Source organism: Sutcliffiella rhizosphaerae (genome assembly GCF_917563925.1).
Taxonomy (GTDB): Bacteria; Bacillota; Bacilli; order Bacillales; family Bacillaceae_I; genus Sutcliffiella_A; species Sutcliffiella_A rhizosphaerae.
This window is the reverse complement of sequence record NZ_CAKJTJ010000018.1, coordinates 1-55505: the sequence shown is the minus strand read 5'-3', so window position 1 is coordinate 55505 and position 55505 is coordinate 1. Positions and strand designations below refer to the sequence as shown.

75 protein-coding genes and 2 other annotated features are annotated in these 55505 nt (G+C 40.4%); of the genes, 69 read left to right on the top strand and 6 right to left on the bottom strand.

From position 1 onward, the window contains the following. The first annotated feature begins 76 nt into the window (after positions 1-76). The 61 genes from gltX to rpsI all read left to right on the top strand — a co-directional run bounded on the left by gltX (position 77) and on the right by rpsI (position 44158). Entirely contained in the window at positions 77-1528 is a 1452-nt protein-coding gene (gene gltX / locus LRP81_RS15115; RefSeq protein WP_230502525.1) for a glutamate--tRNA ligase, read from the top strand. Between the two features lie 60 nt (positions 1529-1588). Continuing rightward, positions 1589-1817 (top strand) — a binding site (T-box leader). 110 nt (positions 1818-1927) lie between these two features. Next, positions 1928-2635, top strand: coding sequence for a serine O-acetyltransferase (cysE, locus tag LRP81_RS15110; protein WP_230502554.1), 708 nt, complete (start codon positions 1928-1930; stop codon positions 2633-2635). Continuing rightward, complete coding sequence (cysS, locus tag LRP81_RS15105; RefSeq protein WP_230502523.1) at positions 2616-4016, top strand: cysteine--tRNA ligase; 1401 nt, start codon at positions 2616-2618, stop codon at positions 4014-4016. Before cysE ends, cysS begins: the two co-directional genes overlap by 20 nt. 8 nt (positions 4017-4024) lie before the next feature. Next, complete coding sequence (locus LRP81_RS15100; protein ID WP_230502521.1) at positions 4025-4435, top strand: Mini-ribonuclease 3; 411 nt, start codon at positions 4025-4027, stop codon at positions 4433-4435. Next, positions 4432-5175 (top strand): 23S rRNA (guanosine(2251)-2'-O)-methyltransferase RlmB, encoded by a 744-nt coding sequence (gene rlmB / locus LRP81_RS15095; protein WP_230502519.1) that lies wholly within the window; start codon positions 4432-4434, stop codon positions 5173-5175. Before LRP81_RS15100 ends, rlmB begins: the two co-directional genes overlap by 4 nt. A gap of 6 nt (positions 5176-5181) precedes the next feature. Next, the gene (locus LRP81_RS15090; protein ID WP_230502518.1) at positions 5182-5691 is read left to right on the top strand and encodes an NYN domain-containing protein; all 510 of its coding nucleotides are present in this window, start codon (positions 5182-5184) and stop codon (positions 5689-5691) included. Positions 5692-5753: 62 nt separating this feature from the next. Then, on the top strand, positions 5754-6410 hold the full coding sequence (gene sigH, locus LRP81_RS15085; RefSeq protein WP_399207825.1) for an RNA polymerase sporulation sigma factor SigH: 657 nt from the start codon (positions 5754-5756) through the stop codon (positions 6408-6410). Positions 6411-6513: 103 nt separating this feature from the next. Continuing rightward, the gene (gene rpmG, locus LRP81_RS15080; RefSeq protein ID WP_230502516.1) at positions 6514-6663 is read left to right on the top strand and encodes a 50S ribosomal protein L33; all 150 of its coding nucleotides are present in this window, start codon (positions 6514-6516) and stop codon (positions 6661-6663) included. 31 nt (positions 6664-6694) lie between these two features. Continuing rightward, on the top strand, positions 6695-6877 hold the full coding sequence (gene secE, locus LRP81_RS15075; protein ID WP_230502514.1) for a preprotein translocase subunit SecE: 183 nt from the start codon (positions 6695-6697) through the stop codon (positions 6875-6877). A 102-nt stretch (positions 6878-6979) separates the two neighbouring features. Continuing rightward, a complete protein-coding gene (locus LRP81_RS23240) occupies positions 6980-7108 on the top strand; it encodes a hypothetical protein (RefSeq protein ID WP_263458255.1) in 129 nt (42 codons plus the stop codon). A 61-nt stretch (positions 7109-7169) separates the two neighbouring features. After that, entirely contained in the window at positions 7170-7703 is a 534-nt protein-coding gene (gene nusG / locus LRP81_RS15070; protein ID WP_230502512.1) for a transcription termination/antitermination protein NusG, read from the top strand. 172 nt (positions 7704-7875) lie between these two features. Next, positions 7876-8301: a 50S ribosomal protein L11 gene (rplK, locus tag LRP81_RS15065; RefSeq protein ID WP_047972333.1), complete on the top strand. Its 426-nt coding sequence runs from the start codon at positions 7876-7878 to the stop codon at positions 8299-8301. A 116-nt stretch (positions 8302-8417) separates the two neighbouring features. Continuing rightward, positions 8418-9107: a 50S ribosomal protein L1 gene (gene rplA / locus LRP81_RS15060; RefSeq protein ID WP_230502509.1), complete on the top strand. Its 690-nt coding sequence runs from the start codon at positions 8418-8420 to the stop codon at positions 9105-9107. A 63-nt stretch (positions 9108-9170) separates the two neighbouring features. Then, positions 9171-9320 (top strand) — a sequence feature (ribosomal protein L10 leader region). A gap of 40 nt (positions 9321-9360) precedes the next feature. Beyond that, positions 9361-9861, top strand: a complete 501-nt coding sequence (rplJ, locus tag LRP81_RS15055) for a 50S ribosomal protein L10 (RefSeq protein ID WP_230502507.1) — start codon at positions 9361-9363, stop codon at positions 9859-9861. A gap of 64 nt (positions 9862-9925) precedes the next feature. After that, positions 9926-10288, top strand: coding sequence for a 50S ribosomal protein L7/L12 (rplL, locus tag LRP81_RS15050; RefSeq protein ID WP_230502505.1), 363 nt, complete (start codon positions 9926-9928; stop codon positions 10286-10288). Positions 10289-10526: 238 nt separating this feature from the next. Beyond that, the gene (locus tag LRP81_RS15045; RefSeq protein WP_230502503.1) at positions 10527-11129 is read left to right on the top strand and encodes a class I SAM-dependent methyltransferase; all 603 of its coding nucleotides are present in this window, start codon (positions 10527-10529) and stop codon (positions 11127-11129) included. 412 nt (positions 11130-11541) lie between these two features. Continuing rightward, positions 11542-15099 (top strand): DNA-directed RNA polymerase subunit beta, encoded by a 3558-nt coding sequence (gene rpoB, locus LRP81_RS15040; protein WP_230502501.1) that lies wholly within the window; start codon positions 11542-11544, stop codon positions 15097-15099. A 63-nt stretch (positions 15100-15162) separates the two neighbouring features. After that, positions 15163-18759 carry a DNA-directed RNA polymerase subunit beta' gene (rpoC, locus tag LRP81_RS15035; protein WP_230502499.1) on the top strand — a complete coding sequence of 1199 codons (3597 nt, stop codon included), beginning with the start codon at positions 15163-15165 and terminating at the stop codon, positions 18757-18759. A gap of 127 nt (positions 18760-18886) precedes the next feature. Further along, positions 18887-19135: a 50S ribosomal protein L7ae-like protein gene (locus LRP81_RS15030; protein WP_230502496.1), complete on the top strand. Its 249-nt coding sequence runs from the start codon at positions 18887-18889 to the stop codon at positions 19133-19135. Positions 19136-19237: 102 nt separating this feature from the next. Beyond that, positions 19238-19660 carry a 30S ribosomal protein S12 gene (gene rpsL, locus LRP81_RS15025; protein WP_152442834.1) on the top strand — a complete coding sequence of 141 codons (423 nt, stop codon included), beginning with the start codon at positions 19238-19240 and terminating at the stop codon, positions 19658-19660. A 48-nt stretch (positions 19661-19708) separates the two neighbouring features. After that, entirely contained in the window at positions 19709-20179 is a 471-nt protein-coding gene (gene rpsG, locus LRP81_RS15020) for a 30S ribosomal protein S7 (RefSeq protein WP_010191480.1), read from the top strand. A gap of 89 nt (positions 20180-20268) precedes the next feature. Continuing rightward, positions 20269-22347 carry an elongation factor G gene (fusA, locus tag LRP81_RS15015; RefSeq protein WP_230502494.1) on the top strand — a complete coding sequence of 693 codons (2079 nt, stop codon included), beginning with the start codon at positions 20269-20271 and terminating at the stop codon, positions 22345-22347. Positions 22348-22457: 110 nt separating this feature from the next. Next, the gene (gene tuf, locus LRP81_RS15010) at positions 22458-23648 is read left to right on the top strand and encodes an elongation factor Tu (protein ID WP_230502492.1); all 1191 of its coding nucleotides are present in this window, start codon (positions 22458-22460) and stop codon (positions 23646-23648) included. A gap of 318 nt (positions 23649-23966) precedes the next feature. After that, on the top strand, positions 23967-24221 hold the full coding sequence (locus tag LRP81_RS15005) for a hypothetical protein (RefSeq protein ID WP_230502490.1): 255 nt from the start codon (positions 23967-23969) through the stop codon (positions 24219-24221). A 380-nt stretch (positions 24222-24601) separates the two neighbouring features. Beyond that, positions 24602-24910 carry a 30S ribosomal protein S10 gene (gene rpsJ, locus LRP81_RS15000; RefSeq protein WP_010191483.1) on the top strand — a complete coding sequence of 103 codons (309 nt, stop codon included), beginning with the start codon at positions 24602-24604 and terminating at the stop codon, positions 24908-24910. Positions 24911-24945: 35 nt separating this feature from the next. Beyond that, the gene (gene rplC / locus LRP81_RS14995; protein ID WP_230502488.1) at positions 24946-25566 is read left to right on the top strand and encodes a 50S ribosomal protein L3; all 621 of its coding nucleotides are present in this window, start codon (positions 24946-24948) and stop codon (positions 25564-25566) included. A gap of 26 nt (positions 25567-25592) precedes the next feature. Beyond that, complete coding sequence (gene rplD, locus LRP81_RS14990; protein ID WP_230502486.1) at positions 25593-26216, top strand: 50S ribosomal protein L4; 624 nt, start codon at positions 25593-25595, stop codon at positions 26214-26216. Next, on the top strand, positions 26216-26503 hold the full coding sequence (gene rplW / locus LRP81_RS14985; protein WP_230502485.1) for a 50S ribosomal protein L23: 288 nt from the start codon (positions 26216-26218) through the stop codon (positions 26501-26503). The genes rplD and rplW overlap by 1 nt, the downstream gene beginning before the upstream one ends. Before the next feature lie 39 nt (positions 26504-26542). Then, positions 26543-27373, top strand: a complete 831-nt coding sequence (gene rplB / locus LRP81_RS14980; protein WP_230502482.1) for a 50S ribosomal protein L2 — start codon at positions 26543-26545, stop codon at positions 27371-27373. A 57-nt stretch (positions 27374-27430) separates the two neighbouring features. Beyond that, positions 27431-27709, top strand: a complete 279-nt coding sequence (rpsS, locus tag LRP81_RS14975; RefSeq protein ID WP_230502480.1) for a 30S ribosomal protein S19 — start codon at positions 27431-27433, stop codon at positions 27707-27709. Between the two features lie 19 nt (positions 27710-27728). Beyond that, positions 27729-28070, top strand: a complete 342-nt coding sequence (gene rplV / locus LRP81_RS14970; protein WP_230502478.1) for a 50S ribosomal protein L22 — start codon at positions 27729-27731, stop codon at positions 28068-28070. 3 nt (positions 28071-28073) lie between these two features. After that, positions 28074-28730 (top strand): 30S ribosomal protein S3, encoded by a 657-nt coding sequence (gene rpsC / locus LRP81_RS14965; protein ID WP_230502476.1) that lies wholly within the window; start codon positions 28074-28076, stop codon positions 28728-28730. A 2-nt stretch (positions 28731-28732) separates the two neighbouring features. Continuing rightward, the gene (rplP, locus tag LRP81_RS14960) at positions 28733-29167 is read left to right on the top strand and encodes a 50S ribosomal protein L16 (RefSeq protein ID WP_230502474.1); all 435 of its coding nucleotides are present in this window, start codon (positions 28733-28735) and stop codon (positions 29165-29167) included. Continuing rightward, the gene (gene rpmC / locus LRP81_RS14955) at positions 29157-29357 is read left to right on the top strand and encodes a 50S ribosomal protein L29 (protein WP_010191499.1); all 201 of its coding nucleotides are present in this window, start codon (positions 29157-29159) and stop codon (positions 29355-29357) included. The genes rplP and rpmC overlap by 11 nt, the downstream gene beginning before the upstream one ends. Positions 29358-29376: 19 nt before the next feature. Beyond that, positions 29377-29640, top strand: coding sequence for a 30S ribosomal protein S17 (rpsQ, locus tag LRP81_RS14950; protein ID WP_230502472.1), 264 nt, complete (start codon positions 29377-29379; stop codon positions 29638-29640). A gap of 42 nt (positions 29641-29682) precedes the next feature. Further along, a complete protein-coding gene (rplN, locus tag LRP81_RS14945; protein WP_230502470.1) occupies positions 29683-30051 on the top strand; it encodes a 50S ribosomal protein L14 in 369 nt (122 codons plus the stop codon). Between the two features lie 37 nt (positions 30052-30088). Beyond that, a complete protein-coding gene (gene rplX / locus LRP81_RS14940; protein ID WP_230502468.1) occupies positions 30089-30400 on the top strand; it encodes a 50S ribosomal protein L24 in 312 nt (103 codons plus the stop codon). 27 nt (positions 30401-30427) lie between these two features. Next, positions 30428-30967, top strand: coding sequence for a 50S ribosomal protein L5 (rplE, locus tag LRP81_RS14935; RefSeq protein WP_230502466.1), 540 nt, complete (start codon positions 30428-30430; stop codon positions 30965-30967). Positions 30968-30997: 30 nt separating this feature from the next. Then, complete coding sequence (locus tag LRP81_RS14930; RefSeq protein ID WP_060666600.1) at positions 30998-31183, top strand: type Z 30S ribosomal protein S14; 186 nt, start codon at positions 30998-31000, stop codon at positions 31181-31183. 30 nt (positions 31184-31213) lie between these two features. Continuing rightward, positions 31214-31612 carry a 30S ribosomal protein S8 gene (gene rpsH / locus LRP81_RS14925; protein WP_230502464.1) on the top strand — a complete coding sequence of 133 codons (399 nt, stop codon included), beginning with the start codon at positions 31214-31216 and terminating at the stop codon, positions 31610-31612. A 31-nt stretch (positions 31613-31643) separates the two neighbouring features. Beyond that, positions 31644-32180 (top strand): 50S ribosomal protein L6, encoded by a 537-nt coding sequence (rplF, locus tag LRP81_RS14920; RefSeq protein ID WP_230502462.1) that lies wholly within the window; start codon positions 31644-31646, stop codon positions 32178-32180. Positions 32181-32215: 35 nt separating this feature from the next. Continuing rightward, on the top strand, positions 32216-32575 hold the full coding sequence (gene rplR / locus LRP81_RS14915; protein ID WP_230502460.1) for a 50S ribosomal protein L18: 360 nt from the start codon (positions 32216-32218) through the stop codon (positions 32573-32575). A gap of 20 nt (positions 32576-32595) precedes the next feature. Further along, positions 32596-33096, top strand: a complete 501-nt coding sequence (gene rpsE / locus LRP81_RS14910) for a 30S ribosomal protein S5 (protein WP_060666597.1) — start codon at positions 32596-32598, stop codon at positions 33094-33096. A gap of 13 nt (positions 33097-33109) precedes the next feature. Next, positions 33110-33292: a 50S ribosomal protein L30 gene (gene rpmD, locus LRP81_RS14905; protein ID WP_047972360.1), complete on the top strand. Its 183-nt coding sequence runs from the start codon at positions 33110-33112 to the stop codon at positions 33290-33292. Positions 33293-33326: 34 nt separating this feature from the next. Continuing rightward, positions 33327-33767: a 50S ribosomal protein L15 gene (gene rplO / locus LRP81_RS14900; RefSeq protein ID WP_230502458.1), complete on the top strand. Its 441-nt coding sequence runs from the start codon at positions 33327-33329 to the stop codon at positions 33765-33767. Next, a complete protein-coding gene (gene secY, locus LRP81_RS14895) occupies positions 33767-35062 on the top strand; it encodes a preprotein translocase subunit SecY (RefSeq protein ID WP_230502456.1) in 1296 nt (431 codons plus the stop codon). Before rplO ends, secY begins: the two co-directional genes overlap by 1 nt. A 60-nt stretch (positions 35063-35122) precedes the next feature. Further along, positions 35123-35773: an adenylate kinase gene (locus tag LRP81_RS14890; protein WP_230502454.1), complete on the top strand. Its 651-nt coding sequence runs from the start codon at positions 35123-35125 to the stop codon at positions 35771-35773. Then, entirely contained in the window at positions 35773-36519 is a 747-nt protein-coding gene (map, locus tag LRP81_RS14885) for a type I methionyl aminopeptidase (protein WP_230502452.1), read from the top strand. The genes LRP81_RS14890 and map overlap by 1 nt, the downstream gene beginning before the upstream one ends. 12 nt (positions 36520-36531) lie before the next feature. After that, complete coding sequence (locus LRP81_RS14880) at positions 36532-36846, top strand: KOW domain-containing RNA-binding protein (protein ID WP_317987084.1); 315 nt, start codon at positions 36532-36534, stop codon at positions 36844-36846. Beyond that, complete coding sequence (gene infA, locus LRP81_RS14875) at positions 36846-37064, top strand: translation initiation factor IF-1 (RefSeq protein ID WP_003348578.1); 219 nt, start codon at positions 36846-36848, stop codon at positions 37062-37064. Before LRP81_RS14880 ends, infA begins: the two co-directional genes overlap by 1 nt. A gap of 42 nt (positions 37065-37106) precedes the next feature. Next, positions 37107-37220 (top strand): 50S ribosomal protein L36, encoded by a 114-nt coding sequence (gene rpmJ / locus LRP81_RS14870; RefSeq protein WP_003156543.1) that lies wholly within the window; start codon positions 37107-37109, stop codon positions 37218-37220. A gap of 20 nt (positions 37221-37240) precedes the next feature. After that, on the top strand, positions 37241-37606 hold the full coding sequence (gene rpsM, locus LRP81_RS14865) for a 30S ribosomal protein S13 (RefSeq protein ID WP_230502451.1): 366 nt from the start codon (positions 37241-37243) through the stop codon (positions 37604-37606). Between the two features lie 27 nt (positions 37607-37633). Next, positions 37634-38023, top strand: a complete 390-nt coding sequence (rpsK, locus tag LRP81_RS14860) for a 30S ribosomal protein S11 (protein ID WP_230502449.1) — start codon at positions 37634-37636, stop codon at positions 38021-38023. Positions 38024-38189: 166 nt separating this feature from the next. Continuing rightward, positions 38190-39134 (top strand): DNA-directed RNA polymerase subunit alpha, encoded by a 945-nt coding sequence (locus LRP81_RS14855; protein ID WP_230502447.1) that lies wholly within the window; start codon positions 38190-38192, stop codon positions 39132-39134. Positions 39135-39209: 75 nt separating this feature from the next. Continuing rightward, on the top strand, positions 39210-39572 hold the full coding sequence (rplQ, locus tag LRP81_RS14850) for a 50S ribosomal protein L17 (RefSeq protein ID WP_064097824.1): 363 nt from the start codon (positions 39210-39212) through the stop codon (positions 39570-39572). A gap of 339 nt (positions 39573-39911) precedes the next feature. Next, the gene (locus LRP81_RS14845) at positions 39912-40745 is read left to right on the top strand and encodes an energy-coupling factor ABC transporter ATP-binding protein (RefSeq protein ID WP_230502444.1); all 834 of its coding nucleotides are present in this window, start codon (positions 39912-39914) and stop codon (positions 40743-40745) included. Then, entirely contained in the window at positions 40721-41593 is an 873-nt protein-coding gene (locus tag LRP81_RS14840; RefSeq protein ID WP_230502442.1) for an energy-coupling factor ABC transporter ATP-binding protein, read from the top strand. Before LRP81_RS14845 ends, LRP81_RS14840 begins: the two co-directional genes overlap by 25 nt. Beyond that, entirely contained in the window at positions 41590-42384 is a 795-nt protein-coding gene (locus tag LRP81_RS14835; protein WP_230502441.1) for an energy-coupling factor transporter transmembrane component T family protein, read from the top strand. The genes LRP81_RS14840 and LRP81_RS14835 overlap by 4 nt, the downstream gene beginning before the upstream one ends. Positions 42385-42398: 14 nt before the next feature. Further along, complete coding sequence (gene truA, locus LRP81_RS14830; protein ID WP_317987083.1) at positions 42399-43145, top strand: tRNA pseudouridine(38-40) synthase TruA; 747 nt, start codon at positions 42399-42401, stop codon at positions 43143-43145. A 162-nt stretch (positions 43146-43307) separates the two neighbouring features. Further along, entirely contained in the window at positions 43308-43745 is a 438-nt protein-coding gene (rplM, locus tag LRP81_RS14825; protein ID WP_230502439.1) for a 50S ribosomal protein L13, read from the top strand. Positions 43746-43765: 20 nt separating this feature from the next. Next, positions 43766-44158, top strand: a complete 393-nt coding sequence (gene rpsI, locus LRP81_RS14820) for a 30S ribosomal protein S9 (RefSeq protein WP_152442863.1) — start codon at positions 43766-43768, stop codon at positions 44156-44158. 217 nt (positions 44159-44375) lie between these two features. Here rpsI and LRP81_RS14815 read toward each other — a convergent pair whose 3' ends face one another. The 4 genes from LRP81_RS14815 to LRP81_RS14800 all read right to left on the bottom strand — a co-directional run bounded on the left by LRP81_RS14815 (position 44376) and on the right by LRP81_RS14800 (position 47823). After that, positions 44376-46109, bottom strand: a complete 1734-nt coding sequence (locus LRP81_RS14815; RefSeq protein ID WP_230502436.1) for a methyl-accepting chemotaxis protein — start codon at positions 46107-46109, stop codon at positions 44376-44378. A gap of 196 nt (positions 46110-46305) precedes the next feature. Further along, positions 46306-46509, bottom strand: coding sequence for a GNAT family N-acetyltransferase (locus LRP81_RS14810; protein ID WP_230502548.1), 204 nt, complete (start codon positions 46507-46509; stop codon positions 46306-46308). A gap of 545 nt (positions 46510-47054) precedes the next feature. Further along, complete coding sequence (locus tag LRP81_RS14805) at positions 47055-47441, bottom strand: DUF5661 family protein (RefSeq protein ID WP_230502434.1); 387 nt, start codon at positions 47439-47441, stop codon at positions 47055-47057. Positions 47442-47553: 112 nt separating this feature from the next. Further along, entirely contained in the window at positions 47554-47823 is a 270-nt protein-coding gene (locus LRP81_RS14800; RefSeq protein WP_230502432.1) for a Parvovirus coat protein VP1-like protein, read from the bottom strand. A 300-nt stretch (positions 47824-48123) separates the two neighbouring features. On the opposite strand from LRP81_RS14800, the gene LRP81_RS14795 reads away from it, so the two are divergent. The 6 genes from LRP81_RS14795 (at position 48124) to LRP81_RS14770 (ending at position 52384) form a co-directional block, all read left to right on the top strand. Beyond that, entirely contained in the window at positions 48124-48564 is a 441-nt protein-coding gene (locus tag LRP81_RS14795; RefSeq protein WP_230502430.1) for a hypothetical protein, read from the top strand. 22 nt (positions 48565-48586) lie between these two features. Beyond that, entirely contained in the window at positions 48587-49357 is a 771-nt protein-coding gene (locus LRP81_RS14790) for a hypothetical protein (RefSeq protein WP_230502428.1), read from the top strand. Positions 49358-49379: 22 nt separating this feature from the next. Further along, entirely contained in the window at positions 49380-49829 is a 450-nt protein-coding gene (locus LRP81_RS14785; protein WP_230502426.1) for a hypothetical protein, read from the top strand. Positions 49830-50000: 171 nt separating this feature from the next. Further along, positions 50001-50444, top strand: coding sequence for a YbaK family protein (locus LRP81_RS14780; protein ID WP_230502424.1), 444 nt, complete (start codon positions 50001-50003; stop codon positions 50442-50444). 64 nt (positions 50445-50508) lie between these two features. Next, positions 50509-51231, top strand: a complete 723-nt coding sequence (cwlD, locus tag LRP81_RS14775) for an N-acetylmuramoyl-L-alanine amidase CwlD (RefSeq protein ID WP_230502423.1) — start codon at positions 50509-50511, stop codon at positions 51229-51231. A gap of 106 nt (positions 51232-51337) precedes the next feature. Further along, positions 51338-52384 carry a P-loop NTPase gene (locus tag LRP81_RS14770; protein ID WP_230502421.1) on the top strand — a complete coding sequence of 349 codons (1047 nt, stop codon included), beginning with the start codon at positions 51338-51340 and terminating at the stop codon, positions 52382-52384. Between the two features lie 77 nt (positions 52385-52461). Here the strand turns inward: LRP81_RS14770 and gerD are convergent, their stop codons facing one another. Then, positions 52462-53094, bottom strand: coding sequence for a spore germination lipoprotein GerD (gene gerD, locus LRP81_RS14765; protein ID WP_230502419.1), 633 nt, complete (start codon positions 53092-53094; stop codon positions 52462-52464). A 158-nt stretch (positions 53095-53252) separates the two neighbouring features. On the opposite strand from gerD, the gene LRP81_RS14760 reads away from it, so the two are divergent. After that, positions 53253-53855, top strand: a complete 603-nt coding sequence (locus tag LRP81_RS14760; RefSeq protein ID WP_230502417.1) for a KinB-signaling pathway activation protein — start codon at positions 53253-53255, stop codon at positions 53853-53855. Between the two features lie 35 nt (positions 53856-53890). On the opposite strand, the gene pdaB is transcribed toward LRP81_RS14760, so the two are convergent. Beyond that, positions 53891-54655 (bottom strand): polysaccharide deacetylase family sporulation protein PdaB, encoded by a 765-nt coding sequence (gene pdaB, locus LRP81_RS14755; RefSeq protein WP_230502415.1) that lies wholly within the window; start codon positions 54653-54655, stop codon positions 53891-53893. Between the two features lie 140 nt (positions 54656-54795). Between pdaB and LRP81_RS14750 the strand changes: the two genes are divergently transcribed. Beyond that, positions 54796-55020: a hypothetical protein gene (locus tag LRP81_RS14750; RefSeq protein ID WP_230502413.1), complete on the top strand. Its 225-nt coding sequence runs from the start codon at positions 54796-54798 to the stop codon at positions 55018-55020. Positions 55021-55505: the final 485 nt, after the last annotated feature.

The following is a 55505-nucleotide window of genomic DNA, read 5'->3' as shown; positions in this document are numbered from 1 at the left end:
TTTTTATGTTAAAATAGTGCAAGGAATTTTTGAAAAACCGCCGAGGCATTTTCCCGGCGAAAACGGAGGTACCATCATGACAGTTCGTGTACGATATGCCCCAAGTCCAACTGGGCACTTACATATAGGAAATGCTAGAACCGCATTATTTAACTACCTTTTTGCTCGCAGTCAAAATGGTCAATTCATTATCCGCGTTGAAGATACGGATACGAAGCGTAATATTGCTGGTGGAGAAGAGAGCCAGCTTAAATATTTAAAATGGCTTGGCATGGATTGGGATGAGAGTGTAGATGTAGGAGGGGAGTACGGTCCATACCGCCAGTCCGAACGAAATGACATTTATGCAAAATACTATCAGGAGCTTTTGGAAAAAGGGCTTGCCTATAAGTGTTATTGTACGGAAGAGGAGCTAGAGGCTGAGCGTGAAGAGCAAATAGCAAAAGGGGAAAACCCTCGTTATTCCGGAAAGCACCGCAACCTTACTTCAGAAGAGCAAACCGCGTTTGAAGAAGAAGGCAGACAACCAAGTATCCGTTTTCGTGTACCAGAGGGTAATGAAATTACATTTACTGACATGGTAAAAGGAGACGTTACCTTTGAAACAGACGGTATTGGAGACTTTGTTATTGTGAAAAAGGACGGAACGCCTACGTATAATTTTGCAGTGGCAGTCGACGATCATTCCATGCAAATCTCCCACGTGCTTCGTGGAGACGATCATATATCAAACACACCAAAACAGATTATGATTTTTGATGCATTTGATTGGAAAGTTCCCGTTTTCGGGCATATGACTTTAATTGTCAATGAAAATCGTAAGAAATTAAGTAAACGCGACGAGTCTATTATTCAGTTTATTGAGCAATATGAACAACTTGGATACCTTCCTGAAACACTGTTTAACTATATCGCACTACTTGGATGGTCGCCTGTTGGAGAAGAAGAAGTGTTCTCCAAAGAAGAATTCATTGAAATCTTTGATACAGATCGTCTGTCCAAATCTCCAGCTGTTTTTGATACGAATAAATTAAAGTGGATGAACAACCAGTATTTGAAGACATTAGACTTGGAAAAACTGGTGGAAATCTCGTTGCCGCATCTTGTAAAAGCTGGCCGCTTATCAGAAGATATGTCAGCAGAACAAAAAGAATGGGCAAAAGAATTAATCGCACTTTATCAAGAACAAATGAGCTATGGAGCAGAGATTGTAGAGCTAACAGAGATGTTCTTTAAAACAGATATTGAGTATGATGAAGAAGCGAAAGCTGTTTTAGAAGAAGAACAAGTAGTAGAGGTGTTATCTTCTTTTTACCGTTCATTGGAAGCGTCCGAAGACTTCACAGTAGATACGATAAAAGCTGCTACGAAGTCAGTACAGAAAGAAACAGGTCATAAAGGGAAGAAGTTATTTATGCCTATTCGTGTTGCAACCACTGGACAAACACATGGTCGTGACTTGCCGCAATCTCTCCATTTGCTTGGAAAAGAGACAGTACTTGCAAGGTTGTCTAAGCTAATTGGTTAACATTTTTAATAAAGCGTAATATGATAGAACTACCAAATAATCGATTCATATAATTTCAGATAGTGAATGTTGAAGAGGAGAGTAAAAGAAACACATCCTTTCCAGAGAGAATTGCCATAGGCTGCGAGCAATTCAGTGATGATTTCTTTGAAATGCACCTCAGAGTCTGTTGCCGAACGGCATTTGCCAAGTATGCACCAGCGGCTACCTCCCGTTATGAGGAAAAGTAGGGATGAAAAGATTTATAATCATCCAAACAGAGTGGAACCGCGCCGGAAGCGTCTCTGTGTCTTGGACACGGAGACGCTTCTTTTTTTGCGAGCGTAAACTCTATCGGGTGATAAAAACATAAGCAGGTGGAAAGCGAGACGGAAAGCGGATAACAACAGTTTGAAAGGGATATGGCGCGATGCACAAAAGAGAAGGGAGGAGCGGTTTATGTTCCGAACCATTAAAGAAGATATAGATGTTGTGTTTGAACAAGATCCAGCTGCAAGAAGTTATTTAGAAGTTATTTTAACGTACTCTGGCCTTCATGCAATATGGGCTCATCGGATTGCTCATGCCTTTTTTAAACGCAACATGTTCTTTATCGCCAGGATCATTTCTCAAGTAAGCCGTTTTTTTACGGGAATTGAGATTCATCCAGGAGCTAAAATTGGTCGCCGCTTCTTTATTGACCATGGTATGGGAGTAGTAATCGGGGAAACCTGTGAAATAGGTAATAATGTAACGGTATTTCAAGGAGTGACACTTGGGGGGACCGGGAAAGAAAAAGGTAAACGGCATCCTACTATATTGGATAATGCCCTTATTGCGACTGGAGCTAAAGTATTAGGATCGATAACTATTGGAGAGAATTCTAAGGTTGGTGCTGGTTCTGTCGTATTGAAGGACGTTCCTGCCAATTCGACCGTCGTAGGAATACCCGGAAAGATTGTTATTCAGGACGGAGTGAAAGTGAAAAAGAGGGACCTAGATCATCATGATTTACCTGACCCTACAGGAGATAGATTTGCTGCTTTAGAGAAGCAGATCGCAAAGCTTCAAGCTGAATTGGTACTTTTAAAAGAGAGGAAGAAAGCAGATGGCGATTCATCTTTATAATACGTTAACTCGAACGAAGGAGAAGTTCGTTCCGCTAGAAGAAGGAAAAGTGAAAATGTATGTATGCGGACCGACCGTATATAACTATATTCATATTGGTAATGCAAGGCCACCAATTGTATTTGATACAGTGAGAAGGTATTTAGAGTATAGAGGCTATGATGTCAAATATGTGTCCAATTTCACAGACGTGGATGATAAATTAATTAAAGCTGCAAATCAACTCGGGGAAGATGTTCCTACCATTGCAGAACGCTTCATTGCTGCCTACCATGAGGATGTTTCCGCTCTTGGATGCAAAAAAGCAGATGTTCATCCAAGGGTCACGGAAAATATGGATATCATTATTGAGTTTGTTGAGGCATTGATAGAAAAGGATTATGCTTACGAATCAGGTGGAGATGTATATTTCCGTACAAAGGAATTTAAAGAATACGGCAAGCTATCCCACCAACCTATTGAGGATTTACAGCTTGGAACACGGATAGAAGTAGGAGAGAAAAAGCAGGACGCTTTGGACTTTGTTTTATGGAAAGCAGCTAAAGAAGGAGAAATTTCCTGGAGCAGCCCATGGGGAGAAGGAAGACCAGGTTGGCATATAGAATGCTCCGCGATGGCAAGAAAATACTTAGGGGATACGATTGACATTCATGCTGGAGGGCAGGACTTATCCTTTCCTCACCACGAAAATGAAATCGCACAATCCGAAGCATTGACAGGTAAGACTTTTGCTAAGTACTGGCTTCATAACGGGTATATCAATATCGATAATGAAAAAATGTCTAAATCTCTTGGGAATTTTGTGTTAGTACATGACATTCTCCAAAAGCATGATCCACAACTTCTGAGGTTTTTCATGCTATCTGTACACTATCGCCATCCAATTAATTATAGTGAAGAGCTTTTACAAAACACGAAAAATGGGTTGGACCGTTTACGTACCTCCTACTCCAATTTGAAGCACCGCCTGGAAAACACAGCGGACCTAGCAGAAGTGGAACAAGAGTGGTTGGATAAAGTAGATGCTTTCAAGGATGAATTTGTGAAAGTGATGGATGATGATTTTCATACCGCAAATGCGATTTCGGTTCTTTTTGAAATGGCGAAGCAGGCAAATCATTACTTAAATGAAAAGAACACATCGAAAAAGATACTAGAAGCATTCATCACACAGTTTGAGGAACTGTTTGCCATTATTGGCGTTTTGTTGAACGCAGAAGAAGAGCTTTTGGATGAGGAAATTGATCAGTTAATTCAAGATCGCATTGATGCACGTAAAAATCGTGATTTTGCAAAGGCAGATCAAATTAGAGATGAATTAAAAGCGAAAAATATAATTTTGGAAGATACGGCACAAGGAACACGTTGGAAAAGAGGCTAATACCAGCTATGACAAAGAAATTGGATGTAAAGCAATTGAACAGTCTGGCACTTGCCTATATGGGTGATGCGGTGTTAGAAGGTTATGTCCGCCATCACTTGTTGAAATCAGGCAAAATCCGTCCTAATCAGTTACATCGTGCAGCAACCAACTATGTGTCTGCAAAATCGCAGGCATACTTGCTGCACCAGCTGTTGGACAAAGGCTTTTTCAGTGATGAGGAGCAAGCGATTATTCGCCGTGGAAGAAATGCCAAATCAGGTACTGTCCCGAAAAATACGGATGTACAGACATATCGGTATTCTACAGCGTTTGAAGCATTAGTCGGATACTTATACTTGAGTGAGAACATCGAACGAATGGAAGAAATCGTCTTTACCTGTATAAAACTGGTGGATGAAAGAGGTGAAGGGTTATGACAAAAGAGTTTATCATGGGCCGAAATCCTGTATTGGAGGCGCTCAAATCAAATCGTGAAATCAATAAGCTATGGATTGCGGAAGGTGGTCAAAAGGGCTCTATCCAACAAGTGATAGCCATGGCGAAAGAAGCAAATGTACTTGTGCAATTTGTGCCGAGAAAAAAAATAGATCAAATGGTAGAAGGAAATCACCAAGGGGTGGTGGCTTCTGTTGCCGCTTATGATTATGCAGAAATAGATGATCTATTCCAATTAGCAGAGAAGCGCAAAGAAGACCCATTCTTTTTGATTTTAGATGAAATAGAAGATCCTCATAATCTAGGTTCCATTATGAGGACGGCAGACGCTGTTGGGGCACATGGAATCATAATCCCCAAAAGGCGGGCGGTAGGTCTAACAGCAACCGTTGCAAAGGCTTCGACGGGAGCTATCGAACATATCCCGGTAGTACGGGTGACTAATCTTGCCAGAACAGTGGACGAGCTAAAGGAAAGAGGAATATGGATTTTTGGTACAGATGCCAAAGGAAAAGTAGATTACCGAAATATGGACGGTTCCTTGCCAATTGGGCTCATCATTGGGAGTGAAGGAAAAGGAATGGCAAGGCTATTGAGAGAGAAATGTGATTTTCTCGTTTCTTTACCAATGGTAGGAAAAGTAACGTCTTTAAACGCATCGGTTGCTGCCAGTCTATTAATGTACGAGGTTTTCAGAAAAAGACTGCCAGCTGGAGAGTAAAATAGGATGGACATTTTATTGGTGGATGGATACAACATCATTGGAGCATGGCCAAGCTTGAGAAAACTGAAGGATCAGGATCTCGCCTTGGCCAGGGACATCCTTATTTCCAAGATGGCTGAATATCAGGCTTATACAGGATACAAGGTCATGATCATTTTTGATGCACATCTTTCCCAAGGAGTTGAAACAAAGTATAAAAACCATCGAGTGGATGTTATTTATACAAGGGAAAACGAAACAGCAGATGAACGGATAGAAAAGCTTGCCATCAGTTTGAATGATAGACGTACACAAATCCATGTTGCTACATCGGACTTTACGGAGCAGTGGGCTATTTTTGGCCAAGGAGCGCTGAGGAAATCTGCTCGTGAACTGTTAAATGAATCTGATGCCATCGAGGAAAGAATTAAAAAGCGGGTCACAAAATTCACGAATGAAAAGCCATCTAAACGCATTCAACTTGATAATGAAATTTCTGCAATTTTCGAAAAATGGCGCCGAGGACAGCGATGAGTGGTTGACGATGAATTTACGCCTACTGTATAATATTTCTATCTACTGATTCAGCCGGAGGGATAGGTGTGATAGTGAGCGATCCAAGAAATGCCAACAGGACATTAGAGCTTATGGAAGACGAACAGATGGTGGAACTTGTGCATATAGGTGATAGCGAAGCGCTGGATTATTTGATAAATAAGTATAAAAATTTTGTGCGCGCTAAAGCTAGATCTTACTTTCTCATAGGTGCTGATCGCGAAGATATCGTACAAGAGGGAATGATTGGGCTGTATAAAGCAATCCGTGACTTTAAAGAGGACAAGCTAACCTCATTTAAAGCGTTTGCTGAGCTCTGTATTACCCGACAGATTATTACCGCCATTAAAACCGCAACAAGGCAAAAGCATATTCCACTCAATTCGTATGTATCACTGGACAAGCCTATTTACGACGAAGAATCGGACCGTACGCTCATGGATGTTATTTCAGGGGCAAAAGTGATGGACCCAGAAGAACTGATTATTAATCAAGAAGAATTTGATGATATTGAAGTGAAGATGGGAGAACTATTAAGTGATTTGGAAAGAAAAGTGCTGGCTCTTTATCTGGATGGCCGTTCGTATCAGGAAATTTCAGAAGATTTAAACCGGCATGTGAAATCCATTGACAATGCCCTTCAACGGGTCAAACGGAAGTTAGAGCGGTATTTAGAGCTAAGAGAAATTACCCTTTGATTCCCTTAGATTTAAGAAAGAAATGGCATTTTACTTGACATTGACTAATTGTTACACCTATGTTACATTTTTATGGACATCTATGCTTTAGGTGGTGTAATACGTGCAAACAAAGGTAGCACTTGCTTGCGCTCTGTGTTCTTCCCGTAACTATTCGACAGTTAAAGGGAAATCGCAAAGTGGTGAGCGTTTAGAGATAAAGAAGTTTTGTAAGGTTTGTAATGCCCATACCGTTCATCGGGAGACAAAATAGATCAGTATTTCTGGGGTTGGAGGTTACTTGAATGCAACGTTTGACTGGTTTTTTACGTGATGTATCTCGTGAAATGAAAAAAGTTAGCTGGCCTAAACGCAAAGAGTTGACGCGTTATACAATTACAGTAATTACAACTGTAGCGATTGTAGCAGTGTTTTTCTGGATCGTAGACTTAGGTATTTCCGAGTTATTGCGTGCTGTAATTAAATAATATTTCAAACTTATTCTTTTTACCCTTGAATAAGTAATGATATATCATGGTATAATGTGAATATTACTTTCTGACAAAAGCCCGTTCAACGGGTTTTTTCATTTGGAAAAAAGAGTTTTGAAGTTTCACGGACGTAAGAGATTTCTCTCATGGTGTAAGACTCCTGCAGCAGGAAGCGGTAAAGCTAGAATCGTCACACCTGAATCAGAAATGAACAGGCTGCAAATATAAAAACATATTTTTCTATAACAAATTGATTATGATAGGGAGGGACGGACAGTAGTCCTTGAGGATGGAAAAAAACTGGTACGTCGTTCATACTTATTCCGGATATGAGAATAAGGTAAAAGCGAACTTAGAAAAAAGAGTAGAATCAATGGGGATGCAAGACAAAATCTTCCGCGTAGTTGTTCCTGAAGAAGAAGAAACCGATATCAAAAACGGTAAAAAGAAAGTAACAAAGAAAAAAGTATTCCCTGGGTACGTGTTAGTTGAAATCGTAATGACAGACGATTCTTGGTACGTCGTCCGTAATACTCCTGGAGTAACTGGGTTTGTAGGGTCCAGTGGATCAGGATCTAAACCAACTCCTCTATTGGATGACGAAATTGCGTTTATCCTTAAGAGAATGGGTATGATGGAAAAACAAGTGGAAGTAGACTTCGATTTAAAAGAATCTGTTAAAGTGACAGAAGGTCCTTTTGCGAACTTTACTGGTCATATTGTAGAGCTTGATAAAGACAAACAAAAAGTTAAAGTGCTTGTGAATATGTTCGGTCGAGAAACCCCTGTAGAGCTTGATTTTACACAGATCGAAAAATTATAATGTAAAAAAACTTGAAATAGTATTGTAAAAGTGGTATTATTTCAAAGGTCAGTATGTCTCTTTCTAAGAGGCTATTAATACAAATATATTCTTTATATATATAATAAAGAATGAGTTGAGTGGGAGGGAGTAATCCCAGATACCACATCACGGACTTAAGGAGGTGTGTCTCGTGGCTAAAAAAGTAATTAAATTGGTAAAGCTACAAATTCCAGCAGCGAAAGCTAACCCAGCACCACCAGTTGGACCAGCACTAGGTCAAGCAGGTGTTAACATTATGGGTTTCTGTAAAGAGTTTAACGCTCGTACAGCAGATCAAGCTGGATTAATTATCCCTGTTGAAATTACGGTATTCGAAGACCGTTCATTTACATTTATTACGAAAACTCCACCTGCTGCAGTTTTACTTAAAAAAGCAGCTGGAATCGAGTCTGGTTCTGGTGAACCAAATCGTAATAAAGTTGCAACAGTTAAGCGTGATAAAGTACGCGAGATTGCGGAAACGAAAATGCCAGACCTTAACGCTGCTAGCGTCGAAGCTGCAATGCGCATGGTTGAAGGTACTGCTCGTAGCATGGGTATCGTTATCGAAGACTAATCCCATCGCTTTTGATTTAACTGCTGTTTTGGGTTGCGGATTTGCTTTTGAGGCGATTCGCAACCTTTATTCGTGGGAGGTTATTCCGCTAAAACCACATAAGGAGGACGTTTAAAATGGCTAAAAGAGGTAAAAAGTACATCGAAGCTGCGAAACTTGTAGACCGTCAAACGGTTTACGCTGTTAACGAAGCTATCGAATTAGTAAAGAAAACAAACACTGCGAAGTTTGACGCTACTGTGGAAGTTGCATTCCGCCTTGGTGTTGACCCTCGTAAAAACGACCAGCAAATCCGTGGAGCAGTAGTGCTTCCTCATGGAACTGGTAAAACGCAAAAAGTTCTTGTTTTTGCTAAAGGTGAAAAAGCGAAAGAAGCGGAAGCTGCTGGAGCTGACTACGTTGGAGATGCAGACATGATTGCGAAAATCAACCAAGGTTGGTTCGATTTTGATGTAATCGTTGCTACTCCTGACATGATGGGTGAAGTTGGTAAACTTGGACGCGTATTAGGTCCTAAAGGTTTAATGCCAAACCCTAAAACTGGTACAGTAACATTTGACGTAACGAAGGCTGTTAACGAAATCAAAGCTGGTAAAGTTGAATACCGCCTTGATAAGTCTGGTAACATCCATGTTCCAATCGGTAAAATCTCTTTTGAAGATACAAAACTTGTTGAGAACTTCGCTACGATTCATGAGACTCTACTAAAAGCGAAACCTGCTGCAGCAAAAGGTACATTCATGAAGAACATTGCTGTTACTTCTACAATGGGACCTGGTGTGAAAGTAGACGCTTCTACTTTTTAATTTGTAAAAAACTAGCATATTGACACAAGATGACAACACGGTTATAATAATCGTTGTGTTTATAAAATGATATTGTTTGTACCGAAGACAGTAGGTGCCTTTAGGGCTTAATTTCCTACCGAGGTGTGAATTTTTACGATAAAAAGCGATTGACGCTTTTAAACGATAAAATTTATGCCTCCACCTGCGTGGGGGCATTCCTTATGTACACCGATCGGTATAAGTGGTAACCAACTTTTTAGGAGGTGTAACGATGAGCAAAGCAGTTGAATTAAAGAAACAAGCTGTTGGAGAAATCGCTGACAAGTTCAAAGCGTCTGTATCTACAATCGTAGTTGACTACCGTGGACTAAACGTAGCAGAAGTAACAGAACTTCGTAAGCAACTTCGTGAAGCAGGTGTTGAGTTCAAGGTTTACAAAAACTCTTTAACGCGCCGTGCGGCAGAGGTTGCTGAAATCAACGGACTTAATGATGCATTAACAGGACCCAACGCAGTTGCGTTCTCTACTGAAGATGTAGTAGCTCCTGCTAAGATCCTTAATGACTTCGCGAAAAAACACGAAGCATTAGAAATCAAAGCTGGTGTCATCGAAGGAAACGTTGCAACGGTTGAAGAAGTGAAAGCTCTTGCTGAACTTCCATCACGCGAAGGTTTACTTTCTATGTTGCTTAGCGTACTTCAAGCTCCAATGCGCAACTTCGCTCTTGTTACAAAAGCAGTTGCAGAGCAAAAAGAAGAGCAAGGTGCATAATTTAACACTTGCAAGTTAGTAACAAAACAATAAAACTCAAACATTATTAAGGAGGAAATTAACAATGACACACGAACAAATCATTGAAGCGGTTAAGAATATGACTGTTTTAGAACTAAACGACCTAGTAAAAGCAATCGAAGAAGAATTTGGTGTAACTGCTGCTGCTCCTGTAGCTGTAGCTGGTGGCGGAGCTGCTGAAGCTGCTGCTGAGCAAACTGAATTTGACGTAATCCTAGCTAACGCTGGTGGTCAAAAAATCAAGGTTATCAAAGTAGTACGTGAAATCACTGGCCTTGGTCTTAAAGAAGCTAAAGAAGTTGTAGATAACGCTCCTAAAGCTCTTAAAGAAGGCGTTGCTAAAGAAGAAGCTGAAGAAATCAAAGCTAAACTTGAAGAAGTTGGAGCTTCTGTAGAAGTTAAGTAATTACAGACTCTTGTAAGAAAAGCTCGCTACGTGTTAGCGGGCTTTTTTTCAACATAAGAAAGTTAGTTTGATCGGTGTATAGCTCCAGTTCTAGCCATCTTGCTTTATGCATGTCGGGGCTGGTCAAGGCGCTTGCGCTTTTCTGGGTTTACTGTTTTTTTCAAGGATGCTAGTGAAGGGTTGGAGTTGAGTTGTTGATCAGCAAAAGCATTTTGCTTTTCGGATAAGGAGACTAAGTATGACAAATCATTATTATACAAACAAACCTTCTGTGGAAAGTAATCGTCAGCAATGGAGCTTTGATTTAAAAGGGCACCAATTTTCTTTTACAACAGATACTGGAGTTTTTTCTAAGAAAGAAGTGGATTTTGGTTCAAGAGTTCTAATCGATGCATTCGAATTGCCAGAAGTAGAAGGGTGTATTTTAGATGTTGGGTGCGGGTATGGCCCGATTGGTTTATCGATCGCTAAAGGTTTTCCGGACCGGGAAGTTCATATGGTTGATGTGAATGAAAGAGCGGTAGAGTTGGCAAAAGAAAACGCTGCGGTAAACAAAGTGGAAAATGTTTCTGTTTTTATAAGTAATATCTATGAAAATGTCACATCGACCAACTATGCAGCTATACTTTCTAATCCGCCAATTCGTGCGGGGAAGAAAGTGGTTCATGAAATATTGGAGAAAGCATGGGATCATTTGATGCCCAATGGGGAACTTTGGATAGTTATTCAAAAAAAGCAAGGCGCCCCGTCTGCGATTGCTAAATTAGAGTCTTTATTTGAGGACGTAGAAGTGGTTGTAAAGAAAAAGGGTTACTTAATAATCAAATCAAAAAAAGGTTGACTACGTTTTTTTGTTGTGATAGCATTGTTTAATGCCAATATGTATTTTTCTGAGCAATACTAATTTTATGTCGTTTACATGTATAAAATTAGTATGCTTGGAAAAGATAGTAAAATCAATAGAGCGATTGTGAAAATGTGGTTTTCTGTATTGAAACCATTTTTTATTTTTAGCATGAGGTCTTTTTTATGGACGTCATGTTGAAATGTTTTTTATGTTTGGCTTTAGATAGACTGTTCAAATAGGTTCAGAGGAAGAGAGCGGTGGCTTTTTAAAGATGGTTCTTGTAAATAAAGAGGTTATGAGAATTTCTCTTAAAACTAGAACCGCGCGGATGGAAGCTTACTGTCAACTTTTTATGTGCTGCTTTGAACATCTTCTTTAATAACGCTTGATACGAGGGGTGAATCAGTTGACAGGTCAACTAGTTCAATACGGACGACACCGCCAACGCAGAAGTTATGCTCGCATTAGTGAAGTATTAGAATTACCAAATCTAATAGAAATTCAATCTTCTTCTTATCAATGGTTCCTTGATGAGGGATTAAGAGAAATGTTCCATGATATTTCTCCGATTGAAGACTTCACTGGAAATCTATCTTTAGAATTCATCGATTATAGCTTAGGGGAACCAAAATATTCTGTTGAAGAATCAAAGGAAAGAGATGTTACATACTCCGCTCCTTTACGTGTGAAGGTTCGTCTCATTAACAAGGAAACTGGTGAAGTGAAAGACCAGGATGTATTTATGGGTGATTTCCCGTTAATGACGGATACTGGTACGTTCGTTATTAATGGGGCAGAACGTGTTATTGTATCTCAGTTAGTGCGTTCTCCGAGTGTGTATTACAGCGGAAAAGTGGATAAAAATGGTAAAAAAGGCTTTTCGGCAACTGTTATTCCAAACCGTGGTGCATGGTTAGAGTACGAGACTGACGCTAAAGATGTTGTATATGTTCGTATCGATCGTACTCGTAAACTACCAGTAACGGTTCTTTTGCGTGCCCTTGGGTTCGGCTCTGATCAGGAGATTATTGATCTTCTTGGTGAAAACGAATACTTGCGAAACACTTTAGATAAGGATAACACAGAAAGTACTGAAAAGGCATTATTAGAAATATATGAGCGTCTTCGCCCTGGTGAGCCACCAACGGTTGAAAATGCGAAAAGTTTATTGGAGTCTAGATTTTTTGATCCTAAACGTTATGATTTAGCAAGTGTTGGAAGATACAAGATTAATAAAAAGCTTCATATTAAAAATAGGCTATTTAATCAACGTATCGCTGAAACATTAGTGGACCCAGAAACTGGCGAAATTATCGTTGAGAAAGGTACACTTTTGGATCGCAGAACACTGGATCGAATTTTACCTTTCATTGAAGATGGCGTAGGACTTACTTCTTTCCATCCACATGGTGGAGTTGTGGAAGATGAAGTACCAATGCAATCTATTAAGATATATGCACCGAACGATGCAGAAGGAGAAAAAGAAATTCTTGTGCTTGGCAATGGCTTTATAGAAGAAAAAGTAAAGCATATTGCGCCAGCTGATATTATTGCTTCTATCAGTTATTTCTTCGATCTTTTACACGGTGTAGGCGATACAGATGATATTGATCACCTTGGAAACCGTCGTTTACGTTCAGTTGGTGAGCTTTTACAGAACCAATTCCGTATCGGTCTATCTAGAATGGAGCGTGTAGTTCGTGAAAGAATGTCCATCCAGGATACAAACACGATTACACCTCAGCAGCTAATCAATATCAGACCTGTTATCGCATCTATCAAAGAATTCTTTGGAAGCTCTCAATTATCACAGTTCATGGATCAAACGAATCCATTAGCTGAGTTGACGCATAAACGCAGACTATCTGCACTTGGACCTGGTGGTTTAACACGTGAGCGCGCTGGATTTGAAGTGCGTGATGTTCACTACTCCCACTATGGACGTATGTGTCCGATTGAAACTCCAGAGGGACCAAACATTGGTTTGATTAACTCCCTATCATCTTTTGCGAAAGTAAACAAATTTGGTTTTATCGAGACACCATATAGACGTGTAGATCCTGAAACGGGACGCGTGACTGACCAAATTGATTACTTAACTGCAGATGAAGAGGATAACTATGTAGTGGCACAAGCGAATGCTCGTCTAGGTGAAGATGGCGCATTCCTTGATGAAAATGTAGTTTCCCGTTTCCGTGGAGAAAACACGGTTGTTGTTAGCGAGAGAATCGACTACATGGACGTTTCTCCTAAACAGGTAGTATCCGCTGCGACAGCTTGTATTCCATTCTTGGAAAACGATGACTCTAACCGTGCTCTTATGGGAGCGAACATGCAACGACAAGCTGTACCATTAATGCAACCGGAATCTCCGATTGTCGGTACAGGTATGGAGCACGTATCTGCTAAAGACTCCGGTGCTGCTGTTATTTGTAAGCATCCAGGTGTGGTAGAACGTGTAGAAGCCCGTGAAGTATGGGTGCGTCGCGTGGAAGAAATTGATGGTAAACAGGTAAAAGGTAATCTTGATAAATATAGAATGCTTAAATTCATTCGTTCTAACCAAGGTACTTGTTATAATCAGCGTCCAATCGTCTCTGTTGGTGATGTAGTCACAAAAGGAGAAATCCTTGCTGACGGACCTTCCATGGAAAAAGGAGAACTAGCACTTGGTCGTAACGTGCTTGTAGGATTTATGACATGGGATGGTTATAACTATGAGGATGCCATCATCATGAGTGAACGTTTGGTAAAAGATGATGTGTACACTTCCATTCATATTGAAGAATATGAATCAGAAGCTCGCGACACGAAGCTTGGACCAGAAGAAATCACTCGCGATATTCCTAACGTTGGGGAAGAGGCTTTGAAAAACCTTGATGATCGTGGAATCATCCGTATCGGTGCAGAAGTGAAAGATGGTGATTTGCTAGTTGGAAAAGTAACGCCTAAGGGTGTAACGGAATTGACTGCAGAAGAACGTCTCTTACACGCAATCTTTGGAGAAAAAGCTCGTGAAGTTCGTGATACTTCACTTAGAGTTCCACATGGCGGCGGCGGTATTGTACTTGATGTTAAAGTATTTAATCGTGAAGATGGTGACGAGTTACCACCAGGTGTAAACCAATTAGTTCGCGTTTATATCGTTCAGAAGCGTAAAATTTCTGAAGGAGATAAAATGGCAGGACGACATGGTAACAAAGGTGTAATCTCTCGTATTTTACCAGAAGAAGATATGCCTTATCTTCCAGATGGTACGCCAATTGACATCATGTTAAACCCATTAGGGGTACCATCTCGTATGAACATCGGTCAGGTATTGGAGTTACACTTGGGTATGGCGGCAAGAACGCTTGGTATCCATGTTGCTTCCCCAGTATTTGATGGAGCTCGTGAAGAAGATGTATGGAGTACGCTAGAAGAAGCTGGTATGGCAAGAGACGCTAAAACCGTTCTGTATGACGGAAGAACAGGTGAACCTTTCGATAGCCGTGTATCTGTAGGAATCATGTACATGATTAAGCTTGCACACATGGTTGACGATAAGCTACACGCCCGTTCAACTGGACCATACTCACTAGTAACACAACAGCCACTTGGTGGTAAAGCTCAATTCGGTGGACAACGTTTTGGTGAGATGGAAGTATGGGCACTTGAGGCATATGGTGCTGCTTATACACTTCAAGAAATCTTAACCGTTAAATCTGATGATGTAGTAGGACGTGTGAAAACGTACGAGGCAATCGTAAAAGGTGAAAACGTACCGGAGCCAGGAGTTCCTGAATCTTTCAAAGTACTTATCAAAGAACTTCAAAGTTTAGGTATGGACGTAAAAATCCTCTCCGGCGATGAAAAAGAAATTGAAATGAGAGATATGGAAGATGATGAAGAGCAATCTTCAGAAGGTATTTCCTTAGACTCTGATCAAGTAGAAGAAGTAAAAGAAACTGTCGCTAAAGACTAATGCCAACAGGATTTAGCTGGAGCATTTGGGTAGAACCTGTAGATTATAAGGGAGGTAGGCCCCTTGCTAGATGTTAATAATTTTGAGTATATGAAAATAGGCCTTGCTTCTCCTGACAAGATCAGATCCTGGTCTTTCGGGGAAGTCAAAAAGCCTGAAACCATTAACTATCGTACATTAAAGCCAGAGAAAGATGGGCTATTTTGTGAACGTATTTTCGGTCCAACAAAGGACTGGGAGTGTCACTGTGGAAAATACAAACGCGTCCGTTATAAGGGCGTTGTTTGTGACCGCTGTGGAGTGGAAGTTACAAGAGCGAAGGTTCGTCGTGAGCGCATGGGTCACATCGAGCTTGCTGCTCCTGTCTCCCATATCTGGTATTTCAAAGGGATTCCAAGCCGTATGGGTCTTGTTCTTGACATGTCCCCGCGTGCATTGGAAGAAGTTATCTACTTCGCATCTTACGTTGTAACAGAAACAGGTGATACACCACTTGAGAAGAAGCAATTGCTTTCTGAAAAGGAATTCCGTGCGTACCGAGAAAAGTACGGGCAGACTTTCCAAGCATCTATGGGTGCGGAAGCAATTAAAAAACTTCTTTTTGATATCGACTTGGAAAAAGAAGTAGACACGTTAAAAGAAGAGTTGAAAACGGCTCAAGGACAGCGTCGTACAAGAGCTATTAAACGTCTAGAAGTGTTGGAATCTTTCCGTGGTTCTGGTAATGAACCATCTTGGATGATCCTTGATGTACTTCCGGTTATTCCACCAGAATTACGTCCAATGGTTCAACTTGATGGTGGCCGTTTCGCGACTTCTGACCTTAATGACTTGTACCGTCGAGTTATTAACCGTAACAACCGTCTAAAACGTCTTTTGGACCTTGGAGCGCCTAGCATCATCGTTCAAAATGAAAAACGTATGCTTCAAGAAGCGGTAGATGCATTGATTGACAATGGTCGCCGTGGACGTCCTGTAACAGGACCAGGTAACCGTCCATTGAAATCCCTTTCTCATATGCTGAAAGGAAAACAAGGACGTTTCCGTCAGAACCTACTAGGTAAGCGTGTTGACTATTCTGGTCGTTCCGTAATCGTAGTAGGTCCTAACTTAAAAATGTATCAATGTGGTTTACCAAAAGAAATGGCACTTGAGCTATTCAAGCCATTTGTGATGAAGGAGCTTGTTGAGCGAGGTCTTGCACACAACATCAAGAGTGCAAAGCGTAAGATAGAACGCGTACAACCAGAGGTTTGGGATGTATTGGAATCTGTTATTAAAGAACATCCAGTTCTCCTAAACCGTGCCCCAACTCTTCACAGACTTGGTATTCAAGCATTTGAACCAACATTAGTAGAAGGGCGCGCTATTCGTCTTCACCCACTAGTATGTACAGCATACAATGCGGACTTTGATGGAGACCAAATGGCAGTTCACGTACCACTATCTGCAGAAGCGCAAGCCGAAGCTCGTATTTTGATGCTAGCAGCGCAAAACATCCTTAACCCTAAGGATGGTAAGCCGGTTGTAACGCCATCTCAGGATATGGTACTTGGTAACTACTATCTAACTCTAGAGCGTGAAAATGCTGTTGGAGAAGGTATGGTATTTAAAGATACAAATGAAGCACTTATTGCATATGCAAATGGGTATGTTCATTTACACACACGTGTAGCTGTTTATGCTGGATCTTTAAATAACGAAACATTTACTGAAGAGCAAAAGCAAAAACTATTAGTGACGACAGTAGGGAAGTTGATCTTTAATGAAATCCTGCCACCGTCATTCCCATACATTAACGAACCTACAAAGCATAATCTCGAAGTAAACACTCCGGATAAATACTTTGTTGAAAAAGGTGCGAATGTTAAAGAAAAAATTCAAGCACAAGAAATAATCGATCCATTTAAGAAGAAGATTCTTGGAAATATCATCGCGGAAGTGTTCAAACGCTTTAAGATTACTCAAACGTCTGAGATGCTGGACCGCATGAAAAACCTTGGATTCCGTCACTCCACTAAAGCTGGTATTACAGTAGGTGTATCAGATATCGTGGTTCTTAAAGAGAAAGAGGAAATCTTGGTTGAAGCACAGACGAAAGTAGATACGGTTCTTAAACAATTCCGTCGTGGTCTTATCACAGAAGAAGAGCGCTATGATCGCGTTATTTCTATTTGGAGTGCAGCAAAGGATAGAATACAGGCGAAGTTGATGCAATCCCTGCCACGTCTAAACCACATCTTTATGATGAGTGATTCTGGTGCCCGTGGTAACGCATCTAACTTTACACAGCTGGCTGGTATGCGTGGACTAATGGCCAACCCGTCTGGACGTATCATCGAACTTCCGATTAAATCCAGTTTCCGTGAAGGTCTAACGGTATTGGAATACTTTATCTCTACCCATGGTGCCCGTAAAGGTCTTGCCGATACAGCACTTAAAACTGCCGATTCCGGTTACTTAACACGCCGACTTGTAGACGTAGCACAAGATGTTATTGTCCGCGAGAAGGATTGTGGTACAGATCGCGGATTGCACATCACTGCTTTAATGGATGGAACAGAGGTAGTAGAAAAGCTGGAAGAACGTCTAATTGGCCGTTATGCAAGAAAAGCAGTAAAGCATCCTGAAACAGGAGAAATTCTTGTAGACGAAAACGACTTAATTACAGAAGATATCGCAACAATTATCGTAGAAGCAGGCGTGGAAGATGTATGGATTCGTTCCGTATTCACATGTAACACTCGCCATGGAGTATGTAAAAAATGTTACGGACGTAACCTTGCGACTGGCCTAGAGGTAGAGGTTGGTGAAGCGGTAGGTATTATCGCTGCTCAATCTATCGGAGAGCCAGGAACACAGTTAACGATGCGTACATTCCATACAGGTGGAGTTGCTGGAGACGATATCACCCAAGGTTTACCGCGTATCCAAGAGTTGTTTGAAGCGCGTAACCCTAAAGGTCAAGCGGTTATCTCTGAAATCGATGGAGTCATCACTTCCATTAGTGAAGGCCGTGATCGCCAGCAGGAAATCACAGTCCAAGGTGAAGTGGAATCAAGAAGCTATACTGTACCATACACTGCCCGCTTGAAAATGGGTGTCAACGCCGAAGTTGCTCGTGGTCAGGAGCTTACAGAAGGTTCTATCGATCCAAAAGAACTTCTGAAAGTAAAAGACATGAATGCTGTACAAGAATACTTACTGCGTGAAGTTCAAAAAGTATACCGTATGCAAGGGGTAGAAATTGGAGACAAACACGTAGAGGTTATGGTACGTCAAATGCTTCGTAAAGTACGTGTCATTGATGCAGGGGATACGAATGTCCTACCAGGAACGCTTCTTGAGATCCATCAATTTACGGATGCCAATGAACGTGTACTACTGGAAGGAAACACTCCTGCAACAGGCCGACCGGTATTACTAGGTATTACAAAAGCATCTCTAGAAACGGATTCCTTCCTATCTGCAGCATCCTTCCAAGAAACTACAAGAGTCTTGACAGATGCAGCGATAAAAGGAAAACGAGATGAGCTATTAGGTTTGAAAGAAAATGTTATCATCGGTAAATTGGTTCCTGCTGGTACTGGTATGAACCGTTATCGCAAGTTCGATCTAACTAAAGAAGTTGGTAAAGAAGAACCGGTAACAGTGGAATAACGGAAAGATTGTCGGGACTCCCCCGACAATCTTTTCAATGTTAATAAATTATTTGTTGACATTCAAAAATAGAGATGGTAATATAGCAAAGGTGCTTATATAACCTGTGGCTTTGGAGGATATATTTATGTCTTATGAAAAAGTAATGCAGGCAAATACCTTCATTGTTGGTACAAAACAAACCGTGAAGGCGCTGAAAAACGGGACAGTAAAAGAGGTTGTCATTGCAGAGGATGCGGATGTGCTAGTAACACAGAAAGTTGCCCAAACTGCTAATGAGCACAATATTCCAGTCTTAAAAGTGGATTCGATGAAAAAACTCGGAAAAGCTTGCGGGATTGAAGTAGGTGCCTCAGCTGTTGCGATTATTCAATAAAAACTGTTTTTGTGAGTGTACATTCGCAAAGACTTTGTTTTTTACCTAAAAATGAACCACCTGGATATGTGGTCTTAAAACATTAGGAAGGAGGAAATATTAATGCCTACTATTAACCAATTAGTGCGCAAAGGTCGTACAAGTAAAGTTGTAAAGTCTAAATCTCCGGCTTTAAACAAAGGTTATAACAGTTTCAAGAAGGCTCAAACTGATGTGTCTTCACCTCAAAAACGTGGTGTATGTACTCGTGTTGGTACAATGACTCCGAAAAAACCGAACTCCGCATTACGTAAATATGCTCGTGTTCGTTTAACAAACCAAATTGAGGTAACTGCTTATATCCCAGGTATCGGTCATAACTTACAAGAGCATAGCGTAGTTTTAATTCGCGGTGGTCGTGTAAAAGACTTACCAGGGGTACGTTACCACATCGTTCGTGGAGCGCTTGATACTGCGGGAGTTAACAACCGTATGCAAGGTCGTTCTAAATATGGTACTAAGAGACCAAAAGCAGCTAAGAAATAATATGTTGCAAAAGTATAACAACAAGCTACCCGAAAGGAGGAAATAAATATGCCACGTAAAGGCCCTGTTGCAAAAAGAGACGTATTACCAGATCCGTTATACAACTCAAAGTTAGTAACTCGTCTTGTAAATAAATTGATGATCGATGGCAAAAGAGGTAAATCTCAAGCTATCATCTATAATGCATTCAAACTAGTTGGTGAGCGTTCCGGACAAGAACCTATGGAAGTGTTCGAACAAGCGATGAAAAACATCATGCCTGTTCTTGAAGTAAGAGCACGCCGTGTAGGTGGAGCAAACTACCAAGTACCTGTAGAGGTGCGCCCAGACCGTCGCACGACTTTAGGTCTTCGTTACCTAGTTAACTACTCTCGTCTTCGTGGAGAAAAAACGATGGAAGAGCGTTTAGCTAACGAAATCCTAGATGCAGCGAACAACACTGGTGCTTCTGTTAAGAAGCGTGAAGATATGCACAAAATGGCAGAAGCAAACAAAGCGTTTGCTCACTACCGCTGGTAAGATCACATATTATCTAGAGCTGTTAGGTTTCCGACTTAACAGCTTTAGGCATAAATACATTCTAGTTACTTAGGAAGGAGAAATACACTATGGCAAGAGAGTTCTCCTTAGATAAAACACGTAATATCGGTATCATGGCTCACATCGATGCTGGTAAAACAACTACCACAGAACGTGTTTTGTTCTACACAGGACGTATTCACAAAATCGGTGAAACTCATGAAGGTGCTTCCCAAATGGACTGGATGGAGCAAGAGCAAGAGCGTGGAATTACAATCACGTCTGCTGCGACAACAGCTCAATGGAAAAACCACCGTGTAAACATTATCGATACACCAGGACACGTAGACTTCACAGTTGAAGTTGAGCGTTCCCTTCGTGTACTTGATGGAGCAGTAGCGGTACTTGATGCACAATCTGGAGTAGAGCCACAAACTGAAACAGTTTGGCGCCAAGCTACAACTTATGGTGTTCCCCGTATCGTGTTCGTTAACAAAATGGACAAAATCGGTGCAGACTTCTTATACTCTGTTGGAACAATCCATGACCGCCTTCAAGCAAATGCTCATCCAATTCAACTTCCAATCGGAGCTGAAGATGAGTTCAACGGTATCATCGACCTAGTAGAAATGGTTGCATACTTCTACGAGGATGACCTTGGTACTCGTACAGAGGCAAAAGAAATCCCTGCTGAATACAAAGAGCAAGCAGACGAATACCGTCAACGTCTTGTAGAAGCAGTTGCAGAACTTGACGAAGAATTAATGATGAAGTACTTAGAAGGTGAAGAGCTTACAACTGAAGAGTTGAAAGCGACTATCCGTAAAGGTACTTGTAACGTTGAATTCTACCCAGTTATCTGTGGTTCTGCATTCAAAAACAAAGGTGTTCAATTAATGCTTGATGCAGTTATTGATTACCTACCAGCACCAACCGACGTACCAGCAATCAAAGGTATCATTCCTGATACTGATGAAGAAGTAACTCGTGAATCTGGAGACGACAACCCGTTTGCTGCTCTTGCATTCAAAGTTATGACTGACCCTTATGTAGGTAAATTAACGTTCTTCCGTGTGTACTCTGGTACATTAAACTCCGGTTCTTACGTTATCAACTCTACAAAAGGCAAGCGTGAGCGTGTAGGACGTATCCTACAAATGCATGCAAACAGCCGTGAAGAAATCCCAGTAGTATACTCTGGTGATATCGCAGCTGCAGTTGGTCTTAAAGACACAACTACTGGTGACACTCTATGTGACGACAAACACCAAGTTATTTTGGAGTCCATGGAATTCCCAGAGCCAGTTATCCAATTATCTGTTGAGCCTAAATCAAAAGCTGACCAAGATAAAATGACAACTGCGCTACAAAAGCTACAAGAAGAAGATCCAACTTTCCGCGCACATACAGATCAGGAAACTGGTCAAACAATCATCGCAGGTATGGGTGAGCTTCACCTTGATATCCTAGTTGATCGTATGAAGCGTGAATTCAAAGTTGAAGCAAACGTAGGTGCTCCTCAAGTAGCATACCGTGAAACGTTCCGTGCTTCTGCAAGAGTTGAAGGGAAATTTGCTCGTCAATCTGGTGGACGCGGTCAATTCGGACACGTTTGGATCGAATTCGAACCAAACGAAGAAGGAAAAGGCTTCGAGTTTGAAAACAAAATCGTTGGTGGGGTAGTACCTCGTGAATACGTACCTGCAGTTCAAGCTGGTCTTGAAGATTCAATGGGGAACGGTGTACTAGCTGGTTACCCTCTAATTGATGTAAAAGCTGCATTAGTAGACGGTTCTTACCATGACGTTGACTCCTCTGAGATGGCGTTTAAAGTTGCTGCATCTTTAGCACTTAAAAATGCAGTATCTAAGTGTAATCCTGTAATTCTTGAGCCTGTCATGAAAGTTGAAGTAGTGACACCTGAAGAGTACATGGGAGACATCATGGGTGGTATCACTTCCCGTCGTGGTCGTGTAGAAGGTATGGAAGCTCGCGGTAACGCTCAAGTAGTTCGTGCGATGGTTCCACTATCTGAAATGTTTGGTTATGCAACATCTCTTCGTTCTAACACACAAGGGCGTGGAGTGTTCACAATGCATTTCGATCACTACGAAGAAGTTCCTAAATCTATTTCTGAAGAAATCATCAAAAAAAATAAAGGTGAATAATTGATTTTCACCCAATCTTGTTTTATAAATAGTATGTAGGTTAATAAGTGGGTTTCACTTATTAATAACATATAAAACTAATAATAATGAAATTTAAGGAGGATATAACAATGGGTAAAGAGAAATTCGATAGATCCAAGACTCATGCTAATATCGGTACAATCGGTCACGTTGACCACGGTAAAACAACTTTAACAGCTGCAATCACTACTGTTCTTGCTAAGCGCAGTGGTAAAGGTGCTGCAATGGCATACGACATGATCGATGCTGCTCCAGAAGAAAGAGAGCGTGGAATCACAATTTCTACAGCTCACGTTGAGTACGAAACTGAAAACCGTCACTATGCACACGTTGACTGCCCAGGACATGCTGACTACGTTAAAAACATGATCACTGGTGCTGCTCAAATGGACGGCGGAATCCTAGTAGTATCTGCTGCTGATGGTCCAATGCCACAAACTCGTGAGCACATCCTTCTTTCTCGTCAAGTAGGTGTACCTTACCTAGTAGTATTCTTAAACAAATGCGACATGGTAGACGACGAAGAACTATTAGAATTAGTTGAAATGGAAGTTCGTGACCTTCTTTCTGAGTACGATTTCCCTGGAGACGACGTTCCTGTAATCAAAGGTTCTGCTCTTAAAGCTCTTGAAGGAGATGCTGATTGGGAAGAAAGAATCGTTGAATTAATGAACGCTGTTGATGAGTACATCCCAACTCCTGAGCGTGACACTGAAAAGCCATTCATGATGCCAGTTGAGGACGTATTCTCTATCACTGGTCGTGGAACAGTTGCTACAGGTCGTGTTGAGCGTGGACAAGTTAAAGTTGGAGACACTATCGATATCATCGGTATCGCTGAAGAAGCAAAATCTACTACAGTAACTGGAGTAGAAATGTTCCGTAAGCTTCTTGACTATGCAGAAGCTGGAGACAACATCGGTGCACTTCTTCGTGGAGTTGCTCGTGACGACATCCAACGTGGACAAGTATTAGCTAAGCCTGGTACAATCACTCCACACACAAAGTTCAAAGCAGAAGTTTATGTTCTTTCTAAAGAAGAGGGTGGACGTCACACTCCATTCTTCACAAACTACCGTCCTCAGTTCTACTTCCGTACAACTGACGTAACTGGTATTTGTCAACTTCCTGAAGGCGTAGAAATGGTTATGCCTGGCGACAACGTTGAAATGACTGTTGAGCTTATCGCTCCAATCGCTATCGAAGAAGGAACTAAGTTCTCTATCCGTGAGGGTGGACGTACTGTAGGTGCTGGAGTAGTAGCATCTATCCAAGAATAATCTCTAATCTACAAACCGGTATCCCTAGGGGTGCCGGTTTTTCTATGTCTATACCAGATCTGGCCATATCGTACCAGTTAGTGATGATTAGGGAGAATATGATGGATATTATGAATCTATTGGTGAAAGTAGAAGGAATATGATGGAATATCTTAAAAGAAGACGGAGAGCTATGAAGGGTTTATGAAACATTTTAAGCTTACCATCAAACCTATCGTGCAAAACCGGAGACTTTTGAAGCAAAGTAGAAAAGCTTTCGAGCGAAATGGGAAAGCTATGAAGCAAAGTGTGAATCCTGTGGAGTAGAGTTGGAAAGCTATGAAGCAAAGTGTGAAACCTTTGGAGCAAAAGTGGAAAGCAATGAAGCGAAGAGTCAAACCTTTGGAGCAAAATAGGAAAGCAATGAAGCAAAGCGTCAAACCTTTCGAGCTAACCCGAAAACCAATGGAGCAATCTAACAAACCTTTCGAACAAAATCAAAAACCTTTGGAGATCCCACAAACAGTATTAAGGAATTTGGAAGAATTGATCTACCCTTGTACCCCAAAAACAAAAATCTCCCCAAACCCGTAAAACAAACCTATAATTCATAATCTAAAACACCACAACCAATCCACTTACTCTTACTCAAAATCCCTACTTTCTTCTATATAATATACCGAACAAAATATCTTACCCCGAACTGGAAAAAACTGAATCCGAAATTTCTGCTAGTCTCATGTTGCAATAGCTTTTGCAAGTCGTTATAATAGAAAAAGTGTTCAGAGATATATTTATTAGAAATATAGTTGCATTGTCTAATATACCAATGTATAATAGATAATGTTGGTCTTTGACTGCGATGATGTGAAAGGTTGCTGACACACCCGGCCGCTTTGCCATGGCGAGTGCGTCAGGTTAATTTTCACGGAGAATGTCTATCAATAATATAGGCGAAAAAAGGAGGGAAAATAATGGCAAAAGAAAAGATTCGCATTCGTTTAAAAGCTTATGATCACAGAATTTTAGATCAATCTTCTGAGAAGATCGTTGAAACTGCAAAACGTTCTGGTGCAACAGTTTCTGGTCCAATTCCGTTACCGACTGAAAGATCTGTATACACGATCCTACGTGCGGTACACAAATACAAAGATTCTCGTGAGCAATTCGAAATGCGCACTCATAAGCGCTTAATCGATATCATTAACCCAACACCACAAACGGTTGACAGCTTAATGCGTTTAGATCTTCCATCTGGTGTGGACATCGAAATCAAGCTTTAATCAATAAATACTTATTAATCTAGGAGGTGTGACTAATGACCAAAGGAATCTTAGGAAGAAAAGTCGGTATGACTCAAGTTTTTGCTGAAAACGGAGATCTTATCCCTGTAACTGTTGTTGAAGCTGCCCCAAACGTAGTTCTTCAAGTAAAGACAGTGGATACAGATGGTTATGAAGCAGTACAACTTGGTTTTGCTGACAAACGTGATAAATTAGCGAACAAGCCTGAAAAAGGACATGTTGCTAAAGCAAACACAGCACCTAAGCGCTTCATTCGCGAATTCGCAGGGGCAGGCTTAGAAGTTGGTCAAGAAGTCAAAGTTGATATTTTCGCTGCAGGCGATGTAGTAGATGTAACAGGAATTTCAAAAGGTAAAGGTTTCCAAGGCTCTATCAAGCGCCACGGACAATCTCGCGGCCCTATGAGCCACGGTTCCCGTTATCACCGTCGTCCTGGTTCTATGGGACCTGTTGCTCCAAACCGCGTATTCAAAGGTAAATTATTACCTGGACGCATGGGCGGAGAGCGTGTAACTATCCAGAACCTTGAAATCGTAAAAGTTGACGCAGAGCGTAACCTTCTTTTAGTAAAAGGAAACGTACCTGGTCCAAGAAAATCTTTAATCACAATTAAAAGTGCGGTAAAAGCAAACTAATTGTTTTAGGAAAGGAGGAACTACAAATGCCTAAAGTAGCATTATACAACCAAGCTGGCGCTAACGTTGGTGAAGTTGAATTAGCAGATACTGTTTTTGGTATTGAGCCAAATAACAGCGTATTGTTCGATGCGATCGTTATGCAAAGAGCATCTCAACGTCAAGGAACTTCTAAAGTGAAAGGACGTTCTGAAGTAGCCGGTGGTGGTCGTAAACCTTGGCGTCAAAAGGGTACTGGTCGTGCTCGTCAAGGATCTATCCGCTCTCCACAATGGCGTGGTGGTGGTATCGTATTCGGTCCTACACCAAGAAGCTACAGCTACAAACTTCCTAAGAAAGTTCGTCGCTTAGCTATCAAATCTGCATTATCATCTAAGGTATTAGAAAATGAACTATTAGTATTAGAAGGATTAGCTTTTGATGCTCCAAAAACAAAAGAAATGACTTCTGTATTAAAAGGTTTAGAAATCAATCGTAAAGCGTTAATCGTAACAGCTGACGCTGACGAAAACGTTGCTTTATCTGCTCGTAACATTCCTGGTGTAACAGTTGTTACTGCAAATGGTGTTAACGTATTAGACGTTGTTAACCATGATAAAGTAATCTTTACGAAAGACGCTGTTCAAAAATTAGAGGAGGTGCTTGCATAATGAGAGATCATCGTGATGTTCTTAAGCGCCCCGTGATTACTGAGCGTTCTACAGATTTAATGACTGAAAAGAAATATACGTTTGAAGTAGATGTTAGAGCTAATAAAACTGAAGTGAAAGATGCTGTTGAAGCAATCTTTGGCGTTAAAGTTGAAAAAGTAAACATCATGAACTACAAAGGTAAATTCCGTCGTGTAGGTCGTCATAGCGGATTAACTAACCGTCGTAGAAAAGCTATCGTAACTTTAAAAGCTGATAGCAAAGAAATCGAATTCTTCGAGGTTTAATACAAAATAAAAAAACATCATTGAAAAGGAGGGAACATGATGGCGATCAAAAAATACAAACCAACCTCTAATGGACGTCGTGGCATGACCGTTTCTGATTTTGCTGAGATTACTACAGACAAACCAGAAAAAAGCTTGCTGCAACCGTTGCACAAAAAAGGTGGTCGTAATAACCAAGGTAAATTGACTGTACGTCACCAAGGTGGTGGACATAAACGTCAATACCGCGTCATCGACTTTAAGCGTGATAAAGATGGTATACCAGGACGCGTTGCTACAATCGAGTACGATCCTAACCGTTCCGCTAATATCGCGTTAATTCACTATGCAGATGGAGAAAAGCGTTACATCCTTGCTCCTAAAGGTTTAGAAGTAGGATTAACTGTAATGGCTGGTCCAGAAGCAGACATCAAAGTAGGAAATGCATTACCACTAATCAACATTCCAGTAGGTACTGTAGTTCACAACATCGAATTAAAACCAGGTAAAGGTGGACAATTAGTTCGCTCTGCAGGTACATCTGCACAAGTACTTGGTAAAGAAGGTAAATACGTACTTGTACGTTTAACTTCTGGTGAAACTCGTATGATCCTTTCTACTTGCCGTGCTACAGTAGGTCAAGTTGGAAACGAGCAGCACGAACTTATCAACATTGGTAAAGCGGGACGTTCTCGTTGGATGGGTATTCGCCCAACTGTACGTGGTTCTGTAATGAACCCTAACGATCACCCACACGGTGGTGGTGAAGGACGTTCACCAATCGGACGTAAGTCACCAATGACTCCTTGGGGTAAACCAACTCTTGGTTTCAAAACCCGTAAGAAGAAAAACAAGTCTGACAAATTTATCGTTCGTCGTCGTAAAAAATAACGGGGTTGTACTACGGTTCACAAGAGCCGTAGAGCAATCACGAAGGGAGGTTTCCACATGGGTCGCAGCTTAAAGAAAGGGCCTTTTGTAGATGATCATTTAATGAACAAGATTGAAAAGTTAAATGAAACTGAGGGTAAGCAAGTTGTAAAAACTTGGTCTCGTCGTTCTACTATATTCCCACAATTTATTGGACATACAATCGCTGTATATGATGGCCGTAAACACGTACCAGTATACGTGACTGAAGACATGGTAGGTCACAAGCTTGGAGAATTCGCTCCATCTCGTACTTACAAAGGTCACGCAAATGATGATAAGAAAACAAAACGCTAATTAGAGAGGAGGCTTTTACATGCAAGCTAAAGCTGTTGCAAGAACAGTTCGTATTGCTCCTCGTAAAGCTCGTCTAGTTATGGATTTAATTCGAGGCAAGCAAGCAGGCGAAGCGGTAGCTATTTTGAAGTTAACTCCAAAAGCTGCTTCACCAATTATCGAAAAAGTTCTAAAGTCCGCTATTGCAAATGCAGAGCATAACTATGAAATGGACGCAAACACACTAGTTGTTACAGAGGCTTACGTTAACGAAGGACCAACTTTGAAACGTTTCCGCCCTCGTGCAATGGGTCGTGCGAGCCAGATCAACAAACGTACTAGCCACATTACAATCGTGGTATCAGAAAAGAAGGAGGGATAATCAGTGGGTCAAAAGGTAAATCCGATCGGTCTTCGTGTAGGAATTATTCGTGACTGGGAGTCCAAGTGGTACGCAGGTAAAGACTACGCTAACCTGTTACATGAAGACATCAAAGTTCGTGAATATATTGCAAAACGTCTAAATGACGCATCTGTTTCTAAAGTAGAAATCGAACGTGCTGCTAACCGTTTGAACGTAACTGTTCACACTGCTAAGCCAGGAATGGTTATTGGTAAAGGTGGTACGGAAGTTGAAGCTCTACGTAAAGCACTAAACCAACTAACTGGTAAACGTGTTCACATCAACATTTTAGAGGTTAAAAGAGCAGATCTTGATGCTAAATTAGTAGCTGAGAACATCGCTCGTCAACTAGAAAACCGCGTATCTTTCCGTCGTGCACAAAAGCAAGCGATCCAACGTGCAATGCGTGCTGGTGCGAAAGGTATTAAAACAATGGTATCTGGTCGCTTAGGCGGAGCAGACATCGCTCGTTCTGAACATTATAGTGAGGGTACAGTTCCACTTCATACTCTTCGCGCTGATATTGACTACGGTACAGCTGAAGCTGATACAACTTACGGTAAATTAGGTGTGAAAGTATGGATCTACCGTGGAGAGGTCCTTCCTACAAAGAAGAAAAATGAGGAAGGAGGAAAATAATTATGTTATTACCAAAACGCGTGAAATATCGTCGCGAACATCGTGGTAAAATGCGTGGTAACGCTAAAGGCGGTACTGAAGTACACTTCGGTGAGTACGGATTGCAATCTCTAGAAGCATCTTGGATTACAAACCGTCAAATCGAGTCTGCTCGTCGTGCGATGACTCGTTATATGAAACGTGGCGGTAAAGTTTGGATTAAAATTTTCCCTTCAAAGCCATATACAGCTAAACCTCTAGAGGTCCGAATGGGTTCCGGTAAAGGTGCTCCAGAAGGATGGGTAGCGGTTGTAAAACCTGGAAAGGTTATGTTTGAAATTTCAGGTGTATCTGAAGAAGTAGCTCGTGAAGCTTTACGTTTAGCTATGCACAAGTTGCCAGTTAAATGTAAGTTTGTAAAACGTGAAGAAATTGGTGGTGAATCTAATGAAAGCTAATGAACTACGCGACTTAACCACTGCTGAGATCGAACAAAAAGTGAAGTCTTTAAAAGAAGAGTTATTCAACCTACGCTTTCAATTAGCGACTGGTCAATTAGAAAACACTGCTCGTATTCGCGAAGTACGTAAGTCAATCGCTCGTATGAAAACAGTTGTTCGCGAGAGAGAGATCGCTTCTAACAAATAATTAAGAGGAGGTTCGCGAAATGAGTGAACGTAACCAACGTAAAGTTTACACAGGGCGTGTTGTATCCGACAAAATGGATAAAACAATCACTGTACTTGTAGAAACTTACAAAACTCACCCACTCTACGGCAAACGTGTAAAGTACTCTAAAAAGTACAAAGCGCATGATGAAAACAGCACGGCTAAAACAGGCGATATCGTTAAAATCATGGAAACTCGTCCATTGTCTTCAACGAAGCGTTTCCGTTTAGTAGAGGTAGTAGAGAAAGCTGTAATTATCTAATATTTATGTTCGGATATCTAATTCCGAAGGGAGGTACCATGCATGATTCAACAAGAATCTCGTTTGAAAGTTGCTGATAACTCAGGTGCTCGTGAAGTGCTTGCTATTAAAGTATTAGGTGGATCTGGTCGTCGATACGCTAACGTTGGTGATGTAATTGTTTGTACAGTGAAACAAGCAACACCAGGAGGCGTTGTTAAAAAAGGTGACGTTGTAAAGGCTGTAGTAGTACGTACAAAACGTGGAGTTCGTCGTAATGATGGTTCATATATCCGTTTCGATGAGAACGCATGTGTCATTATCAAAGATGATAAGAGCCCTCGTGGAACTCGTATCTTCGGACCAGTTGCACGTGAACTACGTGATAACAGCTACATGAAGATTGTATCTTTAGCTCCAGAAGTTTTGTAATAAATCGAAAAGATGTTTGTCAAGGAGGTGCGAAAGGATGCATGTAAAAAAAGGTGATAAAGTTGTAGTTATCTCTGGTAAGGATAAAGGAAAACAAGGTGTGATCCTAGAATCTTATCCTAAAAAAGACCGTGTTCTTGTAGAAGGTATTAACGTGATCAAAAAACACGCTAAGCCATCTCAAGAAAACCCTCAAGGTGGAATTATCAACCGTGAGGCACCTATTCATGTATCAAACGTTATGCCTTTAGATCCTAAGTCCGGGGAACCAACTCGTGTAGGATACAAGGTAGTTGACGGTAAAAAAGTACGTGTTGCAAAAAAATCAGGTGAACAATTAGATAAATAGAACGATTGAAGAAAGGAGGTACTTTTGATGAACCGCCTAAAAGAAAAGTATCAAAGTGAGACTATTCCTGCTCTAATGGGCAAGTTTAACTATAAATCTGTGATGCAAGCTCCTAAGCTTGAAAAAATCGTTATCAACATGGGTGTTGGTGATGCGGTTGCTAACTCAAAAGCGCTAGATGCAGCTGTTGAAGAGTTAACTGCTATTACTGGTCAAAAACCTGTTGTAACAAAAGCGAAAAAATCTATCGCTGGTTTCCGTCTTCGTGAAGGAATGCCTATCGGTGCAAAAGTTACATTACGCGGTGAGCGTATGTACCAATTCTTAGATAAGTTAGTATCAGTATCTCTACCACGTGTACGTGACTTCCGTGGAATTTCCAAGAAGTCATTTGATGGCCGTGGAAACTACACTCTTGGTGTAAAAGAGCAACTTATCTTCCCTGAAATTGATTACGATAAAGTTAGCAAGGTTCGTGGTATGGATATCGTTATCGTTACCACTGCTAATACAGATGAAGAAGCTCGTGAGCTTTTAACATCTTTCGGAATGCCATTCCAAAAATAATACCAGCGTGTGGTAGAGGGAGGCGAAAATGTGGCTAAAAAATCAATGATTGCGAAACAAAAGCGCACACCTAAATATAACGTGCAAGCTTACACTCGTTGCGAACGTTGTGGACGTCCCCACTCTGTAATCCGTAAGTTTAAGCTTTGCCGTATTTGTTTCCGTGAATTAGCTTATAAAGGCCAAATTCCTGGCGTTAAAAAAGCAAGTTGGTAAAACCCGATAAATGGGAAGGAGGTAAATTAAATGGTTATGACAGATCCTATTGCAGATATGCTTACTCGCGTACGTAATGCGAACATGGTTCGTCACGAGAAGCTTGAACTTCCAGCTTCCAAAATTAAAAGAGAAGTTGCCGAAATCTTAAAGCGTGAAGGTTTCGTACGTGATGTAGAATTTATCGAAGACAACAAACAAGGTATCATTCGTATTTTCTTGAAATACGGTGCAAACAACGAGCGTGTTATTACTGGTCTAAAGCGTATCAGTAAGCCTGGTCTTCGTGTATATGCAAAAGCAAATGAAGTACCTCGTGTATTAAATGGTTTAGGTATTGCGATCATCTCTACTTCTCAAGGTGTTATCACTGATAAAGAAGCTCGTCAAAAACAAGCTGGTGGAGAAGTATTAGCATACGTTTGGTAATAATTTCTTTAAATGAACGGAGGTGTAACTCATGTCACGTGTAGGTAAAAAACCTATTGAAATCCCAACTGGGGTTACAATTACAAACGACAACAACACAGTTACCGTAAAAGGTCCTAAAGGTGAATTAACTCGTACATTCAATCAAGATATGGCTATTACATTGGAAGAAAACGTGCTAACAGTAGTACGTCCTTCTGAAAGCAAAGAACACCGTACAATCCACGGAACTACTCGTGCCCTTCTAAGCAACATGGTTGAAGGTGTAACAAAAGGTTTCGAAAGAGGATTAGAACTTATCGGGGTTGGTTACCGTGCTTCTAAGCAAGGTAGCAAGCTAGTTCTTAACGTTGGGTACTCACATCCAGTTGAAATCACTCCTGAACAAGGAATTGAAGTGGAAGTACCATCAAACACAAAAATCGTTGTTAAAGGTATTGATAAAGAGCGCGTAGGTGCTTTAGCAGCAAACATTCGTGACGTTCGTCCACCAGAGCCTTACAAAGGTAAAGGTATTCGTTATGAAGGTGAACATGTACGACGTAAAGAAGGTAAAACTGCTAAGTAATGCGGCATAAGTAGAAAGAAAGGAGTGACTGCACGATGATTACTAAACCTGATAAGAATTCTACTCGTAAGAAAAGACACACTCGTGTTCGTGCTAAGTTATCAGGAACGGCAACTCGTCCTCGTTTGAATGTGTTCCGTTCTAACCAACACATTTATGCTCAAGTGATTGACGATACGAACGCTGTTACTATTGCAAGTGCATCTACACTTGATAAAGACTTAACAGTGAACGGAAGTAACGTTGAATCTGCGAAAGCAGTTGGAGAGTTAGTTGCGAAGCGCGCAATTGAACAAGGAATTAAATCAGTAGTATTCGACCGCGGTGGATACTTATATCACGGCAAAGTGAAAGCATTAGCAGATGCTGCACGTGAGGCCGGTCTAGAATTTTAATCGACAAAGGAGGGACACTGATGCGTCGTATTGATCCAAACAAATTAGAACTTGAAGAACGCGTAGTTACGGTTAATCGCGTTGCGAAAGTAGTTAAAGGTGGACGTCGTTTCCGCTTTGCTGCTCTTGTAGTAGTAGGAGATAAAAACGGTAATGTTGGTTTTGGTACTGGTAAAGCACAAGAAGTACCTGAAGCAATCCGTAAAGCAATTGAAGATGCGAAAAAGAACCTGGTTGCTGTACCTATCGTTGGTACAACAATTCCACACCAAGTACTTGGAGAGTTCGGTTCTGGAGAAATCCTATTAAAACCTGCTTCTGAAGGTACTGGGGTTATCGCTGGAGGACCGGTTCGTGCGGTACTTGAGTTAGCGGGTGTTCAAGACATCCTTTCTAAATCTTTAGGATCTAACACACCAATTAACATGATCCGTGCTACACTTAACGGATTGAAGCAATTGAAACGTGCAGAGGACGTTGCAAAATTGCGTGGTAAAACGGTAGAAGAACTGTTAGGATAAGGAGGGAAACAAAATGGCGAACAAATTAGCAATCACCCTCACTCGCAGTGTAATCGGTCGTCCACAAGACCAACGTGTGACTGTTCAAACGCTTGGTTTGAAAAAGATGCACCAAACAGTTGTCCATGAGGATAACGCAGCTATCCGTGGAATGATTAACAAGGTATCTCACCTTGTTACTGTGAAAGAGCAATAAATATGAAACGGTTTTTTAATAAGGAGGTGCCACAATGAAACTTCATGAGTTAAAGCCTAACGAAGGATCCCGTAAAGAACGTAACCGTGTAGGTCGCGGAACTGGTTCTGGTAACGGAAAAACTTCTGGTAAAGGTCATAAAGGTCAAAATGCACGCTCTGGCGGTGGCGTTCGTCCTGGATTCGAAGGTGGTCAAACACCTCTATTCCAACGCTTGCCTAAGCGCGGATTCACGAACATCAATCGCAAAGAGTATGCAATTATCAACCTAGATACACTGAATCGCTTTGAAGAAGGAACTGAAGTTACTCCTGAATTACTTATTGAAACAGGTTTAGTTAGCAAACTAAACGCTGGTTTAAAAGTATTGGGTAACGGTTCTGTTGAGAAAAAACTTACAGTTCGTGCTCATAAATTCTCCTCAGCAGCTAAGGAAGCAATCGAAGCCGCTGGCGGTTCAGTTGAGGTGATTTAATGTTCCAGACATTCTCCAATTTTATGCGCGTGGGTGATATAAGAAAGAAAATAGTCTTCACCCTTTTAATGTTAGTCATTTTCCGTATCGGTACGTTTATCCCAGTACCAGGGGTGAACGCTGACATTTTGAAATTCCAGGATGAGCTAAGTGTATTTGGTATCCTGAATACTTTTGGTGGTGGAGCTCTTGAAAACTTCTCTATTCTTGCCATGGGTGTAATGCCATACATCACAGCATCCATCATTGTACAATTGTTACAAATGGATGTTGTTCCTAAGTTTACGGAATGGTCAAAACAAGGAGAAGCTGGACGTCGCAAATTAGCTCAATTCACTAGGTATTTTACTATTGTACTTGGATTTATCCAGGCAATTGGAATGTCAATCGGATTTAACACAATGGCCAATGGCCAATTGATTACAAATCCGAACATCGCTACTTATTTATTAATTGCAGTTGTTTTAACAGCGGGAACTGCATTTTTAATGTGGTTAGGTGAGCAAATTACTGCGCATGGAGTGGGGAATGGTATATCTATCCTTATCTTTGCTGGTATCGTTGCAGCCATCCCGAATGGCGCAAATCAAATATACGCTTCTATGATTCAAGGTGCTGGAGAACAACTATTCTTAAACCTTGTTATTGTTGCGTTAATTGTTCTTGCAATTTTAGCTGTTATCGTAGGTGTTATCTTCATTCAGCAGGCGTTACGTAAGATTCCAATCCAGTATGCGAAAAAGACTGCTGGGCGCGCTCCTACTGGTGGAGGACATACTACACACTTACCGTTAAAGGTAAATGCAGCAGGGGTAATTCCTGTTATCTTTGCAGTTTCCTTTATCATTACACCACCGACGATTGCTTCATTCTTTAACGAGAATGCAGTAACAAGATGGATCATCGATTCTTTCGATTATACAAATCCAATCGGTATGGTGGTTTATGTCGCTCTTATTATTGCCTTCACTTACTTCTATACATTTGTACAGTCTAATCCTGAACAAATGGCAGAAAACTTAAAGAAACAAGGTGGATATATTCCTGGGATTCGTCCTGGAGTAAATACACAGGAATACTTGACTAAGATTATTTACCGCCTAACTTTTGTTGGTGCATTATTCTTAGCTGGGATTTCTATCCTACCAATTATCTTTATGAGCTTTGCCGGCCTCCCTGCAGCAGTGCAGATTGGCGGTACCAGCTTACTCATCGTAGTAGGGGTTGCACTTGAAACGATGAAACAGCTAGAAAGCCAATTAGTGAAGCGTCATTATAAAGGATTTATAAAGTAATGAAGTAATTGGGATAGCACTATCCCAATATACTTCTTAAGGTACTGAGGGGGCAAAATGATGAATTTAGTTCTAATGGGACTTCCGGGTGCCGGTAAAGGTACTCAAGCAGAACGAATTGTCGAAAAGTACAATATCCCTCATATCTCTACTGGAGATATGTTTCGTGCTGCTATGAAGGAAGAAACGGAACTTGGTCTTAAAGCTAAGTCTTTTATGGACCAAGGACAGCTTGTTCCGGATGAAGTGACGATCGGTATCGTTCGTGAAAGATTACAAAAAGAAGATTGCAATGAAGGCTTTCTATTAGATGGTTTCCCGAGAACTGTTCCTCAAGCAGAAGCTTTAGAGCAATTGCTTGGAGAATTAGGAAGAAGCATTGATTTTGTCATAAATGTCAATGTGGACCAAAGCATTCTTATGGAACGTTTAACAGGACGTCGAATTTGTAAAGATTGTGGATCTACTTACCACTTGGTTTTCAACCCACCTGCAAAAGATGGTGTTTGTGACAAGTGCGGCGGTGAGTTGTATCAGCGTGCTGATGACAATGAAGAAACAGTCGGTAATCGTCTGGAAGTAAATGTGAAACAGTCGAAACCTTTATTGGATTTTTACGAATCTAAAGGGTATCTTCGCAACATTGATGGTCAACAGGCCATTGATAAGGTATTTGCAGATATAAAAGAGCTTCTTGGAGGTCGTGCGTAATGATTATCTGTAAAACTCCTCGTGAGCTTGAAATCATGAGAGAAGCAGGTAAAATTGTCGCTCTAACTCATCAAGAGCTTAAGAAACATATTATACCTGGAGTTACAACGAAGCAATTGGATAATATTGCGGAGGAATTCATCCGCAAACATGATGCAATTCCATCGTTTAAAGGGTATAATGGTTTTCGCGGAAGCATCTGTGCTTCTGTTAATGAAGAACTTGTTCATGGTATTCCCGGCGATCGCGTGTTGAAAGACGGTGATATCATTAGCATAGATATCGGTGCAAAATATAATGGCTATCACGGAGACTCCGCTTGGACGTATGCTGTCGGCAGTATATCTGACGAAACACAGCGTTTACTCGAAATCACCGAGAAATCTTTATATGAAGGCATTGAGCAAGTAAAACCGGGCGCTCGTCTCTCTGATGTCTCCCATGCTATTCAGACGTATGCGGAAGCACATGATTTTTCAATCGTGAGAGAGTATGTAGGGCATGGAATTGGTCAAGACTTACATGAAGACCCACAAATTCCTCATTATGGACCACCCAATAAAGGTCCACGGTTAAAACCTGGTATGGTTCTTGCGATTGAACCAATGGTCAATGCAGGCACCCGCTACGTAAAAACGTTGGCAGATGACTGGACTGTTGTTACTGTTGATGGTAAGATGTGTGCTCATTTTGAACATACGGTCGCTATTACAGAAACTGGCTATGAGATCTTAACAAAAGCCTAAGAGGTGATTGCCTTGAACCATTCGTATTCGAATTTGGAAATAGGCCAATTTGTTTTGATTACTCAAGGCAGAGATGCCGGACAGTATGCCGTAATTATTAAAATTCTTGATGAGCGTTTTGTCGTCCTAGCGGATGGAGACAAGCGGAAGTTTGACCGCCCAAAGAAAAAGAACATTCATCATCTTGAATTTTTTGATTACGTGTCTCCAGAAGTTCAGAACAGTATGAAGGAAACAGGCCGTGTGACAAATAGTAAGATGCGTTTTGCACTGACGAATTTTGTCAATGAGCTTGTTACTGATTTGAAGAAGGGAGAACATAATTAATGGCGAAAGACGATGTAATTGAAGTAGAAGGTACAGTCGTTGAGACTTTACCAAATGCAATGTTTAAAGTAGAATTGGAAAATGGTCATACAGTATTGGCCCACGTATCTGGGAAAATCCGTATGCACTTTATCCGAATCCTACCAGGAGATAAAGTAACAGTGGAGCTTTCTCCATACGATTTAACACGCGGTAGAATTACGTATCGTTTTAAATAAACCTATTTTTGGCACTCCGTACTACTAGGGAGGTATTATAAGATGAAAGTGAGACCATCTGTTAAGCCGATCTGCGAAAAATGTAAAGTTATTCGTAGAAAAGGTAAAGTTATGGTTATTTGTGAAAACCCGAAACACAAACAAAAACAAGGATAATATGAGGGAGGTGCGCATATATGGCACGTATTGCTGGTGTTGATGTTCCTCGCGACAAACGCGTTGTAATTTCATTAACATATGTTTTCGGTATTGGTCGTCCAACTGCTCAAAGAATCTTAGCAGAAGCTGGTGTTTCTGAAGATACTCGCGTTCGCGACTTAACGGAAGAAGAATTAGGAAAAATTCGTGATATCGTAGATAAAGTAAAAGTTGAGGGAGACCTTCGTCGTGAAGTTTCTCTAAACATTAAACGTCTTATCGAAATCGGATGCTACCGTGGTCTTCGTCACCGTCGTGGTTTACCGGTTCGTGGTCAAAACACTAAAAATAACGCACGTACACGTAAAGGACCTCGTCGTACTGTAGCGAACAAAAAGAAATAATTTTAAGTAAGTAAGGAGGTAAGAAATATGGCACGCAAAACTAATACACGTAAACGCCGTGTGAAAAAGAATATTGAAACTGGTATCGCGCATATCCGTTCTACATTCAATAACACGATTGTAACGATCACTGACTCTCACGGAAATGCTATCGGATGGTCTAGTGCAGGTGCACTTGGTTTCAAAGGTTCTCGTAAATCTACTCCATTCGCAGCGCAAATGGCAGCTGAAACAGCAGCAAAGACTTGCATGGAGCATGGTTTGAAAACTCTTGAAGTTACAGTTAAAGGACCTGGTGCTGGTCGTGAAGCAGCAATCCGTGCATTACAAGCAGCTGGACTTGATGTTACTGCAATTAGAGACGTAACCCCTGTACCTCATAACGGTTGCCGTCCACCAAAACGTCGCCGTGTTTAATTTGTCTGTATAGATTTTGTATACATGTCAATAATGGCTGATGATACAGTATAATAATACAGATAATTAAATGTTGTTGTTGTGCACAATCGGGACATACCTATGGGGAATTTCGGTTAGACATTTTGTCTTTCCGGGGTTTCGACGTTTTGAAGGAGGGTTATGAATGTTAGAAATTGAAAAACCAAAAATCGAAACGGTTGAAATCAGCGATGACGCCAATTATGGTAAATTCGTCGTCGAGCCACTTGAGCGTGGATATGGAACAACTTTGGGTAACTCCTTACGTCGTATTCTTTTATCCTCACTTCCGGGTGCCGCTGTAACATCTATCCAAGTAGATGGTGTACTGCATGAGTTCTCAACAATTGAAGGCGTCGTTGAAGATGTTACAACAGTTATTTTGAACGTTAAAAAGCTAGCATTGAAAATCTATTCAGATGATGAGAAAACGTTAGAGATTGATGTACAAGGTGAAGGTGCTGTAACGGCTGCTGACATTACACATGACAGTGACGTTGAAATCCTTAACCCTGACCTTCATATCGCTACGTTAGCTAAGGACGCTCACTTACGTATCCGTTTCACTGCAAAACGCGGTCGTGGATATGTAACAGCTGATGGAAACAAACGTGAAGATCAACCAATCGGTGTTATTCCTATTGATTCTATCTTTACTCCAGTTTCCCGCGTTTCTTATTATGTTGAAAATACACGTGTAGGCCAAGTGTCTAACTATGACAAGCTTACATTAGATGTATGGACAGATGGTAGTAACGGTCCACAAGAAGCGGTTGCACTTGGGGCAAAGATTTTAACTGAGCACTTAAATATATTTGTTGGTCTAACAGATGAGGCTCAAAACGCTGAAATTATGGTAGAAAAAGAAGAAGATCAAAAAGAGAAAGTTCTAGAGATGACTATCGAAGAATTGGATCTATCTGTTCGTTCTTACAACTGCCTGAAGCGTGCTGGTATCAACACTGTTCAAGAACTTGCAAATAAAACAGAAGAAGATATGATGAAAGTTCGTAACTTAGGCCGTAAATCTTTAGAGGAAGTCAAGCATAAATTAGAAGAGCTTGGACTTGGCCTGCGTAAAGATGACTAGTTTTTACTCGGAAAACTAGGCATCTTTATGTGTTTGAACGTTTCATGACTTTCTACAGAAGGAGGGAACATCAACATGGGATACAGAAAATTAGGTCGTACTAGCGCACAACGTAAAGCAATGTTACGTGACTTAACAACTGACTTGATCATCAGCGAGCGCATTGAAACTACTGAAGCACGTGCGAAAGAATTACGTTCTTTAGTAGAAAAAATGATCACTCTTGGTAAGCGTGGTGACTTACATGCTCGTCGTCAAGCAGCATCTTACGTTCGTCATGAAGTGGCAAACGAAGAAACTGGTCAAGACGCAGTACAAAAGTTATTCGCTGACATCGCTCCACGTTATGAAGAGCGTCAAGGTGGATATACTCGTATCATGAAAGTCGGACCTCGTCGTGGAGACGGAGCTCCAATGGTAATCATTGAATTAGTATAATTCCAATCTATTGAATTAGAAGTTGAAAGTGCGGAAACGCCCTTTTAACCTCGAAATCAATCAGTCAAATAAGGGCGGACAGTTGTAATGACTGATCTATGCCCTTTATTTTTTTGTCTTTGAATATGTTAAAGGTTGATTCTTCGTAGCGGTTGTGAGAAATGGATCATCGCAAACCGCTACATGACTTGCACGCTACTCAAAAGCTAGAAACCGATAATACTTGAAAAGTTATTAGTATCTCATTTACAATTTGACAGAAGATTGATGGAAGCGAGCGCATGCAGCGGAAATCAAAGAAGAGATAGTTAGTAGAGAAGAGAGGAGCTTGATCGTGGTATGGCCATCATAGAGGTAAAGGGGTTACACTTTCGGTATCCAAACCAGGAAGAGGTCACCCTTAAAAACATAGACTTGGCAATAGAGCAAGGACAATGGACTGCCATTGTCGGACATAACGGTTCAGGAAAATCGACGCTTGCTCGCATTCTTAACGGGCTGCAGCTACCAACAGATGGTACCGTACATGTACAAGGTGTTGAACTCTCGGAAGAATCCATATGGGATATTCGAAAACTAGTTGGAATGGTTTTTCAAAACCCAGATAACCAGTTTGTTGGTTCAACCGTAGAGGATGATGTTGCGTTTGGTTTAGAAAATATTGGTATCCCGCGCGAAGAAATGGTTTCCCGCGTGGCAGATGGAATTCAAAAAGTAGGGATGGAATCTTTTTTAACCCAAGAGCCACATCAGCTCTCAGGGGGGCAAAAGCAACGTGTAGCCATCGCTGGGCTAATTGCGTTGAGGCCGTCTGTTATTATTCTCGATGAAGCCACAAGTATGTTAGATCCTCTAGGTCGTAAAGAAGTGATACAGACAATTGAGGACTTACGGAGAAAAGAAGGGGTAACTGTTATATCCATCACACATGACCTGGAAGAAGCAGCTAGAGCGGACAGGATTATAGTGTTGAATGAAGGGGAAGTATTTGCAGAAGGTACACCAGATGAGATTTTTCTATTAGGAGAAAAGCTGGTGGAAATTGGCCTCGATTTACCTTTTCCTATTCTTTTGGCAAATAAACTGAAAGCACTGGGTGTAGAATTTGAACATACTCCAACGAACAGGGAAAGGCTGATGGACGAGCTATGCAAATTACCATTAAAGAATTAGAACATCGATATCAGGCAAATACCCCTTTTGAAAGAGTAGCATTGTTTGACATAGATCTTACGATACAAAATCATTCCTACACTGCTGTTATTGGACATACAGGTTCAGGGAAATCAACGCTGCTGCAGCACTTAAACGGACTGCTACGTCCAACTAAGGGAACGATTCAAATTGGGGATATTACCCTAGAAGCGAATAAAAAAGAGAAGCAAATTAAATCTGTCCGAAAGAAGGTAGGCATCGTTTTTCAGTTTCCCGAACATCAGCTGTTTGACGAAACAGTAGTAAAGGATGTTTGTTTTGGACCGCTAAACTTTGGGGTTCCAGAAAAGGAAGCAAAGAAGCGTGCATATGAAGCACTTGAAAAAGTAGGTTTTCCGGAAAAGTATTGGGAATCTTCTCCTTTTGATTTAAGTGGTGGGCAAATGCGCCGGGTAGCGATAGCTGGTGTCTTGGCGATGCAGCCCGAGGTTCTTGTATTGGATGAGCCTACTGCAGGTTTAGATCCAAGAGGACGCAAAGAAATAATGGACCTATTTTATAAGCTGCATAAGGAACAGGGGCTCACTACCATACTGGTTACTCATAGTATGGAGGATGCCGCTAAGTATGCCGATTCGATCGTCGTCATGAATAACGGAACCGTTGGAATGGAAGGTACGCCAACAGCTATTTTTTCACAACCAAAAGAATTACAAAAGTTAGGATTAGATGTTCCGGAAACTGTACTCTTCATGCAAGAGCTAGGGAGACGTACTAATCAAGACTTTGAAGAAGTTTGCTTGACGATTGATGATGTGGCCAGAACGATCGCTTCCCGATGGAAAAGGGGGCAGAGCATAGAATGAACAACTTAATAATCGGTAGATATGTCCCAGGAACGTCACTTATACACCGAATGGATCCGAGAGCTAAACTTTTGTTAGTATTTATCTTTGTCATTATCGTCTTTCTTGCCAATAACGTGTGGGGTTACCTATCGCTAGCTATATTCACACTCTCTGTCGTATTGCTTACTAGAATACCTGTTACATTCATCTTAAAGGGATTAAAGCCGATTATATGGATTATTGCTTTTACGATGGTGTTTCATGTGTTTTTGACAAAAGAAGGGACATTATTATTTGAATTAGGATTTATTCAAGTATATGAAGAAGGAATTATACAAGCGATATTTATCTCACTCCGCTTTTTATTTTTAATTACGATTACTACTCTGCTAACGTTAACGACAACACCGATTGCGGTGACAGATGGGATGGAAACGTTGTTTGGACCGTTCAAAAAGATCGGTGTGCCTGTACATGAATTGGCACTGATGATGTCGATTTCTCTTCGTTTCATTCCAACATTAATGCAAGAGACGGATAAAATCATGAAAGCGCAAAGTGCAAGGGGCGCAGACTTCACTGTAGGGCCGCTTAAAGAGCGTGTGAAGGCTTTAGTGCCGTTACTAGTCCCATTGTTTATCAGCGCTTTTAAACGGGCGGAGGAGCTTGCTACCGCCATGGAATCCAGAGGCTATAAAGGTGGAGAAGGGCGTACAAAATATCGCCTGCTAAAGTGGCAGATGAAGGATACAGCCTTAATGCTTGTCCTCGCTGCCCTCACGTTTATATTGTTCCTCATACGAACATAATGGAGATAGATGCGATGAATAGATATAAATGTACCATTGCCTATGATGGAGCACGGTTTGAAGGCTATCAAATCCAAAAGGAAAAGCGAACAGTTCAACTAGAAATACAAAAAGCATTATCTCGTATCCATAAAGGTGCGGAGATAAAAGTTTACGCATCAGGTAGAACAGATGCTGGTGTCCACGCGGAAGGACAAGTACTTCATTTCGACTCTGTTTTAACCATTGCTGAACAAGCATGGCAGAAAGCGTTGAACGCTAACCTGCCAAATGATATTTGGGTGAAGCGGGTAGAGAAGGTAGATGGTTCTTTTCATGCACGCTTTGAAGTAGTAAAAAAAGAATACCGATATAAACTGGACCTTGCCGAAAACTTCGATGTATTCCGTCGGGACCATGTGTATCACTATCCATATCCATTAAACATAGAAGCGATACAAGAAGCCTGTCCCTTTTTCATTGGAGAACATGACTTTACGAGCTTCTGTTCTGCAAAAACAGAAGTAGAGGATAAAACAAGACATATCTATTCCCTCGAAGCTGTTTTGGAGGGAAATGAATTAGAGTTTCGAATTGTTGGGAACGGATTTTTGTACAACATGGTTCGAATTATTGTCGGTACGATTCTTGAAATTGGTCAAGGTAAAAAATTACCAACAGATATCCCATCTATCCTTGCTGCAACAAACAGAAAAGAGGCCGGAAAAACAGCGCCAGCACACGGATTATACTTGTGGGAAGTACATTATAATGACAACTAATCCTGGTGTAACATTTTCTTGACATTCGGAGCAAAAAGATATAAGATATCACATGGTATGTATTTTAACCCCACGATAAAGCCCCGGAAGTGTTTCATCGTGTTGAATAAAATATATGAACAATTGAAAATTAAAGTTTTATTTTTTAGGAGGGAAATATAAATGCGTACAACGTTTATGGCGAAAGCTAGCGAAGTAAATCGTAAATGGTACGTGGTTGACGCTGAAGGTCAAACTTTAGGTCGTCTTGCAAGTGAAGTTGCATCCATTTTACGTGGTAAACATAAACCAACTTACACTCCAAACGTAGACACTGGAGATCATGTAATCATTATCAATGCAGAAAAAATTCATCTAACTGGTAACAAGTTAAACGGTAAGATCTACTACCGTCACACAATGCACCCAGGTGGATTAAAACAAAGAACGGCTCTAGAAATGCGTACTAACTATCCTACAAAGATGTTAGAACTAGCAATCAAAGGCATGCTTCCAAAAGGAAGTCTTGGACGCCAACAATACAAAAAATTAAATGTGTATGCTGGAAACGAACATCCACATCAAGCACAACAACCTGAAGTTTACGAACTTCGCGGTTAATTATTAAGGAGGGTATAACTTTGGCACAAGTACAATACTACGGCACTGGTCGTCGTAAAAGCTCCGTTGCGCGTGTACGTCTAGTTCCTGGTAACGGACAAATCGTAATCAACGATCGTGAAATCGAAAACTATATTCCATTCGAAGCGCTACGTAATGTAGTTAAACAACCATTGGCAGTTACGGAAACAGAAGGTAACTACGATGTATTAGTAAACGTTAATGGTGGAGGATACACTGGTCAAGCTGGTGCTATCCGTCACGGAATCGCTCGTGCTTTATTACAAGCAGATCCTGAGTTCCGTGCTTCCCTAAAACGTGCTGGTCTACTAACTCGTGACGCACGTATGAAAGAGCGTAAAAAATACGGACTTAAAGGCGCACGTCGTGCACCTCAGTTCTCAAAACGTTAATATTTGTACGTTTAAAGCCCCTCAAACGATTAGGTTTGAAGGGCTTTTTTAATGTGAAAAATCGTTTTTGACCAAAACTGCACAAAAGTAACCAAGCCCTTATTCTATACACGGGGAAGGTCAGTCTAAGAAGGATTATTGAACAAAAGGGAACAAAAAAAGAGGCAGCTGGTTATCTGCCTCTTTTTTTGTTCGGATACATGGATCACTTATGTAACTATAATTTGAAATAGTTGATCGCATTCTTTAAGTCGGAAATTTCTTCATTCAATGAGGTAGCTGATTCTGAAACGACTTGAATAGCTCTTTGCTGCTCTTCTATGGAGGCTGTCACCTCTTCAGTGGAAGCTGCAGTTTCCTGGCTGATGGCTGCTATGTGTTCAATTGATGTTGTGAATTGCTCTTTAGCAGCAGTAAGGCCTTGCATTTCTTCATTGACTTCCTCGATTGCCCCATAAATATTATCAATAGAAGAGGCAATCATTTTAAAGGATGCTTCCGTTCCAGCTACGGCATCGCTTTGTTCTCTGACTATCTCAGCAGTTTTTTCCATCTCTTTGTTAACTATACTTGTTTCATTTTCAATTCCCGTCAGTGTCGCGCGGACTTTTTCTGTTGCGGAAGATGTTTGTTCAGCCAGTTTTCTTACTTCTTCTGCTACGACAGCAAATCCTTTTCCGTGTTCACCTGCTCTAGCAGCTTCGATACTTGCGTTTAATGCTAGCAAGTTGGTCTGGTCTGAAACTTCATTGATCGTTCCAAGGATTGTTTCGATTTCCTTCACTTTATTTAAAAGCCCAGTGATCACTTCCTGAACTCCATTGATCAGTATTTGACTGTGCTCGGATGTCATTTTAAGCTGTTCTACTGAATCAAGACCAGTTGTATTTGAATTCTGCGCGTCTTTCGAAGCAGACAGCATATTTTTGTTTTTTGAATGTAAGCTTTCAATTTGGGAAGTTAATGAAAGGGTAATCTGGTTTGTTTCCTCTGTCTCGGATGCTTGTTGAATGGATCCTTTGGAGATTTCTTCGATAGCCCGGCTGATTTCTTCCCCAGCTGCGTTTGTCTCTTCAGAAATGGCGCTTAGATTGTCAGAAGTTAGTCCGATTTCGGATATTGATTGTTCTACTCTTCCGATCAAATGCTTCAAGCTGTTCACCATTAACGAGAAACCGCTTACAAGATGGCCAATCTCATCGTTTCGTTTAAGCTCTTTCAATTCTATAGCGAGATTGCCATCAGCAACTTCTTTGACCTGATTTGTTATTTCAATGATTGGATCGGCAAGATGCTTTGAAAAAAGATATGTGATGAAGGCTCCAATTAGCAGAGCAGCACCAAGGGTAATAGCAAGCAAAGTCAGCAGATTGGTGGCGGCAGCATTAAAATCCATCTTATATGTTCCTGCACTGACAATCCAGCCCCAATTCGGTTCTAGCTTATTATAGCTTATTTTCTCCGCTACTGTGTCCGGATCACTTGGAAGAGCCCATTTATATGTATAAAATCCCCCACCAGATTTTCCTATTTTGATTTGTTCCTGGACAATAAGATTTCCGTCAATATCCTTTACGTCCCAGACATTTATCCCTTCAAGCGTTGGATGGGCAACTTCAAGGCCTTCTTCATCATATACCAAGAAATACCCGTGTTCGCCAAGGTCTACCGGACTCGTAATGTCACGTTTCCCTTCTTCCATTTTTGGTCCGATTAAATAGGTTTTGACTCTTTCCTGTGCTTCCTCTATTGATAAATTTCCTGCTTTTACTTCCAGATCAAGTGAATCGATCATTTGGATTGCCATCTCAACCCCGTTTTTGAGATTGGTCTGGCCTAAACCATTAAGGCTGTCTTTGGCGTTGACATATCCGACGATGCCAATAATAAGACTTGGTACGGCGAGCAATAACAGAGACATACTAATTAATTTTAGTTTAAGTGACTTCATTTGTGGAACCCCCTTTTAAGATGTTATGGACCGATGATACATACGTATACTCGATAGTAATTATATCGGCATGTTTAATTAGAGTGTAATACTCGTCTCAAATTAATTAGCACTTAAGTCTCATTCACTAGCATCTTGTCTACACACTAAGACGTGCTATTACTAGCGTGTCTTACTTGTATCAAGACTAAAAAGATTATTTTTCCAATTGCCAATTTAACATACTTTTTTGTGAACCAATTCTCTTCATCTGTAACTTTTCTAGGACTCTCATTGAAGGTACGTTATCATTAAGACATTCAGCAACTATCTTAGTTACATTTTTATTTGAAAGAGCCCATTCTACAAGTTTTTGAACTGCTTCAGTTGCATATCCCTTACCTTGTGCGGAAGGTACGATTCCATATCCGATTTCAACAGTGCTTTCTGAATTAGGTTTGCCCTTAAAACCAATATCCCATATATTATGGTTATTTTCTTAATCTAATACAAACCATACACCCCAACCTAAAAGCGTAGAGTCTTTTTTTAGGTCTTCTAAGTACCTATTTATATGGGACCCATCTCATATTCCTCAGACCTGCTTATAATGGATATTGACTCTTCTGTCTGTACAAGTAATTAATTAGTAATTCCATTATTTATTCTCCTTTATAGTTTCATCACATCAGTATACTCTTCCATTTCTTGTAACTTTTTTTACACTAAAACTAAGGTGCTTAATTAAATAAGCTCCATGATTAAAAGACTTTAAATAGATACTATTTTATAAAAGGCATAGATAGAAAAAATACTACGACCTAAATATTTGTACATGTAAAGCCCCTCAAACGATTAGGTTTGAAGGGCTTTTTATGGTTGAAAATTGCTTTTAAGCAAGTTTAAAATGATATCTCTATCATCCCTATAAAAAATCCGATTCCAACTTTGGGTGTTCACGCTACATCATTTATTCCAAAAGGCTTTCGCTTCTTCCTCAAGCACCTTTAATCTTTTGTAGTAATCAGGAAATTCGTTCAGATGAGCAAGTGCGATTTTCCCGGTTAGAATAGGATCATCTCCTGTAACATTAGTTTGGCTGACTATACTTCCATGCTCAAGTTCTGTATTTACTCCTAGCCAAAATTCCTCTAAATCAAATTTGCTTTTATTAAAATCAATCCCTAAAAGTACGGCGATTGCTGCAGCCTCTTCTTTTGAAAAAGATTTTATCCTAATTGCAAAATGATTAGTTCTATATCTACTATGTCTGGTAGTTGTATATCGATTAAGCAATCTATTGTTAGTACCGTTATGGTAGTGGTTCAAATACGGATTATAAAAGTAGTACAAAAAAAATCACTCCTAAAAAGTCATGAGCCTGCCGCTTAAAGAAAATATGATTCATACATAAGAGGTAAACACCCCCTGAATCAGATTTTGTCTAAGACCCTTTCTCTCGTAATCACCGAAAAACTCTTGGAACCCTCATCGCCTTATAAAATAACTCCGCATCCCTACCCATCTGATTATGTCGATTTATTCTTGGAAGGAGGCAATTTTGAAAAAGCTGGTCACAGTATCTTGATGGGCCAAACCTTCGATAACATTCATCATGCGCTTTACAGCAAGAATCTACTTCATTTGTTGGCGCACCAGGCCCAGAGCAACCGGGTCCACACCATCTATATCCAGGGAAACAGTTCCCTCCATGAGGCCGTCTAAATCTGTTCATAATACTTTCCCTTCTTTCCTGTATGTTTTGTACTACTCTTAAAGTATGTAAAACAAACATAAGTGGAAGGGCTCCTAGCCTGGTAGAAATGATAAATTACATCTCTTCAGGTTCCTAGCATACATCTAAATACCTAAGTATTATTTCATACACCTAATTGGAATTTGTGTAAAAATTAGGTAATACTAACCGTGTTTATATGTTCTATATAAAGAATAAAATAGGCCATACGCAACTTATCGAATAGGAGAAAATGCTTTATAATTTGTTCTTAATAGTGAAATAAATAAAAAGGGGGCCATGAGAAAAAGAATGATGTACAAGAAAGGAACGCTTCTATGCTTGGCAATCTGTTTTATTTTCTTTTCAAGTAGCCAAGTCCATGCAAAAAAAGTCCATGCAAAAAATTGGGACAACCTTAAAGATTGGGTGTTCACAAAAGTAACAACTTATTCCGGCCAAGAGCTTCCAAACATCGAAAATCTGTTTATAAATCAAGAAGAAGACAACTTCCACCACTTCCTAGAACTAGAACAATTCCTCACGTCTACCACTACCTCAACAAAGAGTAATATCGAATTCCATCAAAATGAATACTTGAAACAATTAACATTGGAAAAAGAACGATTACTTCAAGATCCACTAACCGTATACACCGAAAAGCGAAAAAGTGACCTGGAGGAAGAACTGGATTATGAACTTGAGCTCTTCCTAACTGAATTATTGAAAGACAACCAATAATTTTATAAAAGGAGCGATATACATGTCTTTGAAAAAGAAATTAGTATCTGTAACAGTAGTTGTAGGTTTAGTATCTGGTGTTGGTTTAACCTTTGCAAGTGCAAGTGAAGGATCTCCATTAAGACAATGGTATAACAATCTCTTCGGAAATACGCAGCAATCCATATTAGCTGACAATGAAGCATCTGCGAATGAAGCGTTTCAAAATTGGGCCGCTAACTCGGAGCAGTTAAAAACTGGAGCTGGTCAAAGAATTAATCAAACGATGGCATCTGAATTGACAAGGGTTGGCGCTGAAATCATGAGTACGAAAGATGCCCATATCGCTTCTTTGGATGCAGACAAAAGGGAATTGCTCGATAATATGAACTATCAAGTGTATCAGTACATATTTTTAGAAGGTTATTTTGCCATTCAGAACCAAGGGGATGCTGCATTAGGAGCGGTAAGGCAAAGTTTCACTGATTATACAAGCTCAACGGGACAAGCTGCCGTAAATGAATTAACAACGGAATTGACTTCTGCTAAGGATTCAGCAGTATCAGAGCTAGAGGCTGCTATTCAACAGGCTAAAGAGGAATTATCGGCCCAGCTGGCGTTAGAGGAGCAAATAAGCAGATATAATTTAGAAAGACAAATTGAATTTAAATTAAGGGACTTACGTGATTCGTTAACTACCATTATCAACAGACTTGTAACAGATCAGCAGAATATCATTACAGCAAAAGCCATTGAGCTAGAAGAAGAAGCAAGAGCGAGCCTTGATGAAGTAATGGGAAGCATTAACGATTAGAATGACAAAGAGGTGAAGTTGCTTGGCAAAAGGTAAAAAGCAAATGCGAGTTTTTATCGTTTCTTTTATCATGATAAGTGCCTTCATTTTCATCGGAACATTCAATCATGCATTTGCCAACACGAACATCCAAACGTTATTAACGAGTTGGTTTGAAGGGAAAAAAGATGATTCCATCACCTCTTTGGAAGAGGCGATCTCTAAAGAAAAAGACATTCAAATGGAGAGATTAAAAGCGGAAATAGCACGCCAATTGTCAGCAGCTAATAAAGAGCTGGAGGAATATACAGCAGTGGAAGCGGAAAAGAGAAAGCTGGAGTTACGCCAATACACAGAAGAACTAATCAATTCATTTGAGTTGGATCAAGAAGAACAACAACACATCTACTTACAAGAAGTGGAACAGATTATGATGGAAACGTATGAAAAATTAGAAGAAGTAAAGCGAAAAACGCTTCATAAAACAGAATAACTTATTTACGGCCTGTGCTAAACAATGCGCAGGTTTTTTGTATGCTTGTCGGGGCTGGTCAAGGCGCTTCCGCTTTTCTCCCAATTTCTTACTTGGAAAAACGTACTCATTCTTTCCACGCATGAAAGCTATGGCCCATTAGGAAACTAAAAGGGAAAGGGTGTGAAAGAGATGAATATCGTGACAACCTTCAAAGAAAAACGAAGAGAGAAACAGTTAAAATATGAACGCAAAATGCTGCGGGAAATATCATTAGAAATTTTGCGGACCAAAGTGAAGGACTTTTTTACCCCATACTTAAAAAATAAGCGTCAGCATACATCAGCAATTGAAGAGGGCTGCTTGGATATTGCCATTGAATCGTATTTGCTAGGCGCATCCTATAGCAGATTCGGGTATTTTGGAGAAGGTGTAGAAAAAGTGAAAACGCGCTGTCTAATAGAAGAGAAATATTTGAATGATACTCTCTATGATTATTTTTTGTATTGGGGAATCCAACCCGAAAATGACTTGGCAAATGAGTCCTTTTATAGGACCTGTGAGGCCTTTGTGGATTATTGGTGGCGGGAAGGCTTTCATAAGGGAGAAAAAAGATACCGCATGAGGTTACACTAATTAACATATTCACTCCCCTTGTCCCATATAGTGTATAGAGTGGACATGCGGGAGGGGTACATATATGAAAAGGTGGAAGTTTTGGGCGTTTTTAACGGCAGCCCTAACTATGGCGGCCATTTTCCAATTTCAACTATTCACAAAAGATACATGGGAGCAATGGAACCTCCCGTTAAGCGGAAAAATCATTATTTTAGATCCTGGCCATGGCGGACCTGATGGAGGGGCTGTTGGCGGTGATATTTTAGAAAAGGACATAGCCTTGCAAGTTTCTTTGTATGTGAAGGATTATCTGCAAGAGCAAGGAGCTTTAGTCTTGATGACAAGAGAAGACGATGTGGATTTAGCTGATCCTTCTACAAAGGGATATAGTCGCCGGAAGGTAGAAGACTTAAGAAAACGAATTGAAATGATCAATGAATCGGATGGTGACCTTTTCCTTAGTATTCACTTAAACGCTATTCCTTCCCCGAGGTGGCGAGGTGCCCAAACCTTTTATCATAGTAGAAATCATGAAGAAAATGCGCGGATTGCGAAATTCATTCAGGATGAATTCCGTGTAAACCTTGAGAATACAAATCGTTATGCAAAGCCAATTAGCAGTTTATTCATTTTAAAAAATGCCGAAATACCCGGTACGCTTGTGGAAGTGGGGTTCTTATCCAACCCATCGGAACGAGCGCTGCTTAACACAGAGGATTACCAAAAATCCTTAGCTGCATCTATTTATAATGGTGTGATGAGACATTACACAGAAGAAGCAGAACTGCCAGATCCACCACAATAATAGTTGGGAGGATCTTTCTTTTTCCAAGCACGATATAAAAAATAGTTCAATCGTTATGTTATACTACTATTGTAAACGAATTCATTGATATAAAGGTGGGGTCACTTTGTTAACAGAAGCGACAGTTGTACAGCAATTAAAAGATCTACACGATCCGTTTTTACATAAAACATTTGAAGAGACAAATGCCATCCAAGAAATCTCCATCAAAGAAGAAAAAAACCATGTCAGTGTGAAGATTGCATTAGCCAAAACAGGAACAGCAGAACAAATGCAATTACAAAGCACGATTGTTAACCTTTTGAAGGAAGCTGGCGCAGCAACGGTCGGGCTTCGTTTCACAGAACTTCCGCAAGAGGTCTTAGAACGTTTTGGTTCAGCAGCACCAAAAGAAGAAGAAACTCTTCTTACAAGTAAAAAAACCACGTTCCTTGCTATTGCCAGCGGAAAAGGTGGGGTAGGAAAATCGACGGTATCGGTGAATCTTGCCGTTTCCTTAGCACGTCTAGGAAAGAAAGTCGGCTTGATCGATGCGGATATCTACGGATTTAGTGTCCCCGATATGATGGGGATTACAAAGCGTCCAGTCGTTCGCGGTGAAAAAATCATTCCAGTTGAGCGCTTTGGTGTTCAGGTAATTTCCATGGGTTTCTTTGTGGAAGACAATTCTCCGGTTATTTGGCGTGGACCAATGCTTGGAAAAATGCTGAATAGTTTCTTTAATGAAGTAGAGTGGGGCGATATTGACTATCTATTGCTTGATCTACCTCCTGGAACAGGTGATGTTGCACTTGATGTCCATTCCATGCTCCCGTCCTGTAAAGAGTTAATTGTCACAACTCCTCATCCGACTGCAGCTTTTGTTGCTGCAAGAGCAGGGGCAATGGCTATAAAGACCGACCATGAAGTCATTGGTGTTATTGAAAATATGGCATTCTTTGAAAGTAAAGTAACAAGGGAGAAAGAATATGTATTCGGAAAAGGTGGAGGAGAAAAGCTTGCTGAAGAACTTCAAGCACCATTACTTGGCCAGCTCCCTCTTCAACAGCCTGACTGGAACGATGATGACTTTGCCCCATCCATCTATCAGGAAGATCACGACCTTGGAAAAATTTATCGTGACATTGCATCAAAGGTTGTCGAATTAACGTAGAAAATTTAAGCAGGCCATCTCCTTACAGATGAGCCTGCTTATTTTTTTCATAAAATATTAAGGAGTTTGCTGTTTATTTATGGTCCTCCTCCACCACCATCGGAAGACTGTTGTCCCCCATCAGCCCCTCCTTGATTTTGCCCACCACTTCCAGCACCACCTTGTCCACCACTTTGCATCTCTCCAGCTGCCTTTAACAATAAATCTTGTATTTTAGCTTTAAAAAGTGGGCTTTCAAAGGTCTCTGTAATGATTTTTTGCAGATGCTTTTTGTACTCTTGACTGCTCATCACAGTTATCATTTGCTTTTCCATTTCCGGGTCCTGCAAAATTTGAACCATCATGCCTTGATATTCAGGATCCTTCATTAGATCTTTTAACAATTTTTCATGCTCTTTTTGCATGCTTTTGGCAAAAGTCTCTGCGAACTTCGGATCCTCAAAGGCTTTTTTCCAAAACTCAGTTCCCTTATCGCTTTCCAGAGTTTGTTCAATGGACTTGGTCACTACTTCCTGGTCCAGAACAAAATTGGCTTTCATTTTATCATCTGCCATAATTTCCTCAATGGCTTTTTTTCCATCATCTGTTTTTAATATATCGACAACCATTTTCTTGGTTTGATCATAATCCATTTGCCCGCCTTGCTCACCTTGAGCACACCCAGTGAGCCCTAGAAAAAGAAGGAGAAGCGGTAACATGTAGTATTTCATGAAGAAAAACTCCTTCCAACAGGTATTCATACGTTTAATATGTAACAAAGTTAATGAAATATACAAATTTCCAAGCGACGAAATATAGATTTTTATTGGGTAGATTGGTACAATCAATAATAGTGTCTTCAATCTGTAATAATGGAGGAAAAGAAGCAGTGAACAGTCGTAATTGGGTACGGTTATTTCTTTCCACGTTACTAGTCGGAGCAGTAACAACGGTTATTGTTGCGTTTATAGTGCGATGGGATCAACATACAACAGAATTTGCAAACGGAGAATATTTGGAATTCCTCTCTGTTATTGCCTGGTATATTGGGGTCGGCTTGATTTTTAGTATTATCAGTCAGATGGGCTTTTTTGCATACCTTACTATCCATCGTTTCGGACTAGGGATCTTTAAATCCTTATGGAACACAGTACAAATTGTACTTATCATTTTTGTCCTTTTTGATCTGGTTTATTTCCGTTATATCGCTTTCGCAAATGACGGAGACTCTTTGTTGCCTTATTTCGCATATCCCATCTTCCTGTTGGTATATGGGTTGCTTGTTGCATATGTGAAAAGTGCGCAAACTAATAAACATGCATTTATCCCGACGTTATTCTTTATGATTGTAGTGACCACGATAGAGTGGTTTCCAGTACTTCGTGAAAATTCGCCTGAATGGTTATTATTCATGCTTTTCCCACTTCTTGCGTGTAATTCGTATCAAGTATTACTTTTGCACCGATTAAATAAGAATTCTGCCGCAAAATAAGAAAGGCGCTTCTCGGAAGAAGAGAAGCGCTTTTCTTATTGAACTTCTTTACTCTTTGCTTTTGTATTGTTAATTAATTCCGTAACACTGCTGATTTCAAAGCCTTTGCTTTTAATAAATTGAATAATATCTGGCAAGGCATCTTCTGTTTGTTTAGCAGAATCAGATGCATGCAACAGAACGATGTCACCTTTACTTAAATTCTTCGTGACATTCTCCACGATAATATCTTTCCCTGGATTGATAAGATCATGTGAATCTACACTCCAATGCACAACAGTAAACCCAAGAGAGTTGGCGATTTCTAAAACTCTTTTGTCAAATGCCCCTTTAGGTGGACGCAATAGTGACACTTTTTTTACGCCGAGCTTTTCAAACACATCCAATGATTTAAGAATGTCCCTTTTCATCTTTAGATCCTCAAGGTCTCGGTAATTTTGGTAGGCATAGCCCATACTTCCGATCTCATGGCCATCCTCTACAATGCGTTTTACAATATCAGGATGCCTTTCCGCCCATGAAGCGGATAAAAAGAAAGTAACACCTGATATTCCGTTTTGCTTCAATAAGTCCAAAATAGGCAATGCTTTTTCATCACCCCAACTAATATCAAAGGAAAGTGCTACTTCTTTGATGCTGCCTTCTCCCTTATAAATAGCTCTAGGTCCATCTTTTGTTGAAAATACTGGTTGATTTGAGAAATTTTCTATATATAAAATTCCTGCAGTAAAGAATGCTGCCAATATTATAATGGAAAATTGCTTTAATTTCTTTCCGTTTATGACATAGAAGCCATTCATAATTTCCCCCCTTGTCCACAGTATCTACTTTCATAAATATTCGTTTGGACAAATCTTATGCAAAAAATATTTAGGAAAATGTTTCATAAAAATAGGTTTGGTGGAAAAAATAACTATAAAGAACTTTTTGAGGTGAAGAGATGTTAGGAATGCTTTTGAATAATAAAGAAGTAAAAGAAATGGAATACTTGCTTAAAAGAGAGCTGGAAGAACTACTGCATGACTTTGAAGACAATCGGATTGATCGGGTAGTAAAACATTCAATGGAAGAACGTTATCAAATTCTATATAAAATGTTCACTAGAGTAGCTCCACCTAAGGAATGCATGAAATATATTCGATCCAAAGCAAGAGAATCTTTATAATTAGAAGGCCGTAGTTATAATGATTACGGCCTTTGTTGTGTATGATAAGGCTATTTTCGCAAACTTTGTGTCTTTTCCGAATATAATTAGATAACAGTTACTGTCGTGCTCTTTTCCTGTAATTTAGGTTAAGGTAACAACAATCTTTAAGAAAGAACCATGATTAAAAACCGCCAAGAAAGGTAATCAATATTTTTGAAAAAAACTATTGACGGAAAAACAAATACCGTGATATATTATTATTCGTCGCTGCAACAACAACGTTTCAAAAGCAGATGGCGAAAAGAAAATCTCAAAAACATGTTGACTTGATTGAAGGATTCATGTTATATTGAGAAAGTCGCTTCTGAGCGATATCAACAAAAAATGCTCTTTGAAAACTAAACAAAACAACAGCGTCCACGTTAACTTTTAATAGTTAACATGAACGAAATTAAGTAACAAGCTAGCAAGATTTTTGAGCAACAGCTCAAACTCTTTATTGG

Bases quoted from the DNA above. Each gene is read 5' to 3' on its own strand.
- gltX (WP_230502525.1), top strand. From the start codon at position 77: ATGACAGTTCGTGTACGATATGCCCCAAGTCCAACTGGGCACTTACAT.
- cysS (WP_230502523.1), top strand. From the start codon at position 2,616: ATGGCGATTCATCTTTATAATACGTTAACTCGAACGAAGGAGAAGTTC.
- LRP81_RS15100 (WP_230502521.1), top strand. From the start codon at position 4,025: ATGACAAAGAAATTGGATGTAAAGCAATTGAACAGTCTGGCACTTGCC.
- rlmB (WP_230502519.1), top strand. From the start codon at position 4,432: ATGACAAAAGAGTTTATCATGGGCCGAAATCCTGTATTGGAGGCGCTC.
- LRP81_RS15090 (WP_230502518.1), top strand. From the start codon at position 5,182: ATGGACATTTTATTGGTGGATGGATACAACATCATTGGAGCATGGCCA.
- secE (WP_230502514.1), top strand. From the start codon at position 6,695: ATGCAACGTTTGACTGGTTTTTTACGTGATGTATCTCGTGAAATGAAA.
- nusG (WP_230502512.1), top strand. From the start codon at position 7,170: ATGGAAAAAAACTGGTACGTCGTTCATACTTATTCCGGATATGAGAAT.
- rplA (WP_230502509.1), top strand. From the start codon at position 8,418: ATGGCTAAAAGAGGTAAAAAGTACATCGAAGCTGCGAAACTTGTAGAC.
- rplJ (WP_230502507.1), top strand. From the start codon at position 9,361: ATGAGCAAAGCAGTTGAATTAAAGAAACAAGCTGTTGGAGAAATCGCT.
- rplL (WP_230502505.1), top strand. From the start codon at position 9,926: ATGACACACGAACAAATCATTGAAGCGGTTAAGAATATGACTGTTTTA.
- LRP81_RS15045 (WP_230502503.1), top strand. From the start codon at position 10,527: ATGACAAATCATTATTATACAAACAAACCTTCTGTGGAAAGTAATCGT.
- LRP81_RS15030 (WP_230502496.1), top strand. From the start codon at position 18,887: ATGTCTTATGAAAAAGTAATGCAGGCAAATACCTTCATTGTTGGTACA.
- rpsL (WP_152442834.1), top strand. From the start codon at position 19,238: ATGCCTACTATTAACCAATTAGTGCGCAAAGGTCGTACAAGTAAAGTT.
- rpsG (WP_010191480.1), top strand. From the start codon at position 19,709: ATGCCACGTAAAGGCCCTGTTGCAAAAAGAGACGTATTACCAGATCCG.
- fusA (WP_230502494.1), top strand. From the start codon at position 20,269: ATGGCAAGAGAGTTCTCCTTAGATAAAACACGTAATATCGGTATCATG.
- tuf (WP_230502492.1), top strand. From the start codon at position 22,458: ATGGGTAAAGAGAAATTCGATAGATCCAAGACTCATGCTAATATCGGT.
- LRP81_RS15005 (WP_230502490.1), top strand. From the start codon at position 23,967: ATGAAGCAAAGTGTGAAACCTTTGGAGCAAAAGTGGAAAGCAATGAAG.
- rpsJ (WP_010191483.1), top strand. From the start codon at position 24,602: ATGGCAAAAGAAAAGATTCGCATTCGTTTAAAAGCTTATGATCACAGA.
- rplC (WP_230502488.1), top strand. From the start codon at position 24,946: ATGACCAAAGGAATCTTAGGAAGAAAAGTCGGTATGACTCAAGTTTTT.
- rplD (WP_230502486.1), top strand. From the start codon at position 25,593: ATGCCTAAAGTAGCATTATACAACCAAGCTGGCGCTAACGTTGGTGAA.
- rplW (WP_230502485.1), top strand. From the start codon at position 26,216: ATGAGAGATCATCGTGATGTTCTTAAGCGCCCCGTGATTACTGAGCGT.
- rplB (WP_230502482.1), top strand. From the start codon at position 26,543: ATGGCGATCAAAAAATACAAACCAACCTCTAATGGACGTCGTGGCATG.
- rpsS (WP_230502480.1), top strand. From the start codon at position 27,431: ATGGGTCGCAGCTTAAAGAAAGGGCCTTTTGTAGATGATCATTTAATG.
- rplV (WP_230502478.1), top strand. From the start codon at position 27,729: ATGCAAGCTAAAGCTGTTGCAAGAACAGTTCGTATTGCTCCTCGTAAA.
- rplP (WP_230502474.1), top strand. From the start codon at position 28,733: ATGTTATTACCAAAACGCGTGAAATATCGTCGCGAACATCGTGGTAAA.
- rpmC (WP_010191499.1), top strand. From the start codon at position 29,157: ATGAAAGCTAATGAACTACGCGACTTAACCACTGCTGAGATCGAACAA.
- rpsQ (WP_230502472.1), top strand. From the start codon at position 29,377: ATGAGTGAACGTAACCAACGTAAAGTTTACACAGGGCGTGTTGTATCC.
- rplN (WP_230502470.1), top strand. From the start codon at position 29,683: ATGATTCAACAAGAATCTCGTTTGAAAGTTGCTGATAACTCAGGTGCT.
- rplX (WP_230502468.1), top strand. From the start codon at position 30,089: ATGCATGTAAAAAAAGGTGATAAAGTTGTAGTTATCTCTGGTAAGGAT.
- rplE (WP_230502466.1), top strand. From the start codon at position 30,428: ATGAACCGCCTAAAAGAAAAGTATCAAAGTGAGACTATTCCTGCTCTA.
- rpsH (WP_230502464.1), top strand. From the start codon at position 31,214: ATGGTTATGACAGATCCTATTGCAGATATGCTTACTCGCGTACGTAAT.
- rplF (WP_230502462.1), top strand. From the start codon at position 31,644: ATGTCACGTGTAGGTAAAAAACCTATTGAAATCCCAACTGGGGTTACA.
- rplR (WP_230502460.1), top strand. From the start codon at position 32,216: ATGATTACTAAACCTGATAAGAATTCTACTCGTAAGAAAAGACACACT.
- rpsE (WP_060666597.1), top strand. From the start codon at position 32,596: ATGCGTCGTATTGATCCAAACAAATTAGAACTTGAAGAACGCGTAGTT.
- rpmD (WP_047972360.1), top strand. From the start codon at position 33,110: ATGGCGAACAAATTAGCAATCACCCTCACTCGCAGTGTAATCGGTCGT.
- rplO (WP_230502458.1), top strand. From the start codon at position 33,327: ATGAAACTTCATGAGTTAAAGCCTAACGAAGGATCCCGTAAAGAACGT.
- secY (WP_230502456.1), top strand. From the start codon at position 33,767: ATGTTCCAGACATTCTCCAATTTTATGCGCGTGGGTGATATAAGAAAG.
- LRP81_RS14890 (WP_230502454.1), top strand. From the start codon at position 35,123: ATGAATTTAGTTCTAATGGGACTTCCGGGTGCCGGTAAAGGTACTCAA.
- map (WP_230502452.1), top strand. From the start codon at position 35,773: ATGATTATCTGTAAAACTCCTCGTGAGCTTGAAATCATGAGAGAAGCA.
- infA (WP_003348578.1), top strand. From the start codon at position 36,846: ATGGCGAAAGACGATGTAATTGAAGTAGAAGGTACAGTCGTTGAGACT.
- rpmJ (WP_003156543.1), top strand. From the start codon at position 37,107: ATGAAAGTGAGACCATCTGTTAAGCCGATCTGCGAAAAATGTAAAGTT.
- rpsM (WP_230502451.1), top strand. From the start codon at position 37,241: ATGGCACGTATTGCTGGTGTTGATGTTCCTCGCGACAAACGCGTTGTA.
- rpsK (WP_230502449.1), top strand. From the start codon at position 37,634: ATGGCACGCAAAACTAATACACGTAAACGCCGTGTGAAAAAGAATATT.
- LRP81_RS14855 (WP_230502447.1), top strand. From the start codon at position 38,190: ATGTTAGAAATTGAAAAACCAAAAATCGAAACGGTTGAAATCAGCGAT.
- rplQ (WP_064097824.1), top strand. From the start codon at position 39,210: ATGGGATACAGAAAATTAGGTCGTACTAGCGCACAACGTAAAGCAATG.
- LRP81_RS14845 (WP_230502444.1), top strand. From the start codon at position 39,912: ATGGCCATCATAGAGGTAAAGGGGTTACACTTTCGGTATCCAAACCAG.
- LRP81_RS14840 (WP_230502442.1), top strand. From the start codon at position 40,721: ATGCAAATTACCATTAAAGAATTAGAACATCGATATCAGGCAAATACC.
- LRP81_RS14835 (WP_230502441.1), top strand. From the start codon at position 41,590: ATGAACAACTTAATAATCGGTAGATATGTCCCAGGAACGTCACTTATA.
- truA (WP_317987083.1), top strand. From the start codon at position 42,399: ATGAATAGATATAAATGTACCATTGCCTATGATGGAGCACGGTTTGAA.
- rplM (WP_230502439.1), top strand. From the start codon at position 43,308: ATGCGTACAACGTTTATGGCGAAAGCTAGCGAAGTAAATCGTAAATGG.
- LRP81_RS14815 (WP_230502436.1), bottom strand. From the start codon at position 46,109: ATGAAGTCACTTAAACTAAAATTAATTAGTATGTCTCTGTTATTGCTC.
- LRP81_RS14800 (WP_230502432.1), bottom strand. From the start codon at position 47,823: ATGAACAGATTTAGACGGCCTCATGGAGGGAACTGTTTCCCTGGATAT.
- LRP81_RS14795 (WP_230502430.1), top strand. From the start codon at position 48,124: ATGAGAAAAAGAATGATGTACAAGAAAGGAACGCTTCTATGCTTGGCA.
- LRP81_RS14790 (WP_230502428.1), top strand. From the start codon at position 48,587: ATGTCTTTGAAAAAGAAATTAGTATCTGTAACAGTAGTTGTAGGTTTA.
- LRP81_RS14780 (WP_230502424.1), top strand. From the start codon at position 50,001: ATGAATATCGTGACAACCTTCAAAGAAAAACGAAGAGAGAAACAGTTA.
- cwlD (WP_230502423.1), top strand. From the start codon at position 50,509: ATGAAAAGGTGGAAGTTTTGGGCGTTTTTAACGGCAGCCCTAACTATG.
- gerD (WP_230502419.1), bottom strand. From the start codon at position 53,094: ATGAAATACTACATGTTACCGCTTCTCCTTCTTTTTCTAGGGCTCACT.
- pdaB (WP_230502415.1), bottom strand. From the start codon at position 54,655: ATGAATGGCTTCTATGTCATAAACGGAAAGAAATTAAAGCAATTTTCC.
- LRP81_RS14750 (WP_230502413.1), top strand. From the start codon at position 54,796: ATGTTAGGAATGCTTTTGAATAATAAAGAAGTAAAAGAAATGGAATAC.